This is a genomic window from Vibrio anguillarum, assembly GCF_001989995.2.
In the GTDB taxonomy this organism is placed as follows: Bacteria; Pseudomonadota; Gammaproteobacteria; order Enterobacterales; family Vibrionaceae; genus Vibrio; species Vibrio anguillarum.
Genome location: NZ_JAHGUP010000025.1, coordinates 1 through 57,471, shown reverse-complemented (window position 1 = coordinate 57,471; position 57,471 = coordinate 1). Strand labels below are relative to the sequence as shown.

General features: G+C 45.2%; 58 protein-coding genes (1 of these 58 only partly in view). 33 read left to right on the top strand and 25 right to left on the bottom strand.

Features of this window, described 5'->3' with window-relative positions; genetic code table 11:
* Both dnaK and dnaJ read left to right on the top strand, forming a co-directional pair.
* Window positions 1–927, top strand: partial view of a molecular chaperone DnaK gene (gene dnaK, locus PL85_RS06340; protein ID WP_013857431.1) — the final stretch only. It extends 981 nt beyond the left edge of the window; only the last 927 of its 1,908 coding nucleotides appear in the window; the start codon falls outside the window, past its left edge; the stop codon is at window positions 925–927.
* A gap of 286 nt (window positions 928–1,213) precedes the next feature.
* Complete coding sequence (gene dnaJ / locus PL85_RS06335; protein ID WP_026027474.1) at window positions 1,214–2,356, top strand: molecular chaperone DnaJ; 1,143 nt, start codon at window positions 1,214–1,216, stop codon at window positions 2,354–2,356.
* A 109-nt stretch (window positions 2,357–2,465) separates the two neighbouring features.
* Here the strand turns inward: dnaJ and PL85_RS06330 are convergent, their stop codons facing one another.
* Complete coding sequence (locus PL85_RS06330; protein WP_174223848.1) at window positions 2,466–2,897, bottom strand: type IV pilin protein; 432 nt, start codon at window positions 2,895–2,897, stop codon at window positions 2,466–2,468.
* A gap of 102 nt (window positions 2,898–2,999) precedes the next feature.
* Here PL85_RS06330 and PL85_RS06325 point away from each other — a divergent pair, with 102 nt between their 5' ends.
* From PL85_RS06325 to PL85_RS06305, 5 genes are all read left to right on the top strand, one after another.
* Entirely contained in the window at window positions 3,000–3,500 is a 501-nt protein-coding gene (locus tag PL85_RS06325) for a GspH/FimT family pseudopilin (RefSeq protein ID WP_017043370.1), read from the top strand.
* Window positions 3,478–4,146 (top strand): PilW family protein, encoded by a 669-nt coding sequence (locus PL85_RS06320; RefSeq protein WP_094164459.1) that lies wholly within the window; start codon window positions 3,478–3,480, stop codon window positions 4,144–4,146. Before PL85_RS06325 ends, PL85_RS06320 begins: the two co-directional genes overlap by 23 nt.
* Window positions 4,137–5,444, top strand: a complete 1,308-nt coding sequence (locus tag PL85_RS06315; RefSeq protein WP_115339598.1) for a hypothetical protein — start codon at window positions 4,137–4,139, stop codon at window positions 5,442–5,444. Before PL85_RS06320 ends, PL85_RS06315 begins: the two co-directional genes overlap by 10 nt.
* On the top strand, window positions 5,434–5,847 hold the full coding sequence (locus tag PL85_RS06310) for a type IV pilus modification PilV family protein (RefSeq protein ID WP_115339599.1): 414 nt from the start codon (window positions 5,434–5,436) through the stop codon (window positions 5,845–5,847). The genes PL85_RS06315 and PL85_RS06310 overlap by 11 nt, the downstream gene beginning before the upstream one ends.
* A gap of 256 nt (window positions 5,848–6,103) precedes the next feature.
* Window positions 6,104–7,663, top strand: coding sequence for an AbgT family transporter (locus tag PL85_RS06305; protein ID WP_017045592.1), 1,560 nt, complete (start codon window positions 6,104–6,106; stop codon window positions 7,661–7,663).
* A gap of 63 nt (window positions 7,664–7,726) precedes the next feature.
* Here the strand turns inward: PL85_RS06305 and fghA are convergent, their stop codons facing one another.
* Together fghA and PL85_RS06295 are read right to left on the bottom strand one after the other, a co-directional pair.
* Complete coding sequence (gene fghA, locus PL85_RS06300; protein WP_194573130.1) at window positions 7,727–8,569, bottom strand: S-formylglutathione hydrolase; 843 nt, start codon at window positions 8,567–8,569, stop codon at window positions 7,727–7,729.
* Between the two features lie 51 nt (window positions 8,570–8,620).
* Window positions 8,621–9,754: an S-(hydroxymethyl)glutathione dehydrogenase/class III alcohol dehydrogenase gene (locus PL85_RS06295; RefSeq protein WP_115339600.1), complete on the bottom strand. Its 1,134-nt coding sequence runs from the start codon at window positions 9,752–9,754 to the stop codon at window positions 8,621–8,623.
* Window positions 9,755–9,880: 126 nt separating this feature from the next.
* Between PL85_RS06295 and PL85_RS06290 the strand changes: the two genes are divergently transcribed.
* Both PL85_RS06290 and tadA read left to right on the top strand, forming a co-directional pair.
* Complete coding sequence (locus PL85_RS06290) at window positions 9,881–10,768, top strand: LysR family transcriptional regulator (protein WP_017049448.1); 888 nt, start codon at window positions 9,881–9,883, stop codon at window positions 10,766–10,768.
* 20 nt (window positions 10,769–10,788) lie between these two features.
* On the top strand, window positions 10,789–11,304 hold the full coding sequence (gene tadA, locus PL85_RS06285) for a tRNA adenosine(34) deaminase TadA (RefSeq protein ID WP_170888572.1): 516 nt from the start codon (window positions 10,789–10,791) through the stop codon (window positions 11,302–11,304).
* Window positions 11,305–11,341: 37 nt separating this feature from the next.
* Here the strand turns inward: tadA and PL85_RS18980 are convergent, their stop codons facing one another.
* Together PL85_RS18980 and mltF are read right to left on the bottom strand one after the other, a co-directional pair.
* Entirely contained in the window at window positions 11,342–11,476 is a 135-nt protein-coding gene (locus PL85_RS18980; RefSeq protein WP_254917022.1) for a hypothetical protein, read from the bottom strand.
* Between the two features lie 209 nt (window positions 11,477–11,685).
* Entirely contained in the window at window positions 11,686–13,224 is a 1,539-nt protein-coding gene (gene mltF / locus PL85_RS06280; protein WP_115339601.1) for a membrane-bound lytic murein transglycosylase MltF, read from the bottom strand.
* Between the two features lie 312 nt (window positions 13,225–13,536).
* Here mltF and purL point away from each other — a divergent pair, with 312 nt between their 5' ends.
* Window positions 13,537–17,433 carry a phosphoribosylformylglycinamidine synthase gene (gene purL / locus PL85_RS06275; protein ID WP_115339602.1) on the top strand — a complete coding sequence of 1,299 codons (3,897 nt, stop codon included), beginning with the start codon at window positions 13,537–13,539 and terminating at the stop codon, window positions 17,431–17,433.
* A 240-nt stretch (window positions 17,434–17,673) separates the two neighbouring features.
* Entirely contained in the window at window positions 17,674–17,907 is a 234-nt protein-coding gene (locus tag PL85_RS06270; protein WP_010319076.1) for a DUF3622 domain-containing protein, read from the top strand.
* A 78-nt stretch (window positions 17,908–17,985) separates the two neighbouring features.
* Here the strand turns inward: PL85_RS06270 and PL85_RS06265 are convergent, their stop codons facing one another.
* The 5 genes from PL85_RS06265 to tsaA form a co-directional block, all read right to left on the bottom strand.
* Window positions 17,986–18,177: a DUF4250 domain-containing protein gene (locus PL85_RS06265; protein ID WP_010319077.1), complete on the bottom strand. Its 192-nt coding sequence runs from the start codon at window positions 18,175–18,177 to the stop codon at window positions 17,986–17,988.
* A complete protein-coding gene (locus PL85_RS06260; protein ID WP_010319078.1) occupies window positions 18,177–18,383 on the bottom strand; it encodes a YaeP family protein in 207 nt (68 codons plus the stop codon). The genes PL85_RS06265 and PL85_RS06260 overlap by 1 nt, the downstream gene beginning before the upstream one ends.
* Window positions 18,384–18,491: 108 nt before the next feature.
* Window positions 18,492–19,133, bottom strand: coding sequence for a tellurite resistance TerB family protein (locus tag PL85_RS06255; RefSeq protein ID WP_115339603.1), 642 nt, complete (start codon window positions 19,131–19,133; stop codon window positions 18,492–18,494).
* A 140-nt stretch (window positions 19,134–19,273) separates the two neighbouring features.
* Window positions 19,274–20,989, bottom strand: coding sequence for a proline--tRNA ligase (locus PL85_RS06250; RefSeq protein ID WP_013857412.1), 1,716 nt, complete (start codon window positions 20,987–20,989; stop codon window positions 19,274–19,276).
* 88 nt (window positions 20,990–21,077) lie between these two features.
* Window positions 21,078–21,773, bottom strand: coding sequence for a tRNA (N6-threonylcarbamoyladenosine(37)-N6)-methyltransferase TrmO (tsaA, locus tag PL85_RS06245; protein WP_115339604.1), 696 nt, complete (start codon window positions 21,771–21,773; stop codon window positions 21,078–21,080).
* Window positions 21,774–21,895: 122 nt separating this feature from the next.
* Between tsaA and PL85_RS06240 the strand changes: the two genes are divergently transcribed.
* Together PL85_RS06240 and ykgO are read left to right on the top strand one after the other, a co-directional pair.
* The gene (locus PL85_RS06240; protein WP_010319081.1) at window positions 21,896–22,150 is read left to right on the top strand and encodes a type B 50S ribosomal protein L31; all 255 of its coding nucleotides are present in this window, start codon (window positions 21,896–21,898) and stop codon (window positions 22,148–22,150) included.
* 3 nt (window positions 22,151–22,153) lie between these two features.
* Window positions 22,154–22,279, top strand: coding sequence for a type B 50S ribosomal protein L36 (gene ykgO / locus PL85_RS06235; RefSeq protein ID WP_010319082.1), 126 nt, complete (start codon window positions 22,154–22,156; stop codon window positions 22,277–22,279).
* A gap of 51 nt (window positions 22,280–22,330) precedes the next feature.
* Here the strand turns inward: ykgO and PL85_RS06230 are convergent, their stop codons facing one another.
* Together PL85_RS06230 and PL85_RS06225 are read right to left on the bottom strand one after the other, a co-directional pair.
* Window positions 22,331–22,780, bottom strand: a complete 450-nt coding sequence (locus PL85_RS06230; RefSeq protein WP_026027673.1) for a YaiI/YqxD family protein — start codon at window positions 22,778–22,780, stop codon at window positions 22,331–22,333.
* Window positions 22,781–22,787: 7 nt separating this feature from the next.
* The gene (locus tag PL85_RS06225) at window positions 22,788–23,075 is read right to left on the bottom strand and encodes a hypothetical protein (protein ID WP_013857408.1); all 288 of its coding nucleotides are present in this window, start codon (window positions 23,073–23,075) and stop codon (window positions 22,788–22,790) included.
* Window positions 23,076–23,943: 868 nt separating this feature from the next.
* Here PL85_RS06225 and PL85_RS06220 point away from each other — a divergent pair.
* A complete protein-coding gene (locus tag PL85_RS06220; protein ID WP_013857407.1) occupies window positions 23,944–24,456 on the top strand; it encodes a GNAT family N-acetyltransferase in 513 nt (170 codons plus the stop codon).
* Here the strand turns inward: PL85_RS06220 and PL85_RS06215 are convergent.
* Both PL85_RS06215 and PL85_RS06210 read right to left on the bottom strand, forming a co-directional pair.
* A complete protein-coding gene (locus PL85_RS06215; RefSeq protein ID WP_017045584.1) occupies window positions 24,416–24,715 on the bottom strand; it encodes a DUF3301 domain-containing protein in 300 nt (99 codons plus the stop codon). The genes PL85_RS06220 and PL85_RS06215 overlap by 41 nt on opposite strands.
* 11 nt (window positions 24,716–24,726) lie before the next feature.
* Window positions 24,727–25,770, bottom strand: coding sequence for a DUF3549 family protein (locus PL85_RS06210; RefSeq protein ID WP_115339909.1), 1,044 nt, complete (start codon window positions 25,768–25,770; stop codon window positions 24,727–24,729).
* A 122-nt stretch (window positions 25,771–25,892) separates the two neighbouring features.
* On the opposite strand from PL85_RS06210, the gene PL85_RS06205 reads away from it, so the two are divergent.
* Both PL85_RS06205 and truC read left to right on the top strand, forming a co-directional pair.
* Complete coding sequence (locus PL85_RS06205; protein WP_088728693.1) at window positions 25,893–26,213, top strand: YqcC family protein; 321 nt, start codon at window positions 25,893–25,895, stop codon at window positions 26,211–26,213.
* Window positions 26,207–26,929, top strand: a complete 723-nt coding sequence (gene truC, locus PL85_RS06200; RefSeq protein ID WP_064624677.1) for a tRNA pseudouridine(65) synthase TruC — start codon at window positions 26,207–26,209, stop codon at window positions 26,927–26,929. Before PL85_RS06205 ends, truC begins: the two co-directional genes overlap by 7 nt.
* Before the next feature lie 125 nt (window positions 26,930–27,054).
* Here truC and dxs read toward each other — a convergent pair whose 3' ends face one another.
* From dxs to xseB, 3 genes are all read right to left on the bottom strand, one after another.
* A complete protein-coding gene (gene dxs, locus PL85_RS06195; protein WP_017049457.1) occupies window positions 27,055–28,938 on the bottom strand; it encodes a 1-deoxy-D-xylulose-5-phosphate synthase in 1,884 nt (627 codons plus the stop codon).
* Window positions 28,939–28,957: 19 nt separating this feature from the next.
* Window positions 28,958–29,842 (bottom strand): (2E,6E)-farnesyl diphosphate synthase, encoded by an 885-nt coding sequence (gene ispA, locus PL85_RS06190; protein WP_088721013.1) that lies wholly within the window; start codon window positions 29,840–29,842, stop codon window positions 28,958–28,960.
* Window positions 29,843–29,990: 148 nt separating this feature from the next.
* Window positions 29,991–30,233, bottom strand: coding sequence for an exodeoxyribonuclease VII small subunit (gene xseB, locus PL85_RS06185; protein WP_010319093.1), 243 nt, complete (start codon window positions 30,231–30,233; stop codon window positions 29,991–29,993).
* A 353-nt stretch (window positions 30,234–30,586) separates the two neighbouring features.
* Here xseB and pomA point away from each other — a divergent pair, with 353 nt between their 5' ends.
* From pomA to rlmM, 6 genes are all read left to right on the top strand, one after another.
* Complete coding sequence (pomA, locus tag PL85_RS06180; protein WP_017045579.1) at window positions 30,587–31,351, top strand: flagellar motor protein PomA; 765 nt, start codon at window positions 30,587–30,589, stop codon at window positions 31,349–31,351.
* An 11-nt stretch (window positions 31,352–31,362) separates the two neighbouring features.
* The gene (locus PL85_RS06175; protein ID WP_017044193.1) at window positions 31,363–32,307 is read left to right on the top strand and encodes a flagellar motor protein MotB; all 945 of its coding nucleotides are present in this window, start codon (window positions 31,363–31,365) and stop codon (window positions 32,305–32,307) included.
* Between the two features lie 162 nt (window positions 32,308–32,469).
* The gene (gene thiI / locus PL85_RS06170; protein ID WP_088728694.1) at window positions 32,470–33,918 is read left to right on the top strand and encodes a tRNA uracil 4-sulfurtransferase ThiI; all 1,449 of its coding nucleotides are present in this window, start codon (window positions 32,470–32,472) and stop codon (window positions 33,916–33,918) included.
* A 376-nt stretch (window positions 33,919–34,294) separates the two neighbouring features.
* The gene (locus PL85_RS06165) at window positions 34,295–35,206 is read left to right on the top strand and encodes a transcriptional regulator GcvA (RefSeq protein ID WP_026027676.1); all 912 of its coding nucleotides are present in this window, start codon (window positions 34,295–34,297) and stop codon (window positions 35,204–35,206) included.
* On the top strand, window positions 35,196–35,594 hold the full coding sequence (locus PL85_RS06160; protein ID WP_013857395.1) for a DUF423 domain-containing protein: 399 nt from the start codon (window positions 35,196–35,198) through the stop codon (window positions 35,592–35,594). The genes PL85_RS06165 and PL85_RS06160 overlap by 11 nt, the downstream gene beginning before the upstream one ends.
* Entirely contained in the window at window positions 35,591–36,682 is a 1,092-nt protein-coding gene (gene rlmM / locus PL85_RS06155) for a 23S rRNA (cytidine(2498)-2'-O)-methyltransferase RlmM (protein ID WP_017045575.1), read from the top strand. The genes PL85_RS06160 and rlmM overlap by 4 nt, the downstream gene beginning before the upstream one ends.
* Window positions 36,683–36,726: 44 nt before the next feature.
* Here rlmM and xni read toward each other — a convergent pair whose 3' ends face one another.
* The 5 genes from xni to queF all read right to left on the bottom strand — a co-directional run bounded on the left by xni (window position 36,727) and on the right by queF (window position 44,103).
* Window positions 36,727–37,512, bottom strand: coding sequence for a flap endonuclease Xni (gene xni / locus PL85_RS06150; protein ID WP_026028115.1), 786 nt, complete (start codon window positions 37,510–37,512; stop codon window positions 36,727–36,729).
* 125 nt (window positions 37,513–37,637) lie between these two features.
* Complete coding sequence (gene ppnN, locus PL85_RS06145; RefSeq protein WP_017044198.1) at window positions 37,638–39,005, bottom strand: nucleotide 5'-monophosphate nucleosidase PpnN; 1,368 nt, start codon at window positions 39,003–39,005, stop codon at window positions 37,638–37,640.
* Window positions 39,006–39,309: 304 nt separating this feature from the next.
* Window positions 39,310–40,866: a GGDEF domain-containing protein gene (locus tag PL85_RS06140; protein WP_064624685.1), complete on the bottom strand. Its 1,557-nt coding sequence runs from the start codon at window positions 40,864–40,866 to the stop codon at window positions 39,310–39,312.
* Window positions 40,867–40,975: 109 nt separating this feature from the next.
* A complete protein-coding gene (locus PL85_RS06135; RefSeq protein ID WP_115339605.1) occupies window positions 40,976–43,243 on the bottom strand; it encodes a tetratricopeptide repeat protein in 2,268 nt (755 codons plus the stop codon).
* Between the two features lie 14 nt (window positions 43,244–43,257).
* Window positions 43,258–44,103, bottom strand: coding sequence for an NADPH-dependent 7-cyano-7-deazaguanine reductase QueF (gene queF, locus PL85_RS06130; RefSeq protein ID WP_096036172.1), 846 nt, complete (start codon window positions 44,101–44,103; stop codon window positions 43,258–43,260).
* Between the two features lie 98 nt (window positions 44,104–44,201).
* Between queF and syd the strand changes: the two genes are divergently transcribed.
* Window positions 44,202–44,747, top strand: a complete 546-nt coding sequence (gene syd, locus PL85_RS06125; protein WP_029189917.1) for a SecY-interacting protein — start codon at window positions 44,202–44,204, stop codon at window positions 44,745–44,747.
* A 2-nt stretch (window positions 44,748–44,749) separates the two neighbouring features.
* Window positions 44,750–45,526, top strand: a complete 777-nt coding sequence (locus PL85_RS06120; RefSeq protein WP_096036174.1) for a Zn-ribbon-containing protein — start codon at window positions 44,750–44,752, stop codon at window positions 45,524–45,526.
* A gap of 93 nt (window positions 45,527–45,619) precedes the next feature.
* Here the strand turns inward: PL85_RS06120 and PL85_RS06115 are convergent, their stop codons facing one another.
* The 3 genes from PL85_RS06115 to metN are packed head-to-tail and all read right to left on the bottom strand — an operon-like array spanning window position 45,620 to window position 48,180.
* The gene (locus PL85_RS06115) at window positions 45,620–46,429 is read right to left on the bottom strand and encodes a MetQ/NlpA family lipoprotein (protein ID WP_013857385.1); all 810 of its coding nucleotides are present in this window, start codon (window positions 46,427–46,429) and stop codon (window positions 45,620–45,622) included.
* A gap of 49 nt (window positions 46,430–46,478) precedes the next feature.
* Entirely contained in the window at window positions 46,479–47,156 is a 678-nt protein-coding gene (locus PL85_RS06110) for a methionine ABC transporter permease (RefSeq protein WP_094132052.1), read from the bottom strand.
* Window positions 47,146–48,180: a methionine ABC transporter ATP-binding protein MetN gene (gene metN, locus PL85_RS06105; RefSeq protein ID WP_013857383.1), complete on the bottom strand. Its 1,035-nt coding sequence runs from the start codon at window positions 48,178–48,180 to the stop codon at window positions 47,146–47,148. Before metN ends, PL85_RS06110 begins: the two co-directional genes overlap by 11 nt.
* A gap of 197 nt (window positions 48,181–48,377) precedes the next feature.
* Here metN and gmhB point away from each other — a divergent pair, with 197 nt between their 5' ends.
* The 9 genes from gmhB (at window position 48,378) to PL85_RS06060 (ending at window position 57,356) form a co-directional block, all read left to right on the top strand.
* The gene (gene gmhB, locus PL85_RS06100; protein ID WP_115339606.1) at window positions 48,378–48,929 is read left to right on the top strand and encodes a D-glycero-beta-D-manno-heptose 1,7-bisphosphate 7-phosphatase; all 552 of its coding nucleotides are present in this window, start codon (window positions 48,378–48,380) and stop codon (window positions 48,927–48,929) included.
* Window positions 48,930–48,955: 26 nt separating this feature from the next.
* Window positions 48,956–49,300, top strand: coding sequence for an MliC family protein (locus PL85_RS06095; protein ID WP_017044208.1), 345 nt, complete (start codon window positions 48,956–48,958; stop codon window positions 49,298–49,300).
* A gap of 55 nt (window positions 49,301–49,355) precedes the next feature.
* The gene (gene treR, locus PL85_RS06090) at window positions 49,356–50,303 is read left to right on the top strand and encodes a trehalose operon repressor TreR (protein ID WP_017044209.1); all 948 of its coding nucleotides are present in this window, start codon (window positions 49,356–49,358) and stop codon (window positions 50,301–50,303) included.
* 167 nt (window positions 50,304–50,470) lie between these two features.
* Window positions 50,471–51,895 carry a PTS trehalose transporter subunit IIBC gene (gene treB, locus PL85_RS06085; RefSeq protein WP_064624695.1) on the top strand — a complete coding sequence of 475 codons (1,425 nt, stop codon included), beginning with the start codon at window positions 50,471–50,473 and terminating at the stop codon, window positions 51,893–51,895.
* A gap of 61 nt (window positions 51,896–51,956) precedes the next feature.
* Complete coding sequence (gene treC / locus PL85_RS06080) at window positions 51,957–53,648, top strand: alpha,alpha-phosphotrehalase (RefSeq protein WP_115339607.1); 1,692 nt, start codon at window positions 51,957–51,959, stop codon at window positions 53,646–53,648.
* Between the two features lie 257 nt (window positions 53,649–53,905).
* A complete protein-coding gene (locus PL85_RS06075) occupies window positions 53,906–54,628 on the top strand; it encodes a winged helix-turn-helix domain-containing protein (RefSeq protein WP_017044211.1) in 723 nt (240 codons plus the stop codon).
* Window positions 54,619–56,253, top strand: coding sequence for an ATP-binding protein (locus PL85_RS06070; RefSeq protein WP_115339608.1), 1,635 nt, complete (start codon window positions 54,619–54,621; stop codon window positions 56,251–56,253). Before PL85_RS06075 ends, PL85_RS06070 begins: the two co-directional genes overlap by 10 nt.
* Window positions 56,254–56,329: 76 nt before the next feature.
* Window positions 56,330–56,566, top strand: coding sequence for a hypothetical protein (locus tag PL85_RS06065; protein ID WP_017044213.1), 237 nt, complete (start codon window positions 56,330–56,332; stop codon window positions 56,564–56,566).
* Between the two features lie 22 nt (window positions 56,567–56,588).
* Entirely contained in the window at window positions 56,589–57,356 is a 768-nt protein-coding gene (locus tag PL85_RS06060; protein ID WP_115339609.1) for a PKD domain-containing protein, read from the top strand.
* The last annotated feature ends 115 nt before the right edge of the window (window positions 57,357–57,471 follow it).

Genomic DNA, 57,471 nt, shown 5'->3' with positions numbered 1-57,471 from the left:
TTGTCTGTCGGCGACATCACTGACGTTATCCTTGTGGGTGGTCAGACTCGTATGCCTATGGTTCAGAAGAAAGTGGCTGAATTCTTTGGCAAAGAAGCGCGTAAAGATGTTAACCCAGATGAAGCGGTTGCTGTTGGTGCGGCCATTCAAGGTGGTGTGCTTGCGGGTGAAGTAAAAGACGTACTGCTACTTGACGTAACGCCTCTGTCTCTCGGTATCGAGACAATGGGTGGCGTGATGACTAAGTTGGTTGAGAAAAATACAACGATTCCAACTAAAGCGAATCAAGTATTCTCTACCGCTGAAGACAACCAAAACGCAGTAACGATCCATGTTCTACAAGGTGAGCGTAAGCAAGCCATGTACAACAAATCGCTAGGTCAATTTAACCTAGAAGGTATTCAAGCTGCACCACGTGGCATGCCACAAATTGAAGTTGTGTTTGACTTGGATGCGGATGGTATCTTGCACGTGTCTGCGAAAGATAAACAAACAGGCAAAGAGCAGAAGATCACTATCCAAGCGTCTGGCGGTTTGAGCGATGCTGAAATCGAGAAAATGGTCCAAGAAGCTGAAGCAAACAAAGAAGCGGACAAAAAGTTCGAAGAGTTAGCGACAGCACGTAACCAAGCGGACCAAATGATTCACGGTACTCGTAAGCAAATTGAAGAAGCGGGTGATGCTCTTCCTGCTGACGATAAAGTGAAGATTGAAGCGGCCATTACTGAGCTTGAAGAAGCGAAGAAAGGTGAAGACAAAGAAGCGATCGACGCTAAAGTTCAAGCGCTTATGGCTGCTGCTCAAAAACTGATGGAGATCGCTCAGCAAAAAGCTCAAGCACAACAAGCGGGTGAAGGCCAACAACAGTCTGCAGAAGACGATGTTGTTGACGCTGAGTTTGAAGAAGTCAAAGAAGACAAAAAGTAATTGATTGAGTTCCCTCCTTTTAAGCGGGGAGGGCTAGGGTTGGGTGGCTCGCGAGTTTAACCCACCCTAACTTCTCTAAGAGAAGAATGAAATCAACGGTATGATGCGGGCGTTTGGGGTAACTCTTACGCCCGTATGTCTGTAATTAATGAAAACTCATTGGTGTCCATCTAACTAACAGTGTCTTTTTAGTTTGAATTCACTAGAATCTAGAGCCATTAGTTAGGTCGATATAAACACCAAGCGGCAGCGTGTCGTTTGCGGTAACAAATTGGTGACGAAGAAGATGTCAAAACGTGATTTTTACGAAGTATTAGGCGTAGGCCGAGATGCCTCTGAGCGCGATATTAAAAAGGCGTACAAGCGCCTAGCAATGAAGTTTCACCCTGATAGAAACCAAGGGGATGACAGCGCTTCGGACAAGTTTAAAGAAGTAAAAGAAGCGTATGAAATTTTAACCGATTCGCAAAAGAAAGCGGCTTATGATCAGTACGGTCATGCTGCTTTTGAACAAGGCGGAATGGGCGGTGGCGGCTTTGGTGGCGGCAGTGCTGATTTTGGCGATATCTTCGGTGATGTCTTTGGTGACATTTTCGGTGGTGGTCGTCGGGGCGGTGGTCAAGCGCGTGCACAACGTGGTGCTGACTTGCGTTACAACATGGAACTGTCTTTAGAAGAGGCCGTTCGTGGTTGTTCGAAAGAGATTGAAGTGCCAACACTGGTCCATTGTGATTCTTGTGAAGGTACTGGCGCGAAGAAAGGCTCGTCTGCGCAAACGTGTGGAACCTGTCATGGTCACGGCCAAGTACAGATGCGCCAAGGATTTTTTGCTGTACAGCAAACCTGTCCGACTTGCCATGGTAAAGGTAAGATCATTAAAGACCCATGTAACGTGTGTCACGGACAGGGGCGTAAGCAAAAAACCAAAACGCTTAATGTTAAAATTCCAGCCGGTGTGGATACGGGCGATCGCATTCGTTTATCTGGCGAAGGTGAAGCGGGAGAAATGGGCGCTCCAGCGGGGGATTTGTATGTACAAGTTCACGTCAAAGAGCACCACATTTTTGAACGCGATGGTAACAACTTATACTGTGAAGTCCCTGTAAGTTTTGCTATGGCTGCACTTGGCGGTGAAGTTGAAGTTCCAACACTCGATGGTCGTGTAAACTTGAAAGTGCCAGAAGAGACGCAAACAGGGCGCATGTTCCGTATGCGTGGTAAAGGTGTGAAAGGCGTACGCGGTGGGGCGATCGGTGATTTGGTTGTCAAACTCGTAGTTGAAACACCAGTGAAACTGAGCGCGCGTCAAAAAGAACTATTACGTGAATTTGAAGAAACTTGCGGTGGTGAAGCGGCAAATAAGCATAAGCCTAAATCGGAAGGTTTCTTTAATGGCGTGAAAAAGTTCTTCGATGATTTAACCAGCTAATTCACTGTTGAATTATTATCTATCCAATAAGGCCTGCAATGCAGGCCTTATTCGTTCCAGATACAGGATGACTTTCTCCTCCCCTCACAAACTGAACCTTTGTGGTGCTCTATTTCCAGCATGCGCTTGGTGCGGATTCGTTGGTTGATTTCAATGTCATGACCTTATCGCTGGTTAGACATTCATCCTGGTCTTGGCCTCTGGTGCTCTGCGCCGTCGCGGTGATGGTGTAGCTACTGGTTGCGGAGCTGGCGACTGAAAACTGATAGCGTTCAGCATCGCTTTCACAGATGACGCAATTTCCCCCTGAAATGATCCCGCCCCAGTCATAACCCTTATCGTAGTGATGCTCCAGTTCCAGTTGAATTCTCCCCATATCGGCGAGTGCGGTGGTTCGGTGCCCTTTTAAAACGTGCTTGGTATAACTTGGATAAGCGATTGCAGATAGTACGCCAATAATCACAACCGCAATCAATAATTCGATCAATGTCATCCCGAACGACCGCCGGTTGTGGTTGTTGCATTTAGAATTTCGAATCATCACGTGGAGTTCCTTGTTGATTTACCCGCTATTTTTATTAGGTGATAGCATTCGCGCAAGGTGAATTTTGTTTCATATTTTAATTACATAGGAATTTGGGAAATGGCTCGCGGGTTTACTTTACTTGAGCTGCTTATCACGGTTTCCGTTTTGTCTATTTTACTCACGATAGCGGCTCCCAATTTCAAACAAGTCAGTGATACGCAAAAGATGCAGCGTTTAGCGGGTGAGATTAATGGCTTGATGATGAGTGCCCGTTCGGAAGCAGTAATGAGAAAGCAGCCGCTATGGGCGCATATTGTCATGTCGGGTTCGGTTAATAGCCAAGGTGAATGGCAAATCGTGCTGACTAATTCAGGAACCTATCCCGGGGGGCAAGTGATTTCATCGCTATCGGGGCAACCTTATCGCAATATTGAATTGGGGGTGAATTACCCGTCAAATCAGATCCATTTTGAAGCCATTAATGGCCGAGCTGTAAATGGGAGCCTTGATTTTTCAACACACCAAGGTGCACTCAAATTCACGACCTATAGACCTTCAGGACGAATGCGCCTATGTGGTAATGGAGGAGACTATTTTGGTTTTAAGCAGTGCAGCTAACATACCGAGAGCAAAAAAGCATACCTATAAAGCTCATATCGCTGAAACCAAGCAGATGGGGGCAACGTTAATTGAGTTCATGGTGGCATCCATGCTTGGCTTGATTGCGATAGCCATTATCGGCTCTGTATTCATCACTGGGCAGAAGGTAGCGACCGAAAGAGGCAAGGAGCTACTGCTACTGCAACAAGTGACGGGCGCGCTGCAATACCTCAAACAAGATATTCAACGTGCAGGTTATGATGGCGGTCATGGTAACTCACTCACGTTATTGGATAGCGATGATATCGTTTTTGTTTCGGCCGACCAATCAACGCTCGCGTATGCCTACCTTGATGATACGGGGGCAACGAAACAGATCAGAAATGTTGGGTTTGTCATGACTTCTGGCGCGTTGGGTGTCTGTGACAGGCCGACGTCTGTGATTTCAGGGGCCAAAACCGTTTCCCAAGCGACGGCTGGTTGCTCTGCTATTTTTGATACTAACCAGATTAATGTGACTCATTTTCAAGTCCAGCGAGCATCATTAGCGGCGAATGGTGTGAGCTCAGCCTACATGACGATCTCTATGGCAGCAGAGTTGGTGGGGGATAGCCGTGTATCAACATCATTTGGAGTGGCAATAAAACAAAGGAATTGGCAGTAATGAAGCAAGCTCAGCAAGGCGCTGTAACGTTATTGATCACCACGCTTTTGTTGGTGCTCGCTTTAGTGGTGGCATTAGGCTCCTACCGTTCGCTCTTTTTTCAGATCAAACGAGCACAAAATGAGGTGCAAGCGAGGCAACAGCATTGGCGAGCAGAAGGGGGGCTTGAGTGTGGTTATAGCCATATTGTGAACAATAAAAATAGTTCAATTCCAAATAACCTCAATACCTTGTGTGTCGATTTAGAGTTAACGTACCTCTCTGCAGACCCTACTAACGCCAGTACACTTATGTCCCAGTATCAAATGACGACGTTGAAAAAGAACATTCTGTTTCAACGTGGGAGAAGTCCAGGAGCCATTCGTTCTACTTCAGACTTAATAGTGTTTGGCTCTACACTTATTTCTCCACCAGATCCCGGACCTAAAAATAGTGATGGGAAATATGAATGCGCGGCTATCGCCGTTGCTAAATATGTTATTGCTACGGCGGGAGTGACAAATAATGGTGTTGGGAGTGCTATTCAAAAACCAAGCGCTGTTTTTGACAATAGTGCCGATTGCGCGCCGACGCATAAAACGAACAGTAGTTCACAAAGCGGTATTTGGAAAAATAGTAGCGGTCTTTATGAAGCAGTCGATGTCAAAAATGATATTTACCGAGATGAAACGCTAAACCCATTTAAAGATCTCTTTGGTTACGAACGGGGAGAATGGGAAAAAGCACGCGACGATACTGAATTTAAGTTCTTGAGTTACACAATGACTAGTGGTGATGTTGATTGTGTTTCGAAATTTAAAGGTGCTTTGGTTCTTGGTCAGCCGAATCAAGTATGGATTGATGGCAGTTGTCAACTGAACCAAGCATCGATTGATACAATGTCAACCATACAAAATGCTCATCCTGGGACTTACCTTTTTTTGCTGGTGCATAATGGCGTGTTAGGGATTCGAGGGAGTGGCAGTATTCAAGGGGTGCTCTTTCATTTTAACAGTGGATTTGCCGCTGATACGGCAAATTGGAATGGATTTGATACTGAACTCATCGCGGATCTCAATGCTAATTTTGATGCACCGATAAAAACATTGTACGGCGGCGCTACCACCTTGACGCCAAAGCACGCTACCTACTTACAGTCGGGATCTTTTCAATTTACCGGAGGAATGGCCTTTGATACTCAAGGTCAGATAGCACTATTTTATAACTCGCTACGTTTGCAATATAACAGTGATATTGAAAACAGCTTTTCCTTTTCGGTTCCACCTAGATGGCAAAAAGGTTCATGGAATGATCTCTAAGCAGCAAGGATTTAGCCTAATAGAAGTAATGATATCGTTTGTTCTAATTGGTGTTGGGGCACTGGGTTTGGTCAAATTACAAGTGTTGGTTGAGCAAAAGGCGGATTTTGCCGTTCATAGTATCGAAGCACTACATTTGGCCGAACAAAAGTTGGAATGGTTTCGTAGCCGTGGCGCTTCTGCCGCGATTTCTACTCTCACGCCAGCGCATTTTGATAGTGATATTGTTAACGGACAAGATCACTCACATCCCTTTTATACACTCAGTTGGTCAGTACCAACGGTCTCTTCATCGGGCTCACTGAAAACCATTTATATCGAGTCCTATTGGCATGATCGTCAGGGAAATAAGCAGTCGGTTGAGCTGAAAACCATGATTTCGCAGTTCAGTGAGTTTGATTAGCGTCTCGATGCTTATACAAAAATGAAATATTTGATTTTACAAATTGGTTACTGATTTGTAGGAAAAAAGAGCATAAGAATGTGTTTGGATTGTTGTGGCGGAATGCTATTTTTGCAAAATATGTCCCCGTTTTTGTAAAAAACTGTAGAAGCTTGTGCTTTGGTTGAGGCTTTTTTATAGAATAACCGACGATTAATAGGTCGGCTAAATAAATTGATATAGGCCTACAGCAGCAACATCACATATGGAGTTACGAATGAGTAACCAAGTCGTAAAACAAGCACCATTTCCGAAGCCGAGCGGTATGGATCGCTTTTTAAATTTTATTGAACGTGCAGGAAATAAAATTCCTGACCCTGCGATTTTGTTCTTCTGGGCACTGATTATTGTTTGGGTTTCATCGGCACTGTTATCGAATGTGACATTTGATTTGACCAACCCTCGAACGGGTGAAGCATTGCAAGTGAATAACCTACTGACAGGTAAAGCGCTCGCGAGTTTTCTAGCCAATATGGTGACCACATTCACCAGCTTTGCGCCGCTAGGTATCGTGCTGGTTGCCATGCTCGGTGTGGGAGTGGCTGATTCTTCTGGGTTTATCACTACAGGCCTTAAGAAAATGCTAAATTTCACGCCAGCGAAACTACTGACACCGATGCTGATTTTGGTGGCGATAGTGTCGCATACGGCTGCTGATGCCGGTTATGTATTGGTCATTCCTCTGGGTGGGATTATTTTCCATGCGGCAGGGCGTCATCCACTGGCCGGTATTGCAGCCGCATTTGCTGGTGTTTCTGGTGGCTTTTCAGCGAACTTTATCCCTTCTGGTATTGATCCTTTGCTCGCTGGTTTTACACAAACCGCCGCACAAATTTTGGATCCTCAATACATAGTGAATCCGCTGGCGAACATTTTCTTCACGGGTTTATCTTCGGTGATCATCGTTGCGATTGGTTGGTATGTGACTGAGAAAATTATTGAACCTCGTCTAGCGAATATGCCTGTCGATGAAGATGCGGAAATAGCGCCTGATCTAGGAACATTCAGCGCAACTGAATCGAGAGCATTTCGTTTTGCTGGCTGGGCAATGGTGGTAGGTATTGCATTACTAGTAGCGGCTTTGATCCCAGAAAACTCAGCACTGCGTTCGCCTGATGGTGAGCTAACGGCCTTTTCTGCTCCAGTGATGAAGTCGATCGTTCCTTTGATTTTTATCTTGTTTATTATTCCGGGAATTGTGTATGGCCGAGTGGCTGGCACCTTTAAAAACAGTAATGACGTGATAAAAGCGATGTCTGGCACCATGGCTACGATGGGCGCATACATAGTGATGTCGTTCTTCTGTGCTCAGTTCTTATCAGCGTTTGGTCAGTCTAATATTGGTACTATGTTGGCATTGTATGGCGCCGAAGGCCTAAAAGCGATGGACTTACCCGGCCAAGCAACGATTGTGGGGATGATTTTACTTACGGCTAGCGTTAATTTGCTGGTGGGTTCGGCCTCGGCAAAATGGGCATTGATTGGTCCAATTCTGGTACCTATGCTGATGGCGGTAGGGATTTCTCCCGAGCTATCGCAAGCGGCTTACCGCGTGGGCGATTCGGTTTCTAACATTATCTCTCCACTGATGGTCTTCTTCCCATTAGTCGTGGTGTATTGCCAACGTTATGTAAAATCGACGGGCATTGGCACCTTGGCTTCAATGATGATGCCTTTCTCCATTGCGATGCTGATTGGTTGGACGCTGTTCCTGCTCGCTTACTGGGCTTTTGGTATTCCGCTAGGGGTGCAAGCGCCTTACACATACAGCTTGTAGCGTTAACATTATTTATCGAGTCTGAATTTAAAGCCCGCGAGTGTATCGCGGGCTTTTTCAATCTTATTTGTGCAGATGCTGTGCGTGAAATGCTAAGTGATCATCAATAAAACTTTGAATGAAAAAATAACTGTGATCATAACCTTTATGCATTCTTAACGAGAGTGGGCTATTGCTCGCTTGTGCAGCGGCGAGTAAGCGTTCAGGTTTAAGCTGTTCGTGTAAAAACGGGTCTTCCTCTCCTTGGTCAATCAAAATGGGTAAGGATGATGAGTGAGTGGTGAGCAATTCAACCGCATCGTATTGTTTCCAATCTTGCAGGTTACTACCAAGGTAGTGGCGAAATGCTTTTTGCCCCCAAGGGCAGTGTATTGGGTTGCTTATCGGGCTAAAGGCTGAAATCGAGCGATAGCGTTGAGGGTTTTTCAATCCGATGGTTAACGCACCATGGCCACCCATACTGTGTCCTGCAATCGCTCGCTGTTGGTTTACGGGAAAATGTTGCTCTATTAAGGCTGGAAGTTCTTGCACAATGTAGCTGTACATTTGGTAGTGCTTATCCCAAGGCGCTTGGGTTGCGTTGAGGTAAAATCCTGCGCCAAGGCCAAAATCATACGCTCCTTGCGGGTCGTCAGGAACATCTTCACCTCTTGGGCTGGTATCGGCGGCAACAATCGCGATACCGAGCTTAGCCGCGCTTTGAAATGCGCCAGCTTTTTGCATGAAGTTTTCATCGCTGCATGTTAAGCCGGATAACCAATACAACACCGGAACCGATTGATAGGCCGCTTGAGGTGGAAGATAAATAGCAAAACGCATACTGCACCCTAGTACTTGTGATGAGTGCGTGTACTGTTTATGACAGCCTTCAAATACTTTGGCTTGGCTAATGTTTTCAATGTGCATAGCAAGTTTCCCCACCCAGCCCTTTAAGAAAAAAGGGCTGGCTATTAAGGCTTATTGGTCAAAATGAATCACAGAACGAATACTTTCGCCTTTATGCATTAAATCAAAGGCTTGGTTGATATCCTCTAAACCCATGGTATGGGTAATAAACTCTTGCAAACCAAATTCGCCTGCCAGATAGCGCTCGACAATGTGTGGCAGTTCCGAGCGGCCTTTTACGCCGCCAAATGCACTACCACGCCATACTCGGCCCGTCACTAATTGGAAAGGGCGAGTTGATATTTCTTGGCCCGCGCCAGCCACACCAATAATGACCGATTCTCCCCAGCCTTTATGGCAGCATTCTAACGCTTGGCGCATTACATTGATGTTACCGATGCACTCAAAAGAAAAATCAACACCGCCATCAGTCATCTCAATAATCACTTCTTGGATTGGCTTAGTCAGAGTTTTCGGGTTCAGGCAGTCCGTTGCACCAAGCTGAGTAGCAAGCTCAAACTTATTCTCATTGATATCAATGCCAATAATACGGCTGGCACCGGCCATTCTTGCACCAATAATGGCGGAAAGCCCGATGCCGCCTAGGCCAAAGATGGCCACAGTATCACCTTGTTTAACTTTGGCTGTATTGAGCACCGCGCCCATGCCCGTTGTGACACCACAACCGAGCAAGCAGACCTCTTCTAATGGCGCCGCTTTATTGACCTTAGCCAAGGAAATTTCTGGCAACACGGTATACTCAGAAAAGGTGGAACAACCCATATAATGGAAAATGGGTTGGCCGTCTTTATAGAAACGTGTTGTTCCATCAGGCATTAACCCCTTTCCTTGCGTTTCACGTACCGCTTGGCACAGGTTGGTTTTACCTGATTTACAGAATTTGCATTCACCACACTCTGCGGTGTACAAGGGAATGACATGATCTCCTACCTCGACGCTGGTTACGCCTTCACCAATCCTCTCAACGATACCGCCACCTTCGTGGCCGAGGATAACCGGAAAAATCCCTTCAGGGTCTTCACCAGATAGCGTAAAGGCATCGGTATGACAAACGCCGCTCGCAATAATACGCACCAACACTTCGCCTTTTTGGGGCAACATAACGTCAATCTCCTCGACTTTTAGTGGTTGATTTGGCCCCCACGCAATCGCCGCGCGAGATTTAATGAATTGATGTGATGACATAAGATTTTCCTTTGCACATTACTTGAAGTTTCAAGTGAGTTGGGGAGAGTGACAGTATATTCCCTTCTTGAAATTTGATAATCGGTCTAAAATAAGAATTACTTTTACTTATCAGTAATAATTAAGATGGCGAGTTGGGAAGGCATTCATGAATTTGTTGCGGTGGCTGAAACTGGAAGTTTTACCGCAGCAGCACATAAACTATCGACATCAGTAGCGAATGTCAGCCGACGTATTGCGCTATTAGAAGAGCGCTTGGCGGTAAAGTTGTTGCAACGTACCACGCGGCGAGTCTCCCTGACCGAAGCGGGTCAACTCTATTATCATCAGTGTCGGCAATTGGTTGAAGGCTTAGCGCAGGCTGATCTTGCTGTCACGCAGATGCAGCAAACGCCGTCAGGTTTACTGAAAGTGACCGCTCCGGTGACTTATGGTGAGCAGAAAGTCGCGCCTTTGCTGCATGAGTTTTTACAGTTACATCCTCAATTGGAGTTGGAACTGATACTCACTAACCAAAAATTGGATCTGATTGCGGAAGGAATTGATGTCGCCGTACGATTAGGGCAGTTAGATGATTCGAGTTTTATTGGCAAAAAGTTATCCAACCGACAACTGTTTGTCTGCGCTAGCCCTGACTATTTGGTGAAATATGGCACTCCCTATTCATTGTCAGAGTTGGTTCATCACCAATGTTTACAAGGCACTATGAACTATTGGCGATTTAAGGATCAGCAACGCTCTCGTGAAATCGGTGTTAAAGGAAAAATTAAATGCAACAGCGGTGTGGCGTTATTGAATGCCGCGTTGCAAGGGATTGGAATCGTACAATTGCCCGACTATTATGTAGAGCCGTATTTGCTCTCGGGTGAGTTGCAAGAAGTGCTACATCAGTACCAAGATGATCGTGAAGGTGTATGGGCTTTATACCCACAAAATCGCCATTTGTCCTCAAAAGTTAGGCTGCTGGTGGATTTTCTGGCAGAACGGCTATCGTCCGCTAACGGCAAAGGCTAGTGAAAGAGAAAATAGGATATATGAATACACAGTTTACCGTTCAAGATCAAAAGTTTATGCGCCGAGCTATCGCGCTTGCCAATCTTGCAGAACAAGCAGGTGAAGTGCCTGTGGGCGCTGTGCTTGTTAAAGATGGCGAAATCATTGCTGAAGGTTGGAATGCCTCTATTGGTCAACATGATGCGACAGCGCACGCTGAAATTCAGGCTTTGCGTCAAGCAGGTCAACGGTTACAAAATTATCGTTTGCTTGATACTACCTTATACGTCACTTTAGAGCCCTGTCCAATGTGCGCAGGCGCACTGCTGCATAGCCGAGTCAAAAGGATTGTCTTTGGCGCTCCAGATCTCAAAGCTGGGGCGGCCGGTACGGTGCTGAATTTATTTGAAAGCCAAGCCTCCTATCATTACGCGACGGTCGATAAAGGATTGTTAGAAGAGGAGTGTCGGGAGCAACTGCAATCTTTTTTTAGACGAAGACGCGCAGAGATACAGGCGGAAAAACAGCGGAATAAACAACAGAGTGATGGGCTTTAGCAAACATCCACTTTGAGTAGATGTTTGCCGCTGAAGGTTAAGCAGAGATTAATTGCATAAATGCACGGTTACGCCAGATAATTTTCTTTTTATTATTGGATAACATACGCTTACGACGGTTCGCTGCCACCGTTTTATTAAGGTGTTTTGATAGCTTTTTACGTTTAAGCATAAACAACCTCCTACTGCTGAGTTTTGACAATGATCCCTAATGGTTTAGGGTGCCTTATGACAATCTTAATCTGCCTTTATAGTGCAGGATTGTTACCATAATATGAAACTTAGGAAACGATCTTTTTCACGTTTTGATGTATGGGCTGCACACTTGGAAATCAAGTGTGCAATTTTTGTTCAACGTGGAAGATTTAGCTATTGTTATGCTTATTGAGCTACGGGGTCGAGATACTGATTATCCTGCGCCTCATCGGCCGATTCCATAGATTCTAACGCGGCCTCCTCCTCCTCAATACTGATCACAACCAAATCATCAGTACCTGAACTATTGTCTATCTGCTTTTGTTGATCAACATGGCCAATAATACTTTGATAATAGCGACGAATATTTTCAACGTAGGCCTTGGCTTCGTCACCTCGCGCGTAGCCATATCGAGTCTGGCTGAAGTATTTCTTTTGTCTCAGTTGAGGGAGGCGTTCTTTGACTTCAGTCCATGAATCAGGGTTCGCACCTTGCTGTTTAGTTAAGCGTCTTGCATCCATCATATGCCCATAGCCGACGTTATATGAAGCGAGAGCAAACCAAATTTTCTCATGTTCTGGGATGGAGTCTGGTATACGCTGTACCATCCGACGCAGGTATTCGACACCACCACGAATCGATTGTTCCGGATCGAGTCGATTGGCGACACCAACACTTCTTGCCGTAGGGAGAGTCAACATCATCATACCGCGGACCCCGGTGGGGGATTTAGCTAACGGATTCCAGTGAGACTCCTGATAAGCTAAGGCGGCAATCAATCGCCAATCAAACTCGTCAGAATATTGTTGGAAAAGAGGGGCCCATTTTGGTAAGCGGACATCGAGTGCTCTAATAAAGGCGCGCGTATCGACATAATCAAACGTGCCCACGTGACCAATATATTTCTCTTCCAAGGCCGCTAATTGACCAGATTGTTTAAGGTTGCCAAAAAACTCAATCATCAAGGCGTATAAGCTTTCATCTTCAGAACGACGCATATACCAAGCGATAGGCTGATCTTCAGTTAATTCAAAGGCGACGGCTAAGTCAGGGTAGATTCGCTGCGACAGCGAGACTTCGACCGAATCAGCCATGGTAAATAGCAGTTCGCCATTCGAAACCTGTTTTAAAAGGTCGTTAACGTCGGCGTTATTATTCACATTGTACTGAAACTCTGGGTAGATCTGTTTAATGTCGCTGAGCGTATTTTCAAAGTGGGATTCATTCACGATAGAAAAAACGCTGTCACCTTCATGCCCAGCAATCAGTTCCGGTTGTTTTTCCAGTAATTGTTTTAAATTTCTTGGACGCCAGTTGCCTTTCTTATAGACGACTTGTTGGCTGACATAGTAATAAGCGGGCCCTGTTCTGTACTCATTCAAGCGTTGATTCGATTGACTTAACCCTGCTGCAACAACGTCGATTTCCCCATTTTTCAGTGCAGGAAAGAGACTAGACAACCGATAAGCGGGTTTCATCTCTAGTTTAACCCCAAGCTGATTGGCAAATTCGCGTGCTAGTTCGTAGTCCAGCCCTGCAGGGCCATCTGGGCCAATGTAGTAGGAGAGTTGATTGTTCAACGTACCCACTCGCAATACGCCACGTTCACGAATATGGTCAAGCTCGCTTTTAGGATCTGAATCGATTTGGCAACCGACGACAAAAAGAGTGAGTAGGAAAATGGACAATGAGCGATGAAGCTGAATCAGATAATACTTTGGCATTTATGAGCGATCTCTTACATCAATTACTGCCTTTATATCAAAGGCGGCCATATTGGCAAAGTTTCAGATCAAAAACGGATGAAAAAGTGTCGGCGACCACGCTAATGTGGCTGTATTTCAAATTTGACAAAAAAAATGACGCAAACGGTTGCTTTTGCTGTTACGTCACAAAAAGAATTCCTTTATAATGCGTTCGAAATCACGAGGTGAAATTGGTATGTATTCAGTTTTCTTTTATTAACTTATTGTATTTTAATGATTTTGAATTCATTCCAATTACACTTCAACCCACTGTATAAGAGACCTAAGCACATGAGAATTTTGCGTGGCTCCCCAGCGCTTTCTGAGTTTCGTGTTAACAAACTCGTTGAACTTTGTCGTGAACAGCAACTGCCTGTATCGGGTATTTACGCGGAGTTCATGCATTTTGCTGATCTCTCTGCGGATTTAGACGCTCAATCCCTTGAAAAATTAGAGAAACTACTCACTTATGGCCCAACGATTCAAGAACATGAGCCACAAGGTCTTCTTTTACTGGTCACTCCTCGCCCTGGAACCATCTCGCCTTGGTCTTCCAAAGCGACGGATATTGCACATAACTGTGGTTTGAATGAGGTGAAGCGCTTAGAGCGAGGCACTGCTTACTACATCGAATTAGATCGCGAACTTTCTCAACCGCAACTTGTTACGCTTTATTCACTGCTGTACGACCGAATGATGGAAGTCGTGTTTACCGATTTCGAATCAGCAACCTCACTGTTTAAAGTCGCTGAACCTGCTCCCGTAGCGTACGTCGACTTGCTGAATGGCGGCCGCTCAGCGCTTGAAAAAGCAAACGTTACCCTTGGGCTTGCATTGGCTGACGATGAAATTGATTATTTGTTCGAAAGCTTCGTCACTAAGCTTGAGCGTAATCCAACCGATATCGAATTAATGATGTTTGCTCAAGCAAACTCTGAGCATTGTCGCCATAAAATCTTCAATGCCGATTGGACTATTGATGGCGTTAAGCAAGATAAATCGCTGTTTAAGATGATCAAAAACACTTATGAAGTGACTCCTGATCACGTGCTGTCCGCCTATAAAGATAATGCTGCCGTCATGGTGGGTTCAGAAGTTGGGCGTTTTTTCCCTGATCCAGAGACACGCCAATATGGTTATCACCATGAAAAAGCGCATATTTTAATGAAGGTGGAAACACACAACCACCCTACGGCAATTGCTCCTTGGCCGGGCGCTTCAACGGGTTCCGGTGGTGAAATTCGTGACGAAGGTGCAACGGGTATTGGTGGAAAACCTAAAGCCGGGTTAGTCGGTTTTACTACTTCAAACTTGCGTATTCCTAATTTTGTGCAGCCTTGGGAAACGGATTTTGGTAAACCGGGGCGCATTGTCACGGCACTCGATATTATGCTGGAAGGCCCGCTCGGTGGCGCGGCTTTTAACAACGAATTTGGTCGTCCCAACTTGTTAGGTTACTTCCGTACTTACGAAGAGAAAGTTAACTCTCACGCAGGTGAAGAAGTGCGTGGTTATCACAAACCAATCATGATTGCTGGTGGGATGGGGAATATCCGCGACGAGCATGTGCAGAAAAAAGAGATCCCAGTTGGCGCGAGCTTAATTGTGCTTGGTGGTCCGGCAATGAACATTGGCCTTGGTGGGGGCGCTGCTTCTTCGATGGCATCTGGTCAATCTGCGGAAGATCTTGATTTTGCGTCGGTACAGCGTGAAAACCCAGAGATGGAACGCCGCTGCCAAGAGGTGATTGATCGCTGCTGGCAACTCGGTGAGGCGAATCCGATCGCCTTTATCCATGATGTGGGCGCTGGTGGTATCTCAAACGCATTGCCTGAGCTTGTTGATGATGGTGAACGTGGCGGTATTTTCCAACTGCGTGATGTACCTAACGATGAGCCGGGAATGAGCCCGCTTGAAATTTGGTGTAATGAATCACAAGAGCGTTACGTACTGGCTGTAGCGCCAGAAAACATGGCGCGCTTTGACGCCATTTGCCAACGTGAGCGCGCGCCTTATGCTGTTGTGGGTATTGCCACTGAAGAGCGTGAACTGAAATTGGAAGATTCACATTTCGACAATACGCCAATTGATATGCCGATGGACGTATTGCTTGGCAAAACACCTAAAATGTATCGTGATGTGAAGACGCTGAAAGTTAATAATCCAGCACTTGATCGCCGTGATATCGAATTGAACGAAGCGATTGATCGTATACTGCGTCTCCCTGCGGTTGCAGAAAAAACCTTCCTCATCACCATTGGTGACCGAACCGTCACTGGTTTGGTTGCTCGTGACCAAATGGTTGGTCCATGGCAAGTGCCAGTAGCAAACTGCGCGGTTACCGCGGCAAGTTATGATACTTACCATGGCGAAGCGATGTCGATGGGGGAGCGCACGCCAGTTGCTTTACTTGATTTTGGTGCATCGGCACGTTTAGCCGTGGGCGAAGCAATCACTAACATTGCCGCTACCCACATCGGTGATATCAAACACATTAAGTTGTCGGCGAATTGGATGTCACCAGCGGGTCACCCGGGTGAAGATGCCGGTTTGTACGAGGCAGTAAAAGCGGTCGGTGAAGAGCTTTGTCCTGCGCTTGGCCTGACTATCCCTGTAGGTAAAGATTCGATGTCGATGAAGACCAAATGGGATGAGAATGGCGAACAAAAAGAAGTGACTTCTCCATTATCATTGGTGATCACAGCATTTGCTCGTGTTGAAGATGTGCGTAATACCATTACGCCTCAGTTAAGAACCGATAAGGGCGAAACCTCACTGGTTTTGATTGATTTAGGTAATGGTAAGAATCGCTTGGGCGCAACGGCGTTAGCACAAGTCTACAAACAGTTGGGTGATAAACCCGCAGACGTAGATAATGCGGCGCAGCTTAAAGCCTTCTATGAAGCGATCCAAACCTTGGTCGCGAATCAGCAGATTATTGCCTATCACGATAAAGGTGACGGTGGTTTATTCGTTACTCTAGCTGAAATGGCCTTTGCTGGTCATTGTGGCGTGAAAGCCGATATCGCCGCGCTAGGTGATGATGCATTGGCCGCGTTATTTAATGAAGAGCTGGGCGCAGTCATTCAAGTTCGTCACAAAGATTTAGAGACGGTGATCTCGACGCTAACGGCGCATGGTTTACAAGCGTGTTCACACGTTATCGGTCGTGTTGAGGCTTCTGATGAGCTAACCATTACCGCTGGTGAGCAACCTATTGTTGTGCGTAACCGCACCGAACTTCGCACCATTTGGGCTGAAACCACGCATAAAATGCAAGCGCTACGCGATAACCCGCAGTGCGCGGACCAAGAGTTTGCAGCAAAACAAGATAACAGTGATAAAGGTCTTAACGTCAGTTTGAGCTTTGACGTGCAACAAGATGTTGCGGCACCGTATATTGCTAAAGGCGTGAAGCCAAAAATGGCTATTTTGCGCGAGCAAGGGGTTAACTCACACGTTGAAATGGCGGCAGCGTTTGATCGCGCAGGCTTTGAAACAACCGATATACACATGAGCGACATCTTAACGGGTCAAGCGGTGCTTAAAGAGTACCAAGGCCTCGTCGCATGCGGTGGGTTCTCTTATGGTGACGTATTGGGCGCGGGCGAAGGTTGGGCGAAATCAGTGCTGTTTAATGTACAAGCTCGTGAACAGTTCCAACGTTTCTTCCAACGTGAAGATACTTTCTCGCTAGGAGTGTGTAACGGCTGTCAAATGCTGTCGAATTTGAAAGAGTTAATCCCTGGTGCTGATTTATGGCCGCGTTTTGTGCGCAATGAATCAGAGCGTTTTGAAGCGCGCTTTAGCTTAGTAGAAGTGCAGCAATCTGATTCACTGTTTTTCAATGAGATGGCTGGCTCGCGCATGCCGATTGCGGTTTCGCATGGCGAAGGGCGCGTTGAAGTTCGTGATACGGCACATTTAGTGGCGATTGAACAATCAGGCACTGTTGCGCTGCGTTTTGTGGATAACAACGGCCATGCCACACAGCAATATCCGAACAACCCAAATGGTTCACCAAATGCCATTACAGGCTTAACGACTCAAGATGGCCGTGTGACGATCATGATGCCGCACCCAGAGCGCGTGTTCCGCACGGTAGCGAACTCTTGGCATCCTGATTCTTGGGGTGAAAACAGCCCATGGATGCGTATGTTCCAAAATGCACGTAAGAACTTAGGGTAACTCACCTTGTCGCCAGTGAGAGAAACGACTTAGTCTTGTTATTCCAGCCGCTGCAACTCAGCGGCTTTTTTGTTTACTTTGAGGATGAATTTTTTGTAAAAAATGCAGAAAAAAATTGTGATTTGTGCTCTAATGCCGCGCTTACCAAGGGATGGTGTTCAACATCCGCCGCCATATAATATAATGGCGCGCGACAAACGTTGATGAGTAATCCCTTATTATTCCCTTAGGAAAACGAAAATGTCAGAAAGTAAAAAATTCACCATCAAAGTGACTGAAAAGCGCAATGGTTGGGCGGCGGAAATCGTACGTCAAGTGACCTCTCGCAGAAGTGTTGTTTCAAAGCGCGAAATGGGTTTTGAAAGCGAAGCACAAGCACAAGCTTGGGCGGAAAAAGAGCTCAGTGGCTTTATTGAGAACCAAGCGAAACGCAATGAGCGTAAGGCTCTGGCAAGAAAAGAGAAAAAAGCTTAGTACAAAAATCTGAGTGCTGCGCTTTAAGAACGGTTATTTGAACGAAAACCCGCTTTAAATTAGCGGGTTTTTTATGCCTTAACGAAATTGACCGATTTGCGGTAAAAACTCAAAACCAGCACTGGCTAAGCGAGCCTCTAATGCCGCCCGATCGATATCAAAGTCATCCGCCAGCTTATCAAGATCGCCATTAAAATCATCACGTAGCTTCATATTGATGATGCTCATCAGCATGATTGGATCCATCGAGGCAAAATTGGCTAAATTCATCACTTATCCTCGAAATCAGAAATCAGCAAGTTAGCTGCCGCAAAGGCTGCTTGCTCTCGAACCGCTTTTGGCAGCGATTCGTCTGCTGCGACATCATTCAAGGTTTTGATGGCGCAGGAGATTGCTTGAGGAATATAAGCTTGATCACCACTGCCTATCTGCGCATAAAGCTCGCGCACTAATTCACAACAACCGTAAACTTGCATAGATTAAATCCTAACTAATGATAATGGCTCTCAATATACACATTACGCTTGGCAAAGACAAAATCAGAACTTGCGTTTGCGCAAGCTCTGATTGCATGTGATGAAACTTTAAGCGTTCACTTGCTGCTCTAGCGCCATGACCAGATCGTCGGCTAGCTGTAGTTGCTTAGCTAGCTCGTTCAGATACGCTTTTTCCATGAAATTTTGTTCATCGGCGATAAGTAAAGAGGCCAGATAAAGCTCACTCGCTTGTGCGGGCGTTGTGGCTAACTGTGCAATAGCCGCGGGATCGAGCGGTTTATGCAGCTCATTTTTTACCAGCTGCTGCAATTGGTTATCTGCGCCCATTTCAGAGATGGCTTGCTCAATTTTCGCCATTTCTTGTTCATCCACATGGCCATCAGCTTTTGCGGCGGCAATCATCGCTTTTAGGATCAGCGTGCCGTGGCTAGCATCATTAGGGTCAAAGCTAGACTGCGGTTGAGTGGTCGTTTGTTTTGCTTGCCAGTCATTATACGCTTTATAGGCTAGTGCGCCGAGCGCCGCTGCTCCACCAATCCCTATCACTTTAGTGCCTATTTTTTTTGCTTTCTTCGAGCCCATCAATAAACCGATTAGGCCACCACCGAGTGCACCTGCTCCTAAGGTTTTGAGTTTACTTGAATCTTGTGTGATAGCGCCGAGTTGGCTTGAACCTTGTTTTACGATGTCTGAATTCAATGCTTGGTTAAGTAAACTTTTTAGATCCATAGGTCACCTCCATTAATAATGGATTAAAGAATAGATCACCGTAGATGAATCGAAGATTAATATGCTTGAAAAAGCTTTTGTGGCTGGTGACAAAATAAAAAAGGTTGCCATTTAGGCAACCTTTTCAAGAGTATACTTTATTAGGCGATTTGAGCATTAATAAAGGAGACTATTTCATTCATAGCGACGGCCGACTTCTCACCACTGCGGCGATGTTTATATTCGAAGTTGCCCTCATCCATACTGCGATCGCCAATAATGATGGTATGTGGCACACCGATCAGTTCCATATCTGAGAACATTACGCCCGGGCGCTCTTTACGATCATCAAATAGCACTTCAATACCAGCTGCGGTCAGTTCCGCATACAGCTTTTCAGCAGCTTGTTGGACGCGCTCTGATTTGTGCATGTTCATGGGGACAATCGCCACTTGGAAAGGCGCGATCGCGTCAGGCCAGATGATGCCGTATTTATCGTTGTTTTGCTCAATGGCTGATGCCACAACGCGTGATACACCAATGCCGTAACAACCCATCTCTAAAATGGTGTTTTTACCATTAGAATCAAGAACGCCACAGTTCATTTTCTCAGAGTAGTTGGTACCCAATTGGAAAATATGACCCACTTCGATACCGCGTTTGAGCATTAGTGTCCCTTTGCCACATGGGCTTGGGTCGCCTTCAACGACGTTACGGAGGTCTTCCACTTTCGCTAGCTCAACGTCACGGCCCCAGTTGATGCCAAAGTAGTGTTTGCCATCGATGTTGGCTCCTGCGCCAAAATCGCTCATGACGGCTACGCTGTGATCAACGATAAACGGCAATTCAAGACCAACAGGGCCAAGAGAGCCTGGGCCTGCGCCAATCAGTGCGCGAATCTCTTCTTCGCTAGCCATTTCTAGCGGAGCGGCAACTTCAGCGAGTTTCTCGGCTTTGATTTCATTGAGTTCATGATCACCACGGATAATCAGTGCCACGATAGAGGCATCGATCTCATCAGATGCTTTTACAAACAGTGTTTTAACGGTTTTCTCAATCGGTAGGCCATGCTGCTCAACCAATTCAGCGATGGTTTTGGCGTTTGGCGTATCAACCTGCGTCATCTCTTGAGTTGGCGCGGCGCGCTCAACGACTGGCGCAATGGCTTCCGCTTTTTCGATGTTGGCGGCGTAATCCGATTCAGTTGAGAAGGCGATGATGTCTTCACCACTTTCAGCCAATACATGGAACTCATGAGAGCCGTTACCACCGATAGCGCCGGTGTCGGCTAATACTGGGCGGTAATCAAGCCCCATGCGATCGAAGGCTTTACAGTAAGCTTCGTGCATCGCTTGGTAAGATTTCTCTAAGCCTGCTTTATCAATATCAAAGCTATAGGCATCCATCATGCAGAATTCACGAGCACGCATCACACCAAAACGAGGACGTCTCTCATCACGGAATTTGGTTTGAATCTGGTACAGGTTCAGCGGCAATTGCTTGTAAGAGCTGACTTCGTTGCGTACCAAGCTGGTGATCACTTCTTCTGCTGTTGGACTAAGCACAAACGGACGAGTATGGCGGTCAGTAAAGCGAAGTAGCTCAGGGCCCATTTTCTCAGAGCGGCCTGTCTCTTCCCACAGTTCAAACGGTTGCACAACGGGCATCAAGGTTTCGATTGCACCGGCATTGTCGATCTCTTGACGAACGATGTTTTCGACTTTACGCAGCACACGTAGACCAGTAGGCAGCCAGGTATAAAGACCTGAAGCCAGCTTACGGATCATACCTGCACGTAACATGAGCTGATGGCTCACGACTTCTGCGTCGTTTGGAGTCTCCTTCAAAGTAGAAAGAAGATATTTACTGGTACGCATTCTATGGTATCCGTTTCATGATAGTTAAAAGCGCTCTCCAATGAGAGGCTAGAATTAAGCCGCTAATAATATCAGCCAATCGGCTTTGTCAAAAGCGTTCTATTGCGGTTACTGAGACTAAGTTGTTTGCGATAGTGAATTTTACGTTCAGATCGAACAGATTTACCGCATATTCTTTATGATCGATTTTGTGTTTTTTATAGGCTGGGCGAGGGTCTTGAGCCAGCACTTGCTCAATGACGGCTTTAACCATGTCTTGATCTGCCCGCGCATTCAGTGCCGTTAACGCTGCTTGGCTAAAGGTCACTGCGATCTTGTCGGGCTCGCTCTCGGCATAGCCACCGCTGGCTGTGGCTATCGAATCGGAATAGGGAATATAGGGTTTGATGTCAATGATCGGTGTGTTATCGACTAAATCTACGCTGCCTAGTTCCAAATAAACCTGATCACCTTGCTGAGTGACGCCTTTCAATTCAACGGCAGACATACCGATGCCGTTAGGTCGAAACGTAGCCCGTGAAGCAAATACGCCGATCCGCTCATTTCCGCCTAAGCGCGGTGGGCGCACGGTCGGTTTCCAACCAGCATCGAGGTTTTGGTCAAACAGAAAAAGCAACCAGACATGGCTAAATTGTTCGATACCTCGCACCGACTCTAAGCAATTAGCGTGACCGATGAGCTTGACTCTCGCGCTTGCGCTCGCCACTAAGCGAGGTTGGCGAGGAACGGCAAATTTTTCTTTATAAGGCGTTTCAATAGTGCCAATCGGAGCAATGGTGTGCATATCCGTATCCGTCTTTTTTCACGTTGGTTGAGAAAAATATCATATTTAAGCTTGCTTTTCTTCTTGGTAATGATTATTAATTGGCATGTTATAACATAACAGTTTAAGTAAGGGGGAAATTGATGAAAGACGGAATTCATCCGCCATACCAAAAAGTGGTTTTCCACGACACCAGTGTGGATAAGTATTTTATTGTGGGTTCAACGCTAAAAACTGATCGGACGATCGAGTGGGAAGATGGCAACACCTATCCTTATTTCACCTTAGATGTGTCGTCTGAATCGCATCCGTATTACACCGGTAAGCAGCGAGTTGTTCAAAAAGAAGGACGAGTGGCGAATTTCAATCGTCGCTTTGCTCAGTTTGGTAAGGAGTAAACTATGAAAGTATTAAGTTCATTAAAAAGCGCAAAATCACGTCATCCAGATTGTCAAATCGTCAAAAGACGCGGTCGTTTATATGTAATTTGTAAAACCAATCCAAGATTTAAGGCGGTTCAGCGCTAATGAAGAGAAACGGTTGGACAGGCTAGTGATTGTCCAACCGTCAAAACGTGGTTATTTGTTCGCTTTAGCCAAAATGCGATCCAAATGGTTGGCAAATTCGCGCCGTTCTGTTTGAGAAAGCGCACTTGGTCCGCCAGTTTGGATACCGCTTGATCGCATTGTGTCCATAAAATCTCGAATATTGAGGCGTGCCTTGATGGTCTCTTTGGTATACAGCTCACCACGAGAATTGAGCGCCAAGCCACCTTTGGTTATCACTTCATCGGCCAGCGGAATATCGGAAGTAATTACCAAATCGCCCACTTCTACCCGTTTGACGATTTCGTTATCGGCAACATCAAAACCACTGGGGACTTGCAGTGAACGAATGTTGGATCGTTGCGGAATCGGAACGACATGATTGGCCACAAAAGTACATTCAACGCCCGTCCTTTCGGCTGCGCGGACAATGGTTTCACGAATTACTTTCGGACATGCATCGGCGTCCACCCAAATTTTCATCATTCAATTACTTCTCGGTTAGTTGTGCCTCTAGGGCTGCTACTCGGGCTGACAAAGCGGCTAGTTGCGTTTCAAGTTCGGCTACCTTGTTCGCGCTATTTTCCGTACTAACGCTCACTTCTACTTTGGGAACTCGGTGTGCATTTTTCCAACTTTTGATGGTTGCAATCAAGGCTGGCATTGGCACTGAGGTGCTAAGACGTGACTTTACTAAGGCCACACTCGGTTCCTTTCCCTGTTGTTGTAAGAGAGTCAAGATGCTTTCTAGTTCTTGAGTGACATCTTTTGTGAGCATAGGTTGTCCTTTTTGTGAGTTGCTGTGATCTTACCTTTTATTTACCAAGAGCAAAAGTGGCGAAGTGTTGTAAGAGATCTCGCACATTGTTTGTAAGAAATCACAGTGTTTAACGCAGTGTTTGGTGGTGATTTTTTTATAACTATTTGTTTTTAATTAATATATCTATTTCTTTAGGTTGTTTTTTTAAAAATGATATTTTTAGGTGATTGTTTCTTAAAGCCAAACGAGTAAATTGAACCCTGTCGGAAGGATTCTGACAAGGAATTACAAAGCACCAAGGTTTGGTCTCTTCAGGAAGAAGACAAGGTTGTTCACGAAGAATAACCACGCAGGATGCTAGGACAGCGTAAGGATACAACAGTTGGCAGGATGCGAGCTGCATGGATTGGCGATGGACACCTTGTGGATAAGGCAGGACAACATCAGGATGATGTTATGGACACCGCTCAAGGAACAAGTGATGAGTATTGACCGGAGTGTTAGTACCATGGAAAGTTTGGACACCGCTAGGATGGCGATGCAGGATGAGCCGAAGAATTGGCCACTATTATGGATGATGCATGGAGCACACAATTTAGTAGCTGGACTGCTGCGAGTAAGACTTTAAGCCTCGACACATGCGTGTTGAGGCTTTTCTTATTACTTGCATTCTGGCTTTAGCGTGTTGTTGCTTCAAAAAAAGTTCATATGATAAGTGCAGCAAAATAATAACAACAAAAAAACAATCTAGATCAATTACCTCATCGTTCGGTTGGTTTAATTTTCGGCTTCTTTGCAAAAATAGAGTACCAGATTTTATCTGGGCTAAGGCGTATTGCCCTGAGCCTAGTTGAGTCTTTCGGTATTATTTTGCGGCTAACAAGGATTGTACGTGACAACCGTAACAAGAAGAACGCTTCTTCTCCCTTACACCGATTCGTTAGAGTCTGATTTTTTGATGCTCAATTGTTGCGCCAAAAATCGGGCACAGATGAATGGCCCTAAAACGGTCGCTTCAGCAAAACAGCTTTTTCAACGAGTGCTTCATGATCCTCATTTGTACGCAATGGCGGTGTTAGATAATTATAACCGCGAATACATGGGGCATTTGTTCATTGAACTTGACGAAGAGCGAGCAGAACTCGGTTTTCTGTTTGATAAATTGTATTGGGGCAAAGGCATTGCAACTGAGGCATTGAAGGCTTTTTTACCTAAAGCAGCCTACCAATTGCAACGACAAAAAATTACAGCCACTGCTAATATTGGCCACCATGCCTCTATTGCGGTACTCAAAAAACTCGGCTTTGAGCTGTTGGGTGAGAAAGAAGATGTTTTTGGCCCTTATTGGGAATTTGAGTTTACATACGATGAGGCGGCAAATGAAAAGCAGATGGCCTAAAGCCTATCATTTGTAATTCACCTTGGTAGCAGTCGTCACCTAGTGCAGAAAACTCAAACCAATAAACAGTATGCCAACGCCAGAGTCCTTCTGGCGTTTTGAATTTGTGGCGTCCAAAAGCAACGCTGATCAGCTGTAAGTCGAGTTGTTCGCATTTTCGACTGATCGCCGCTTTTGCCAATTCGGCTTGGCGACGCTGTTGCCAGAAAAGAAAGCAGCCCAAGCTGAGTAATAAAATAGCCAATAGATCGCCTAGCATAAACATTCCAGTTATTGAGTTTTGGTCGCTTGCTGTAAGCGAATTAAGGCATCGGCTAATTCGAACGAAGGGCTAGAATGCAGCAGTGGCAGCAGTACCATTCGCAGTTCTGGCAGCATCACTAAATCAGCAAAGAGCTGGTTAAAGAGGGTTTGATTGCCTGTTTGCGCCAAGCGTAATAAAAACGTTTCGGCAAGCAATGGGTTAGACAATACATGCCACGAGCGCCCTGCAATGGCAATTAATATCTCTTGATGGCTCAAGCGTGGGCTTTGCAGAATACGTTCAACCAAGGTCGCGGTGAGTGCATTATTCGCACCTGATAAGGCTCGTATTAAGGCAGAGAGTAAGAACAGATCAGGTTCGTGGCTTTCGATGTGCAGCATTGCCATCTCTTGCAAACGCAGCGCCAACTTATCATTCAACGGTGCACTATGTTCGAGCGCCCCCAGCAGGGCATACAAAGGCTGAGCGGGGAGGTGGTTTAATGCTTTCCTTAATAACACGCCATTTTGTTCTTTGCTTAAACGAGCACAAATATCAGTAATGCCTTGTAAGCCGACCGTCTGCCAGTTTTCCCAGCCTAAATCCCCACTAAAATAGTGTTGCGCATGCTCATAATATTGGCTTGATGGTAGGTTCAACTGGGCGCGTATTTGGCTGTGGAATACCGCCATTTTGTCGTCGCTCGGTTTAAAGGTATAAGGGTTATTGGCAAGCTTTTGCTGCTGCTCATCGCTGAGGTCTTGATGCAAACGTGACCCCATCGCTTCAAGTACAAACTTGATGAAGTTACCTATCTCAGCTTGTTTGAGTAGGCCGCGTTCATCCAAAGAGAATTTAAGAAACCAGATCCAAGGTTGTTGGGCTTGGTTCCAATACGCGATGGCAAGATGAGCATGACGCTGCAATGGATAGGGATACGGTTGTTGACCTTTTTCTACTTGAGAAAAGTGTGTATTTTCAATCGGGCAGATGCGTCTTCCTAAATCAAAGATCCGATATTGGCTACCACTATTGGTGAGCAATTGGCTAAGCGTATGAATGGTATCCATGGATAAAGTGGCCTTAACTTGTGTTCTTGAATAACTATTTTTGATCAATAACTCTCTTTGAACAATAAATGGTACTCTATAGCCCATTTTCAAGGTCACTTAGCAAATTAACTTGGTGAATAATGACAGTAAGCACAGAACTTACCCACCTGTTGAAGCAACTAGAAACTCAGTTACGCAATTCTCAGTGCTGGCAATCTCAGCCGCCAAGCGAAAGCGCATTGATGAGCACAGAGCCTTTCTCCATCGATACCCTCACTCCGGAGCAGTGGCTACAGTGGATTTTCATCCCCAAAATGTTATTGGCAATTGAGCAGCAAGCAGAGCTTCCTCAAGGGTTTTCGCTCACTCCCTATTTTGAAGAGGCATGGCAACATCAAGCGGAATTGGCTGAGGTGATTGCGCTACTGCGCCTGATTGATGAGGTAAGCCAACCATGTTAGAGATTCTGTATCAGGACGATGATTTGGTCGCCGTGAATAAACCCGCAGGAATGCTGGTGCATCGATCATGGCTAGATAAACACGAAACGCAATTTGTGATGCAAACGCTGCGCGATCAAATTGGCCAGCATGTGTTTCCCCTACATCGATTAGATAGGCCAACTTCTGGCGTGCTTGTGTTTGCGCTCTCCAGTGAAGTGGCGGCACAAATGATGCCGATGTTTGCCAACCATCAAATGGAAAAAACGTACCATGCGATTGTGCGTGGTTGGATTGAACAAGGGGATGTGCTTGATTACCCACTCAAAATCGAGCTAGATAAAATTGCCGATAAGTTTGCCAAACAAGATAAAGAAGCCCAAGAAGCGATCACAGCTTATCAACCATTAGCGACAGTAGAAGTGCCGTATTCAACCGGGCGTTTCCCAACCAGCCGCTACTGTTTGGTGGAAATGAAACCGCAAACGGGCCGTAAACATCAGTTGCGTCGTCATATGCACCATTTGAGTCACCCGATTATTGGTGATACCACTCATGGTGATGGAAAGCACAACCGCCTATTTCGCGATCATTATGACGCGCAGCGTCTGATGCTCCATGCCTCTGAATTACGTTTTACTCATCCGTTTACTGGCCAAACATTAGTGCTTAAAGCTGGTTTTGATGAGGTATGGCAACGGCTGTTTACTCAGTTTGAGTGGAGCCAGCCGATATAAAAACAAAACCCTCGCGATGCGAGGGTTTTGAGTATTGGGATGTAACTGAAAGTGGTGTAGCTTATTGAGCTATTCGGTTCATAAAAACCTTCAGTTCATAAAACCGACAGCTTATAAAACGCTCGCTACTTTGCTAAATACTCTTGAATGGAACGCTCGATGCCTTTGGCATCTAAACCTAATTCTGCATGCAGCTCTTCTTGTGTGCCTTGAGCGATGAATTGATCAGGCAAACCTAAATTGAGTACCGGTTTTAGGATTTTTTCTTTCATCATCAATTCAATGACACCCGCACCCGCACCACCTGCAATCGCATTCTCTTCCAAGGTCACTAGCACATCATGTTGCGCAGCCAGTTGGCGAATGAGTGTTTCATCAAGGGGCTTAACAAATCGCATGTCAGCCACTGTTGCATTTAGCTTATCGGCTGCTTCAAGCGCGTTTGGTAGGAAAGTGCCAAAGTTGAGGATCGCGATTTTTTCATTCGCGATAGCCGTGTCACATTGGCGCATAATGCGTCCTTTGCCAATCTCTAACGCACTAAATTGGGTTTGAATTTCGACTCCCATGCCATTGCCACGAGGATAACGCACTGCGCTTGGCCCTGTGTGTTTATGGCCAGTATAGAGCATTTGTCGGCACTCATTTTCATCGGCGGGTGCCATGATCACCATGTTGGGAATGCAGCGCATGAAGCTTAAATCAAACGCACCTTGGTGAGTTTGGCCATCAGCTCCGACTAACCCTGCGCGGTCAATGGCAAACATAACCGGTAAATTCATGATGGCAACATCGTGGATCAGTTGATCATAACCCCGCTGTAAAAAGGTTGAGTAGATCGCCACTATCGGATGATCTCCCGCAATCGCCATACCTGTCGCAAGGGTGACGGCATGTTGCTCAGCAATCGCCACATCAAAATATTGTTGTGGGAACTCTTTTGAAAAGCGAACCATGCCAGAGCCTTCGCGCATCGCGGGTGTAATCGCCATTAATTTTGGATCTTGCGCGGCCATATCGCATAAAAAATCGCCAAAGATTTTAGAAAAAGTAGGTTTAGCATTGCTGCTTTTTGGCAGGCTAGTGTGGCTCGGGTCAAATTTAGGAACGCCATGGTAACCAATCGGATCTTTTTCGGCGGGCTCATAACCTTTGCCTTTTTTGGTCATGATGTGCAAAAACTGCGGGCCTTTGAGCTCGCGCATGTTGCGTAATGTCTTGATAAGTTCAATCACATCATGGCCATCTACTGGGCCGATATAGTTAAATCCAAGCTCTTCAAACAAGGTGCCGGGTACGACCATGCCTTTCAAGTGCTCTTCTGTGCGGCGTACCAGCTCTTTGATAGGCGGTATGCCAGAGAGCACTTTTTTGCCCCCTTCACGGATCGAGGTATAAAGGCTACCGGAAAGCAGTTGCGCTAAATGGTTATTCAGTGCGCCCACGTTTTCAGAGATCGACATTTCGTTGTCGTTGAGCACGACTAACATATCCGGATGAACGTCGCCAGCATGGTTCATTGCTTCAAAGGCCATGCCTGCGGTGATAGCACCATCACCAATCACGCCCACCACTTTGCGATTTTTCCCTTCTTTACCTGCACTGATCGCCATCCCTAAGGCGGCACTGATTGAGGTGGACGAGTGACCAACAGAGAGCGTGTCATATTCACTTTCTTCACGCCAAGGAAAAGGGTGAAGACCGTCTTTTTGACGAATGGTCGACATTTTCTCGCGGCGACCAGTTAATATTTTGTGCGGGTAAGCTTGGTGGCCTACATCCCAAATCAGCTGATCGAAAGGGGTGTTATAGACGTAGTGTAGGGCAACCGTTAATTCAACCGTGCCTAAGCCTGACGCAAGGTGGCCACTCGACTGACTGACGGAATTAAGAAGGTAGTTTCTTAATTCATCACACAACGTTGGCAGAACCTCTTTCGGCAGACTGCGCAGTTCATCGGGTGTATTTGCTAAAGCCAGTGTTGGGTATTTTGAAATATCAAGAGTCATAATTTTGCGCGCTTATAGTTTAGTTCTTGCGCTCGACGACGTATCGGGCGAACTCTTCGAGTGATTCTGTATTGTAGGGTATTGCTTCCAAGGCTTGAAGAGCTTCCTGTAACAGACTTTGTGCTTTATCAATAGCACCTTGTAACCCTAGCAGCGCTGGGTAGGTACTTTTATTGAGTTGTTGATCCGAGCCTTGAGGTTTACCTAATGTCTCGGTATCGCTAACGATATCCAAAATATCATCTTGAACTTGGAATGCGAGACCAACGGCATCGGCATAGCGATCCAATTGTGGTAGTACCGCAAGCCCTTTTTCACCAGCCGCAAGCGCACCTAAACGGATTGCACAACGCATCAAGGCTCCCGTTTTATTGCGATGGATCTCTTCTAATTCCTGCACTGAGACCAGACGATTTTCTGCTTGCAGATCCAACGCTTGCCCTATACACATACCTTGAGCACCGGAAGCTTGAGCCAACATTTGGACCATCTTAATGCGGTTGACTTGCGCATGTTCGGCGAGTTGACCTTCTGCCAAAATAGTAAAGGCCAGTGTTTGCAGGGCATCGCCCGCTAAAATCGCGATGGCTTCGTCAAATTCGATGTGACAAGTGGCTTTACCACGACGCAATTCATCGTCGTCCATCGCGGGAAGGTCATCGTGGATCAATGAATAAGCATGAATACATTCTATTGCGCAGGCTGGGGTATCGAGTTCATCTGGCGTACAACTAAGCATTTGCCCTGTGATATACACCAAATAAGGTCGAGCTCTTTTGCCGCCAAGTAACAAACCGTAGCGCATCGCGTCAATCAACGGTTGTTTTTGGTGCGGTAAACGGCCTAACCAAAGGTTTAATTGGTCAATATTTCTTTGCTGATAGGAGCTCAGAGCCTCAATCATAGGGCACTCTTTCTACTAAGTTGTGGTATCTACTAGGTTACGATCGACCGTTTCCCTGTGACTTAATTGACAGGTTCATGTCACATAGCGAGCGATGAGATCGATAAATATGAGTCAGTAATAAGTATGTATCAGTAATACGTGCCTATTACTCAGGTAGTTCAGTAAAGTCAGAGAGTGGCGCGTCATCGCTCGCACTGAGCAAAATACTGACTCGCTGTTCCGCTTCACTTAACTTACTTTGTCCAGCACGAGCAAGGGATATTCCGCGCTCGAATTTTTTTAGCGCATCATCTAAGGCTAAATCGCCATTTTCTAGCTGTTCCACTAAGCTATCAAGTTCTTCGATTGTCGCTTCGAAGGACATATTTTCAGGTTTCTTGCTCGCCATAATCTTTTTATCTTGGTAAATATGCACGAAAGTTACCTTAGGGCGTAGTGATGGTCAAATTTAACCAACGATTTTTGTCTGAAAAGTCCCTCTTTTGGAACTGTCACTATCACAAATAATAAAAATAATAATACGATACTTAGCAACCAGACCGATATTTACTGAAATAGTGACGGTGACTCAGAATCTTGGCCATATCAGTGTGCTGGCAACAGTGCATCTTTGCTCAGTTTAGGTATAAACTGAATAGAGAGAATTTCGGTATGATCCAATAATTTACTTAAAGATTTGAATCTATTGCCGATAACGAGTTTAAACTCATTATCGCGTGTAAGCAGCATGAGGAGTGCTTTGTGGATTTAGCAACGCTGATAGGCCTGATCGGAGGCCTCGCTTTCGTTATCATGGCGATGATTTTAGGCGGAAGCCTAATGATGTTCTTCGACGTCACATCTATCTTGATCGTAGTGGGGGGCTCAACCTTTGTTGTTTTGATGAAATTCACGATGGGACAATTTTTTGGTGCAGCCAAAGTCGCAGGTAAGGCTTTTATGTTTAAAGCTGATGAGCCTGAAGATTTGATCGCAAAAATCGTGGAAATGGCGGATGCGGCACGTAAAGGCGGCTTTCTTGCGTTAGAAGAGATGGAAATTACTAATAGCTTCATGCAAAAAGGGATCGATTTGCTGGTGGATGGCCATGATGCTGACGTGGTGCGTTCTGCGTTGCAAAAAGACATTGTATTGACCGATGAGCGTCATTCTCAAGGGTCTGGTGTATTTCGTGCCTTTGGTGACGTAGCGCCAGCGATGGGCATGATCGGTACTTTGGTGGGCTTGGTTGCCATGCTGTCTAACATGGATGACCCTAAATCAATTGGTCCTGCCATGGCCGTTGCCTTATTAACTACCTTGTACGGCGCTGTTCTCTCGAACATGATTTTTTTCCCGATTGCAGACAAACTCGCTTTGCGCCGAGATCAAGAAAAGCTTAACCGCCGTTTAATCATGGATGGCGTTCTGGCCATTCAGGATGGACAAAACCCACGGGTCATTGATAGTTATCTGAAAAACTACCTCAATGAAGGCAAGCGTGTTTTAGATGTTGATAGCGAATAACGGAGCCTGTAATGGATGATGAAGAAGGCTGTAAATGCCCACCTCCCGGCTTGCCGTTGTGGATGGGAACCTTTGCCGATTTAATGTCGCTGTTGATGTGTTTCTTCGTACTACTGCTCTCTTTTTCCGAGATGGACGTACTGAAGTTTAAACAGATAGCGGGCTCGATGAAGTTTGCTTTTGGTGTGCAAAATCGTTTGGAAGTGAAAGACATTCCTAAAGGGACAAGCATCATTGCACAAGAGTTTCGCCCAGGCCGCCCCGAACCGACACCGATTGATGTCATCATGCAACAAACCATTGATATCACGCAGCAGACACTTGAGTTTCAAGAAGGGGATTCAGATCGAGCGGGTGGTGTTCAGCGTGAAGAAGGTCAATTGACGGGGGGGCAATCCCCTGAAACTTCAACGCAGAATAATCAAAATACTCAATCGGAAATGCAACAACAGCAAGCAGAATCTATGTCGCAAGAGATGGAAATTGTTGAACAGGACATCAAAAAAGCGTTAGCAAGAGAAATCGAACAAGGCGCAATTGAAGTTGAAAACTTAGGTCAGCAATTGGTGATCCGTATTCGTGAAAAAGGTGCGTTTCCCGAAGGTTCTGCATTTCTACAACCTAAGTTTCGTCCATTGGTTCGTCAAATTGCCGATCTGGTTAAAGATGTGCCGGGCATTGTGCGTATTTCTGGCCATACCGACAATCAAAGTGTCGATTCTGAATTGTATCGCTCAAACTGGGATCTTTCGGCTCAACGAGCGGTTTCTGTGGCGCAAGAGATGGAAAAGGTTCGTGGGTTTTCTCATCAACGACTCAGGGTGCGTGGTATGGCCGATACCGACCCAGTCGGCTCTAACGATACGGAAAGTGAACGTTCACGCAACCGCCGAGTAGAAATCAGTATCATGCAAGGTGAACCGCTGTACAGTGATGAAGTTCCATCCGTTCAGTAAGTTACGTTGGATTATGTAAAAACACATAGACGAGCGCTAAGGCTCGTCTTTTTTATGGTTATCACCTCGTGTATAATCCTGCGCCCTTAGCGGTGTATCAGTAGCAAGCAGAATGCGGCCCATTGATTCACCACGTTGCCCAATCAGATTGCGAATAGAACTATGAAATTTATTGTTAAGCCCCATCCGGAAATTTTTGTTAAAAGTGACTCAGTACGCAAGCGCTTCACAAAAATTTTAGAGTCCAATATTCGTAATATCATCAAACGAAGAACAGAGTCAGTCGCGGTATTTAACCGTCGCGATCACATTGAAGTGGCTGCGCAAAGTGACCAATACTATCAAGAAGTCCTTGAAATTCTGACTCATACTCCTGGCATCCAGCAAGTGCTCGAAGTGCAGCAATCTGAGTTTAAGGATATGCATGACATTTACGAGCAAGTGTTAGCACTCAGCCGTAATAACATCGAAGGAAAAACTTTTGTCGTGCGTGCTAAGCGTCGAGGAAAGCATGATTTTACCTCAATCGATGTTGAGCGTTATGTTGGTGGTGGTTTAAACCAAGCAGTTGAGAGTGCAAAAGTTCAACTTAAAAACCCGGACGTTACCATCAATATTGAAATAGCCGATGAATTACTCAATCAAGTGATTGCCCGTTATAAAGGTTTAGGTGGTTTCCCTCTTGGCACTCAAGAAGATTTATTGAGTTTGATTTCTGGTGGTTTTGACTCGGGTGTATCAAGCTATTTACACATCAAACGTGGCTCAAAAGTGCATTATTGCTTCTTCAATTTAGGCGGTCCAGCGCATGAAATTGGTGTAAAGCAAGTGGCCCATTATTTGTGGAATAAATACGGTTCTTCAGCCAAAGTGCGTTTTATCTCGGTCGATTTTGAGCCTGTGGTGGCTGAAATCTTAGAAAAAGTAGACGATGGCCAAATGGGTGTGGTGCTAAAACGTATGTTTATGCGCGCCGCAGGCATGATAGCTCATAAGTTAAATATTGAAGCTTTAGTGACCGGAGAAGCGTTGGGTCAAGTTTCGAGCCAAACTCTAACTAATCTTCGTCATATTGATGGTGTGACAGATACTTTAATTTTACGTCCTCTCATCAACTGGGACAAAGAAGAGATTATTAAAGTGGCGCGCGAGATTGGAACAGAAGATTTCGCCAAAACGATGCCAGAATACTGTGGGGTTATTTCAAAAAGCCCAACAGTTAAAGCGGTGAAAGCGAAATTAGAAGCCGAAGAAGCGAAGTTTGATTTCTCAATTCTAGAGCACGTAGTTTACAACGCTCGTCAAATGGATATTCGTGATATTGAGAAAGAGAGCCAAGAGCAAGCGCCTGAAGTTGAACAAGTTGCCGCAATCGAAAAAGATGCGGTGGTGCTCGATATTCGTAGCCCAGATGAAGAAGATGATAAGCCACTGCTGATTGAAGGAGTGGAAGTAAAACATTTACCTTTCTACAAGTTATCGACTCAGTTTGGTGATTTGGATCAATCGAAAACATATCTCTTATATTGTGCGCGCGGTGTGATGAGCCGGCTTCAAGCTCTGTATTTGAAAGAGCAAGGCTTTAACAACATCAAGGTATATCGACCTTAATCGTTATCTCGATACAGAATCGACCGCTCACGTTTTCGTGAGCGGTTTTTTTATGGCTCCGACTTAATCACAGACATAAAAAAACACCGCCCAAGGGCGGTGCTAAAGAATTTGACAGACAGGTCAAACAATAAATACAGGAAGTATATGTTTTGGTGCAGGGGATAACTGCACAAAACAGGATGGTAGAATTCTACCTCACTCGAAATACGAGTTTGCAAACACAACATCGCAACAAAAGCCAATTGATTCATAACTGAATCAAGCCGTTCAGGCCTTGTTGCGGGGTGAAATATAGAATTTCTCTAGCCGCTCGGCAATGGACAATTTATAATGTTTCAGATTAAAAAAACTAATCTAATTTTTGAGTGTACCTATGTCCAGAAGATTGCCACCATTAAACTCGCTGAAAGTGTTTGAAGCGGCAGCTCGCCAGCTGAGTTTTACTCGTGCTGCGGAAGAGCTATTTGTGACACAAGCCGCAGTCAGTCATCAAATCAAAGCGTTAGAGGAATTTTTAGGGTTAAAGCTATTTCGCCGTCGTAATCGTTCTCTGCTATTGACAGAAGAAGGGCAAAGTTACTTTCTCGACATTAAAGATATCTTCACCGCACTCTCTGAAGCCACCGATAAGGTACTAGAGCGCAGTGAGAAAGGGGCATTAACCATTAGTTTACCGCCGAGTTTTGCGATTCAGTGGCTCGTGCCGCGTCTGGCCGATTTTAACCAGCAAGAGCCGGATATTGATGTGCGTATCAAAGCGGTTGATATGGATGAAGGGTCGTTAACCGATGATGTGGATGTGGCGATTTATTATGGACGAGGTAACTGGCCTGGTTTACGCGCGGATAAGTTGTATCAAGAGTTTTTGATCCCGCTTTGTTCTCCTTCACTGCTGTTAGGCCCTAAGCCTTTAGAAACACTGGACGATCTAACACGCCATACTCTGCTACACGATACTTCACGTAAAGATTGGAAACAGTTTGCCAAAGAGAACGATCTTGAAGGGGTGAATGTCAACCACGGCCCCATCTTTAGCCATTCGACCATGGTGCTGCAAGCGGCGGCGCATGGGCAAGGTATCGCACTGGGGAATAACGTGTTAGCTCAGCCAGAGCTGGAAGCGGGTCGCTTGATTGCGCCTTTTGACGAAGTGCTGATGACTAAAAATGCTTTCTATGTGGTCTGTCACGAGAAGCAGGCCGATATGGGGCGCATCGCCACTTTCCGTGATTGGATGCTCAAAAAAGCCAGAAGGGAACAAGAGGTATTGCTAGATGAAGAGTAAGTTATTGCTCACTATCGCGGCTTTTATGGCGGGCGTTGGTGTCGCTCTAGGAGCTTTTGCGGCGCACGGCCTAAAAGCGTATTTAACCCCTTACTTGCTTTCGGTGTTTGAAACGGGAGTGCAGTACCAATCGATTCACGCTTTAGCCATATTAGCGTGTGGTATTTTGCTGCGTTGTCGTTTGGGATCGAAAGCACAAAAATATTTTTTCATTGCGGCAATTTGCTTTATCATCGGCGTCCTTTGTTTTAGCGGCAGTCTTTACGCTTTAGCACTCACGGGCATCAAGTGGTTTGGCCCGATCACGCCATTTGGTGGCGTGTTCTTTATGCTAGGGTGGGGAGTGTTTGGCTATGCAGCACTTAATATTCAAGAGGTGGACCAGTGAAACACGTAATGCTCTATTGTCGTGCAGGCTTTGAAAAAGAGTGTGCCGGAGAGATCCAAGATAAAGCGACTAAGCTAGAGGTTTTTGGTTTTCCTCGTTTGAAAAACAATACGGGTTACGTTTTGTTTGAGTGCTATCAGGCCGGTGATGCTGATAAGCTGATTAAAGAGATCGATTTCCAATCGCTTATTTTTGCTCGTCAGATGTTTGCGGTAGCGGCGGAATTTAGCGATTTACCTAAAGATGATCGTATTTCGCCTATCTTATCTGAACTCGCCGAACTTGAGGGTTTTCCGCGTTGTGGTGACATTCGCATTGAAACGCCAGATACCAATGAAGCGAAAGAGTTGCTCAAATTTTGTCGTAAGTTTACCGTGCCATTGCGTCAAGCTTTACGTGGCAAGGGGATTTTGTCTAACAAAGAGTCGGCGAAGAGACCTGTGCTACATGTCTGCTTTATTCAACCCGGACACTGCTTCGTTGGGTATTCGTACACCAACAATAACTCGCCTTTTTTCATGGGTATTCCTCGTTTGAAATTCCCAGCCGATGCGCCAAGTCGTTCCACACTGAAGTTGGAAGAGGCTTTCCATGTGTTTATTCCTCGTGAAGAGTGGGATGAACGTTTGGCTCCGGGAATGTGGGCGGTAGACTTGGGCGCATGCCCGGGGGGCTGGACTTACCAACTGGTGAAGCGTTCGATGTTTGTTCATGCTATCGACAACGGTCTAATGGCTGAAAGTTTGATGGACACAGGACAAGTGAAACACCATGCCGAGGATGGTTTTAAATTTGAGCCGCCACGCAAGAACGTGACTTGGATTGTGTGTGACATGATTGAAAAGCCAGCTCGTGTTGCGCATTTAATGGGGCAGTGGATCCTCAAGGGTTGGGCGAAAGAAGCCATCTTCAACTTAAAGCTGCCAATGAAAGGGCGCTATGATGAAGTTTTACAAGATATTGAAAATCTGAAAGTTTTTCTGATTAAAAATGATGTAAAGTTCCGCATGCAGGCAAAGCATTTGTATCATGATCGTGAAGAGATCACAGTGCATGTCCAATGCTTGTCGAACATCTCTCCGCACTAATGCTCCAATAGGTTAATTTAACGCTCCTTTCTAGGAGCGTTTTGCTATTCTGGATGGGATACTTGCGCTGAAAAGCGAATGTCTTGCAAATTAAAACCGAGCTCTATATCGGTCTTTAGTGTGGCAATGTGTTTGCAGACTCGCGCCATATCGATCTGCTCATCAAATTTTTTACGGTATTTCTTGGCTAAATCAGCACTGGCGTAGGCCGCTTCTATGTCGGGAAATTGCGTTAATATCTCTTTTGCTGCTTTGGGACCAATGCCGGCAATGCCGGGAACTTGGCTTGAACTGATGCCCGTTAATCCCCAAAAATCGGTTAATTGGCTCGGCTTTACGCCAAATTCCTGTTCAATAAAGGGTTGATCTAACCAACGATGTTGAAAGTAGTCACGAATTTGTAAAGTGGGGGAGAGTAGTTGGCAGTAGCCTTTATCGGTTGAAATGATCGTTACTTTTTCACCGTGGCTTGCCACTTTCGTGGCTAAGGTGGCCACCAAATCATCGGCTTCATCACCTTCCGAGAGCAGTGAATCAATCCCTAATTCCCACCATGCTTGCTGAATGGCGTCTAAGCCAAGTTGCAGTGCTTCTGGCATCGGCTTCCGGTTCTGCTTATAAGTCGGTAGAAGTTGTGCTCTCCAGCCCCGGTCTTGTAAGTGATGATCAAACACGGCGATGATGTGGGTCGGTTGAGCTTCATTGATGATACGGTGCAAGGTGCGCGAGGTTGTCTCTATGGTTCTTGCCATATCGTTAGGATCGGGTTGTGCGGAGTGCACCCGACGGATCAAATTCAAAGCATCAATGATGACAAGGTGTAAAGACATAACGACCAAAAAATAAGGGCTTAATAAGCCCTTATTGTAATGATCTCACTTAATATTGCCACTCATCCCCGGCATAAGTTATTTTTGCCTTTAATGGTTAATGGTTAATGGTTAATGGTTAATGGTTAATGGTTATTGGTTGCAATTTTATAGCAAGGTTCATAAGCACTGCCGCCGGGCAGCTTCATTCGGTGTTGTGCAACGAAGTCTTTTAGCAATAGATCCATTTTTTTCATCAATTGGGCATCGCCATCAATGATGAATGGGCCGTGACGTTCAATTTCTCGAATGCCTTCCGCTTTCACATTACCAGCGACAATGCCAGAGAAGGCGCGACGCAAGTTAGCAGCGAGTACTTCTGGTTTTTGGTTTAGGTGTAAATCCAAGTTGGCCATACTGTCGTGAGTCGGTTCAAAAGGCAGTTGGAACTCAGGCTCGATTTTGAGGGACCAGTTGAAACTATAAGCATCACCACTATCTTTACGATGCTGACGAACCAGCGGCATCGCTTGGCTCATGATACGCGCCGCTTTTTCTGGATCATCAATGACGATTTGATAATGCTGGCGTGCTTTTTCACCTAATGTTTCGGCAATGAATGTGTCGATTGAACGGAAGTAGGCTTCGCTCTCTTTTGGACCAGTCAGTACAATTGGCATTGGTTGGCTTGCGTTATCTGGGTGCATCATGATACCCAAAATGTACAGCAGTTCTTCCGCTGTTCCTGCTCCACCGGGGAAAATAATGATGCCGTGCGCCATTCGCACAAAAGCTTCTAGGCGTTTTTCAATATCCGGCATAATCACCAATTCGTTCACAATCGGATTTGGTGGCTCGGCGGCAATGATCGATGGTTCGGTTAAGCCAAGATAGCGTTGTGCGGTATAGCGCTGTTTAGCGTGTCCAATGGCGGCCCCTTTCATTGGCCCCTCCATAGCGCCTGGTCCGCAGCCTGTACAAATGTTCAGTTCACGCAAACCCAGTTCATGGCCCACTTCCCGCGTATATTGGTACTCAGTAGGGTTGATAGAGTGTCCACCCCAACAAACCACTAAGTTAGGTTCAAGACCGGGAACCAAGGCACTGGCATTACGCAAAATACCAAACACTAAGTTGGTGATGTGAATGGCATTGGTAAGATTTAGGCGCTGATTATCCGCCAGATGCATGTTGACATAAACGATATCGCGTAGGACCGAAAACAGATGTTCTTGAATTCCTTTAATGATCTGTCCATCAACAAAGGCATGTTCTGGTGGATTCGTCAACTCTAGCTTGATACCGCGTTCACGGCGCATGACAGTGACATCAAAAGATTTATATTTTTCAAGAAGTTCTTTTGAGTTATCCGTATGGCTACCAGAGTTAAGTACCGCCAAAGTACAGTTGCGATACAGTTGATATAGATCGCTCGACGCGGTCTTTTTTAGACGCTCAACTTCAAGTTGAGAAAGCAGATCCATGCTGCCTGTAGGGCTGATATGAGTAATCATACTGGCCTCCTTAGTTGAGAAGTAAGGAAAATGTCCACGCTACGACTAAAGTTGGTTTTTATATATACCCGCTTAGTATGGAGTATAGGTCATGGTTCGTTTAGTGACGGATGTGCGATAGGACGATATAACTGATTGAAATTACAGTATCAATCTAGTTCTTTTCTCGATTGTTAGGAAATGTTTATGCAAGCAGAGTGTGATGTTCAGCACGCTTTAGTTTGGTTTTGTTCAAATAGCGACCAGTTAAGGCCGCTATTTGAATGGATTTCTTTTGTCTACATTATCCGATCTGGACTTGTGTTTATTTCCAAACCACTTGGTTAGGACCGAAACTCTTGGCTTCTAGTAACGAGCGGCGTAAACGTTCAAGTACTTCCTCTGGCGTATCGGAGTCTTTAAAACAGGTACTCGCGGCTGAAAGTGTAATCGTAATACTCTTGTCTCTGAACTTGAAAGGCAGTTTAGACACATTACGTTGAATATTTTGCACTAGCTTGAAACAGTGATTATCTTCTTGATCGGGAAGTAAAATGATAAATTCTTCACCAGAGAAACGTGCCACGGTATCCGTATCGGATGCTTCTTTGGATATGGTGCGGGCAATAATTTTAAGGGCTTTATCACCTGCCGTATAGCCAAAGCTATCGTTGATAGTTTTGAACTTATCAATATCAAAGATTACGATTCGGAAAGTGTGTTGAGCTCTTATCCAGCGCCGATATTCCAGCTCAAGGTGGTCATTAAAGGCGGTGCGATTATAGACTTTTGTCAGTGGATCAAGCAGCAAGCGCTGAGACTGATCTTCCAATCGACGGCGATAATCTTGGGTGAGCTCAAACAGAGCTTCCATTTGATTTTTGCCATAATTTAAGCGTTCAATCAGTGCCTGCTCGCGTTGCTCTGCATGACTTAAGCGTTCAGAAAGTGACGCCATTTCGCATAATATAGGTGAAACGGAGAGCTTAAGATCGTCAATCGCCACAGAATCTTTGATTAGGGTTTGGCTTTGGGTAATCAAAGCGGCGAGTTCAGCATTCATCTCTTGGCGATGTTCAAAGTAACTCTGGCTTTGGTCTGCGTTGTGAGTGCTACTTTTAATGTGTTTTGTGAGTGATGAGTTGACCTGTTCTAAAAACTTCTCAGATGTTTTGCGCTCACTGTTGGTGCCATCAATCACCAGTTTTAGAATCTCTAACGTCAACTCTAAGAGCGTTGATGTCGATACGCCAATCAACAGCTTGGCACGAATATCTACCAGTAGTTCCCCTGATTCACCTTCAAAATCCAATTCAGTGATCAGGTGTTGCAGTTCATCGGATAGCTTGGTCAATAGCTCTCTATCCGCGACATGCAGCTCGCTGATGGCCGTATTCGGATTCGCTGTTATTATTTTGATTGCACGTTCATAAATCCCAAGCAGTTGAATCGCTTGTTCGGCTTTAGGCTGAGCTTCTGAAAAACTGAGCAGATCACGCAAATCACGCTTAAGTTTGGCGGGTAGGCCAGCAACGCGAAGTAATGTTTCTCCACAATGTTTGATTTGAGAGTCCAAATGAGAGTTTTCTTTTTCCATAACCAAAGTTTGTTGCTTCAACATGCGCTCCAATACGGCTAAGCGAGGTATGAGCGTGCTTACGTCTTTTTGTTGTTCTAGAGCTTCACGAAGATCCGATAAATTAATATTTAGCTGATGATCATTACCCTGACACGCCAAGCTTAATGATGCGACGATCCGTTTTAGGACAGTATGTTCTCGTTTAAATTTGAACGAAGTGTCCCTGTGTGTCAAACGAACCTGTTCCAACTGAGTTTTCAGCTGCTGTAACTGTGTTTGAATATCCTGTTCGAGAGCGCCCATGTACAACTAAACTAAACTGCGAGGATCGTTAGGATCCTATTAATTGATTTATCGATAATAACAAATTAATTGCCCACGTCACTGCTTTAACACATTGAATGCCGAGTAATTACCCATCTTTTAGGAGTTTTTTGATGCTCTCCTCATTCTTATAAGAAGAATGCACTTTTATCAACCCTTGATTGATGGCGTGCTTGCATGATTTGCGAATATTGTTGGAGGCAAAACTAGCGGCTGGAGCGTTATCGATCGCTTTTAAGTAGACCCAATGGCTTGCTCCTTCTCTCATGCTTAGCTCACGAGCCGTGTTGGTTGCCATCAGCAGAATATCGAGCAGCTCTTTATCATTAATCGCCATATAAGCTCTTGGCAAAAAGGGGTAGTCGGCGATGCCCATCCGTATTGTACGGTTTAAGCGACGTTCAGGTTGAAATTCATCTATCCATTGCTGAATTTGATCGAATGCGATTTCAGGCGGTGTATTGCGCTCGGCATTCGGTTCGATATAGAGCAGATTGGAATCTGAAAAGTGATAAATCCGATTTGGTTCTTTGATTTTCGATTTTAAAAACTGACCAAATTGATGCTCCAATTCTAAGCCAGCTGAATAGCCATGTTCTAAGTACATGTTGCGCAGAAAGGGAATATCAATCATCACAAAGCGGAGGCGATCACTCAGTGGCTCGTGGATGAGTTCACCAATATACCACGGCTCAAAATGACGGCTGCTTTTTTGCATCGCTGAAGGAAGCTTAGCATTGAGCATGCGCAAGTTACGCAAGCGAGAGCGAGAATGGGTAAAGAGCGTGCTGTTGAGTTCATCGATTTCTTCATTTTGCAACTGGATAAGGTAGCCTCTACGCAGTAGCAGTAAAAATAAAATGATGGAGATGATAAACAGAATAAAGGCTATCTTTTTGAATTTATTATACTCTTCTTGAGTTTTGAGCAGCGCTTTTTCTTGCCCAACCAGATGTAGGGTTTGTTCTACAAACTCTTTTTGTTGACGAAAAGCATCTTCACTGATCTGATTGAGTTTTTCTTGGCGTATTTGCGATAGTGCATTGCTGCGTTTTATGTTCTCTAAGGCCTGTGCGTACTGACCGTTTTGCTCATAACCCAAGGCCAGTAACCGATAGGCATGCTCTTCAATCTCTTCATCTTGCATCGTTTTAGCAACGCTTAAGGCGTGTTGAGCGTTGCTGATGACCACATCGGCTTGTTTTTGGTGAAAGGCTAATCCTGAATGCAGTAAGTAAGCCTGTGCCTTTAAACGAGGATAATCTTTCAGCTCAAGCAAGTCTTCAGCGCGAGTGAGATATTGGTCAGTTAATGGGTAGTTATAGAGATTAAGATAGGTCGCCGCCAAACTAATACGCACTTCAATGACTTTTTCCAGATCATTGCGGCTCGTTTCGTGATCGATCACGTTGAAGTAGTGAACGAGCGCTAGATTGTATTTACCTTGCTGGTAATAGACATCGCCCATACGTTGCAATACATCAGCCAAGGCTGGCGACTTGTTATAGCCGTCATAAAAATCGGCGGCTTGAGACAAATGCTCTAAAGCCTTATCGAGCACTTTTCTTTCAAAAAAAAGCTGAGCCAGTAAGGTATTGGTTTTAGCGAGTAGGGCGCTTGAGTTGTTTTCAATCGCGCCCCAATAGGCAACTAGCAACTCAGATAAAGCACGATTGTAAAAGCCATGAGTGAGAAAATGTTGACCAATAACAATCTGATATTCAATCACGGTTTTCGGTGAGGAGATCGAATCAATGTAAGGCTTTAGGTCAGCAAAAAGCTTATTGGCCAGTTCGATATCATTGGCTTTTGAGGCAATTTCTGCTTTGAGCAGGGTAATTTTATAATCGAGACCTTTTGCCACTTGATCCGCATTTTTGATGGCATCATATTGAATGCTGATCGCGCGTAGCGCCTGCCGAGCGGCGCTTGCATCATTATTATTGAGCCAAATTAGGCGAGTTTTGAGTATTTGTACATCCGTGGCTAAATAAGGTAATTGATAGTGTTGCGTGAGCTCTTCAGCAAGTTTTAACGCGGCCAGTGCGGCATCCATATTGTGCAACTGGAACTCTGCTTTGGCTAAAATCTTTAACGCATCAACGCTGCTGCCCGGTGTTCTAATCCGACTGTCGCTTTCATCGCGCGCCATCACTGATGATGATTTTTCTGATTTTTCGGCCAACTTGCGCTGAGTCAGATACTCAGTGGCTAGGGTTTTGGCTTGATTCGGTGAGATATCAATCAACCCATTGGCTTCATTTAACATTGGCGACGAGTAGATAGTGGCTTGTGAAGCCAATGAAAACAGAGCCAGAGTTAAACTGAGCAAAAGTGTCCAGCGCACGTTGATCATCCTAATGCTAATCCTTATTGACGGGCCATACGTTGGTTATGTGTTGGCCGTTCTTGTTCGGTTGAGCGAAATGGGTTGATATCCAAACCGCCGCGGCGAGTGTATCGAGCGTATACTGTTAACTGTGTCGGTTGGCAGTATTGCATAATGTCGGTGAAGATGCGCTCTACACACTGTTCGTGGAACTCATTATGTTCACGAAATGAGACGAGATAACGTAACAGTGCTTCTCGATCAATTTGTGGACCTTGATAATGAATTTCGACGCTGCCCCAGTCGGGTTGATTGGTGATTAAACAGTTCGATTTCAGTAAATGGCTGTGCAGTGTTTCATTGACTTGCTCACCACGCGCGGCACTTTTCAGTAAGCTGGCATCAAATTGGTAACTTTCAATCTCAATATCTTGTCCATCAATGCATTCACCTTGCATAGTCACAATTGCTTGGCCAGTGTAATCGCTCACCGGGTTGAGAGTGACACTGACTGGCGCGCCGGCACAGGCCGATAAATCGTTGGTTAAGCGCTGCGTTACTTCATCCCAACTGGCTACTTTGCTTTGGTTATAGCTATTGAGGTAGAGCTTAAAGGATTTAGATTCAATCAAACTAGCACTTGTCGCAGGGATAGAAACCTCGCCAATTGCCACTTGTGGTAACCCTTTTTCATTGAGCCAAGAGAGCTCGTACAAAGTCCAAATGTCACAGCCTTTAAACGGTAAGCTATCCCCCAAATGCAGATCATCACGGTTTAAGCTACGAGGGACAGGTTGCAGTAAGCTTGGATCGTATTGTTTGGCGTAGTCGGTTTTTTTGCCAAGGGTTAACCCTGCCAGCGCTTTGGCATCGGAATATTTGCTCATACTTTCACGTCAATTCGATTAGAATAAGCAGAATTTTACGCAATCCTAGGGTTGCTGTCATCACACAAGGCAGCGACTCATCAATTTTGGAGCACTTCATGGCACAAACTGCCGAGCAAGCCTTACTTTCATTTACTCAACGTTATCTTGACGCTTACCAAACAAAGCATGGCGAGTCTCCTCGTAATGATGAGTTGGCTGAGTTAGATTCCCCTTGCGCAGTGATGAACGACCAAGACAGTGTGCTGTGGAAGCCCGTCGTCAGATCGGTTGCAGCTGATTTTTCTAACGTAGAAGCAGCGATTGAATTGACTCTACATTCTGATATTAAAGCCTTTTATGGCGTACAGTTTTGTGCGGACATGCCCGCTAAATGGCAAGGCAACGAGCTCGCTCTATTGCAAGTGTGGAGTGAGGATGATTTTGTTCGTTTGCAGGAAAATATCCTCGGTCATTTGGTGACTCAGCGCCGACTAAAACTCAAACCAACCGTGTTTATTGGTGCAACCGATGCGGAGATGGATGTAATTTCGATCTGTAACCTTTCTGGCCATGTGTTATTAGAACGTTTAGGTACCGATAAACGCGACGTGCTGGCCGAAAGTGTGGCCGAGTTTTTCGCTAATTTAGAACCTGTGGTGTAACGATGTACGTGGTTGAATTGCAGTTTGAGTGTTTTGATAACACGACCATCTCGGCGGTAGACAAAGCGATTAATGGCCTAATGGATGCTTTACGCTATAACGGTCAAGTGCTTGGGCGTGAATTCCCCATCGTGATGGGAGAGGGCGAGTTCTTTGTGCGGGTGGTTTGCCCAGAGCAAGAAAGCTTACACCCTAAGTATCACTCTGATTTTGTTAGGGTGTGCCTGAGTCGCTTGACGGAGGCTAGTTTGCTGGCTCCGAAAGCCCGTTTGTTGGGGCGCGATCTTAATTCCGAGCAAGCCGCTGATGATGTTTTGCCTAGCTGGCAGATACTTTACACCACTTATGTACACACTTGTTCTCCGCTGCGCAGTGGTGACACATTGCTGCCGATCCCTTTATATCGTAATTCTGCGACCTTAAATGGCGATCATAAAGCAGTGATCAAATGGCAAACAGAGTGGCAGGCGTGTGATGAACTTCAGATGGCGGGTGGTTGCCGAGCAGAACACGCTGCACTGCACGAGATTTGCGATGTGGACAGTGTGCTGTTTATTAGAGGATGGGATTTACGAGGACGAATTGAGTTTTTGACCCACGTCCCTACTTATTACTATCAGTATCGAGTTGGCGGCCAGAGCCTAGCGGACGAACAAGCCAGAAAATGCCCGAAATGTGGGGGAGAGTGGCTACTCGATGAACAGCTGCACGACATTTTCCATTTTAAATGCGACCCATGCCGTATTGTGTCCAATATGTCTTGGGATCATATTAAGTAAACAGGTGCGTGTTGTTGATACGAAAAAGCCGATACATCGCGTATCGGCTTTTCTGTTTTTATAGGCTTTTTGCACAGGTAATAGGTTTATTAATTACCAGCCTTTTACTGCACCACCGTCAAAAATTTTTGAAGCGGCTTGGTACACTTCTTCTGTTTGGTAGGCTTTAACAAAGTTAGTCACGTTTTCAGCATTCAGATTTTCTGCACGAGAAACAATGATATTGACATAAGGTGACTCTTTATCTTCAACGAACACACCATCTTTTTCAGGCGTTAGATTGATTGAGCTGGCGTAGGTCGTGTTGATGATCGAGAGCGTAACGTCGTCAAGTGAACGAGGCAGTTGCGCGGCATCTAACTCAACAATAGTGATGTTTTTTGGGTTGGCGACCACATCACGTACCGTTGCCAGTAGGCCTGCTCCGTCACGTAGAGTAATAAGGCCTTGCTGTTCTAGCAGCAGTAAAGAGCGACCAAGGTTGGTTGGATCGTTAGGTACCGCAATACGAGAGCCATCTTGAATCTCATCAACCGATTTCACTTGTTTTGAATAGCCAGCAATCGGGTAAACAAAGGTGTTACCTGCAATCGCTAATTTGTAACCGCGGTCAGCGATCTGTTGATCAAGGTATGGCTTGTGTTGGAATGCATTGATATCAATCGAACCATCATCCAGTGCCGCATTAGGGGTAACATAGTCGGTAAACGTTACGAGTTCTACATCTAGGTTGTATTTTTCTTTTGCAATTTTTGCTGCAACTTCAGCAACTTGTGCTTCAGCACCGGCAATGACACCCACTTTGATTTTATTGTTGTCGACCGCTTTTTCACCACAGCCTGCCAGCACGAGTGCTGAAGCGCTAACGGCGAGGGTAAGTAGAGCTTTAAGGCTAAATTTCATGATTAACTCCTTGTTATAAAACGAATCTGTGTTTTAACTTTATTGTGATTTAACGGTGGTCGACACGGCGGACAAACTTATCGCCAATCGATTGAATAATTTGTACTAAGACAATCAACATCACCACGGTGACCGTCATGATGCCTAAGTCGTAGCGATGAAAGCCGTAACGAATAGCGACATCGCCCAAGCCACCGCCGCCAACGGTTCCGGCCATGGCAGAGTAACTTACTAGAGTGACCATAGTGATGGTGACTGAGTTGACAATGGTTGGTAGCGCTTCAGGAAGCAACACTTTACGAATAATTTGGATCGGCGTAGCCCCCATTGACTGCGCAGCTTCGACCAAACCAGTGGGCACTTCCAGCAATGCACTTTCAATTAAACGAGCGACAAATGGAATTGCGCCAATCGTCAGCGGCACAATGGCCGCCGTGGTGCCAATAAACGTACCGACAAGCAGTTTTGTCACCGGAATAATGGCCACCATAAGCACCAAAAATGGCACAGAGCGACCAATGTTGACGATGGCACCAAGAATGCGGTTCAGCTGAGTGTTTTCGAGAAGGCCGCCTTTTTTGGTGGTATGTAAAATAACCCCTAGTGGAATACCAACCACGAAACCGACGATGCCCGCGACAGCGACCATGTAGAGTGTTTGCCAGGTTGCTATCAGTAGAAGATCGCCATTCAGGTTTAACCAAGCGGTGATGGTGTTAAAGGACATAACCAAGTACCTCTACTTTTACGTTGTTTTCGCGAAGAAATTCAAGAGCAGCCGTATCGTCCGACTCATTACCAAACAGTTCAGCGACCATCATGCCGAATTTAACGCCACCAGCGTAATCAAGGTCAGAACTTAATATACTGACATCAATATTAAATTTACGGGCAATTTGTGTCATCAAGGGAGCATCAACCGTTGCGCCTGTAAACTCTAATCGCACCAGTGGGTAGCTACCTTTTACGCGAGTGGCTTGCAGGCGAGCTTGGTAATCTTCCGGAATTGATAAATCGAGTGTTGAGCGAATAAATTGATGGGCCAAGGCGGTTTTAGGGTGAGCAAAAATCTCGCCAACTGTGCCTTTTTCAACCAGTTCACCGTCGCCAATAATGGCCACTTCGTGGCAAATACTTTTTACCACATCCATTTCGTGAGTAATTAGCAAAATGGTGATATTGAGTGTGCGGTTGATCTCTTTCAATAGCTCTAAAATCGATTGAGTCGTCGCAGGATCAAGCGCACTGGTGGCTTCGTCACACAGCAATACTTTGGGATCAGAGGCGAGTGCTCGCGCTATTGCAACACGTTGCTTTTGACCACCACTCAGATTTGCAGGATAAGTTTCGCGCTTATCCGTCAGGCCGACCAGTTGCAGCAGCTCTGACACTTTCTTTTCAATGCTATTTTTTTCGACACCAGCCAGTTCAAGTGGCAGAGCAACGTTGTCAAATACCGTACGTGATGAAAGCAAATTGAAGTGTTGAAAGATCATGCCAATGTTGCGACGAGCTTGGCTGAGTTCTGATTTGCTCAGTTGAGTTAAATCAACGCCATCAACCACAACCGAACCTGTTGTTGGAGCTTCTAGCATGTTGACACAGCGAATCAGCGTACTTTTCCCTGCACCTGACGAGCCAATTACACCAAAAATAGTGCCTTGCTTAATGTGAAGATTAATCTCTTTCAAAGCATGAATTTCCTTATTGCCTTGATAGAAAACTTTATTTACTTGATTAATTTGAATCATCGGAAAACCTGTGCAGGGATAACAGAATAAAATGTTGAACTCTCTCTCACTTGTTGGACGATGCTATGGCTTAACTTGATTTAAGTCAATAGATATTTTTACGTCTAGACGTCTAAACGCTTTGGTGAATTAGGTAGTGATGAAAAAAATAAAGCGTGTAATAATCATCATATCTGGCGTGATATGAGAGAGTTATTTTGGCTAAACCTGCAGTGTTTTTAGATCGCGATGGCGTGATCAACGTTGACCATGGCTATGTTCATGATGAGCATGATTTTGAGTTTATTGATGGTGTATTTGAAGCCACTAAGAAGTTTCAAGACATGGGGTATTTGCTGGTTTTGGTAACCAACCAATCAGGTATCGCTCGTGGGAAATTTAGTGAAGAGCGCTTTTTATCTTTAACGCAATGGATGGACTGGAATTTTGCCGATCACGGTGTCGAGTTTGATGGTATTTATTACTGCCCGCACCATGCTGAGCACGGTGAAGGTAAGTATAAAGAAGAGTGTGATTGCCGCAAACCAAAGCCTGGTATGTTTATCTCCGCACGGGACTTTCTTTATATCGATATGGAAAAATCCGTGATGATAGGCGATAAAGCTGAAGATATGATGGCTGCACAAGCCGCAGGTGTTGGTACTCGTGTGTTAGTGCGTACCGGTAAACCCGTTACTGAGCAAGGTGAATTACTCGCCACCGTGGTACTTGATAGTATTCGCGATGTCCCTGCTTTTCTTGCACAGTAAAAATTCCCCCCTTTGTGGAAGGCAATATGAATAAATCATTTCTTTTTGTTGGATTCAGTGTTGGTTTTTTAGCGGCATGCTCACCACACTACGCGAACGATTCGCGCGTTGAAAGTGAGAACCTGTTCCAGCATTATCAATGCCGTTCTGGTGAGCATTTTGATGTTGCGTATATTGAGCAACAGTCAGCCGTTCTCCGTATTGCCGATCGCGAATATACATTAATACAAATTCCAGCCGCCTCTGGCGCAAAGTATGTGATCGACGATAGCGAGCAAACTCAGCCTCAAACCGTGCTTTTACATACGAAAGGCGATGAAGCTTTGCTCGAAGTGGGATCAACGACTTATCAAGGCTGTACCACTCAATAATTCATTTAAGATAAGCGCATGCTATCTTCCATTTTTATTTACGCTATAGGTTCGCATGAGCAGAAAACTGACTATCTTGGATATTGCAAAACTGTCTGGTGTTGGTAAATCGACGGTTTCTCGTGTATTGACGAACGACCCAAAAGTGAAGCCTGAAACACGAGCAAAAGTGGAACGCGTTATCCAAGATTCTGGGTATGTGCCATTGAAATCGGCTCAGTTAATGCGTGGTGGCAGTGAAAAAGTGATTGGCGTGATTATCTCACGCCTTGAGTCACCGTCTGAAAACCGTGCCGTGGGGCGAATGCTACAGGTGTTGTATCAAAATGGGTACGATGTGGTGATTATGGAAAGCCAGTTTGATCGCACTAAAACGAACGAGCACCTTGAGGTTTTACATAAGCGTAATGTGGATGGTGTAATTGTATTTGGTTTTACCGATCTCGATATCACACAACTCAACCTATGGGCATCGCGAGCGGTTGTGATTGCGATGGATGCCGATAAAGTCTCATCGATTAACTATGACAATTATGGTGTTATTCAAGGCGCGCTTGCTCATTTGACTTCGAAAAATCGAGTTCATATTTCCTACATTGGGGTCGATCCTAGCGATAAAACGACAGGTAAATTACGTTTAGATTCGTACTTAGATTGGTGCAAACAAAGTGGATGCACTCCCAATTATCGCACTGGACGTTTGCATCATGAAAGTGCCTATCAACTGGTTGATGATGTGCTGAATGAGCAGACTCAAGCGATTGTGTGTGCCAGTGATACTCTGGCGCTTGGCGTGATTAAACGTCTCCAAGAATTGGGCCGAGATGATATTGCCGTCACTGGTGTGGGTGGTAATGAGCTGCTCTCTTTTCTTTTCCCTAATATTTACAGTATTGATCCTGGCTATGCTCAAGCGGGAGAAAAAGCAGCTAATTTATTGATTTTACAGCTTAATAATGAAATGAACCCTGCACACATCACTCAACAACCGCTAACAAGCTAACTCCTTATTTCTTAAAGTGAATTACAATTAGTCTGTGATCTTATTCAATTAATGGGATTGTTCCCATTTTTACCTTTTATTATTTATGTCAATATTGCACTTGTAGGTGGGAATGTTCCCATTAAAAAGAAAAATAGACAGTATTCCAATATAGGGTGGGCAAAAGTATGGCCAAGATAGCGAAGCAAGACGTGATACGTCTTATCGAGCTGGTAGGTGGTAAAGAGAACATCGCCAGTGTGAGTCACTGTTTGACTCGTTTACGCTTTGTTTTAAATGATACCGACAAGGCGGATAAAAAAGGACTAGAACAGCTGAGCATGGTTAAAGGGTGTTTTACCAATGCTGGGCAGTTTCAAGTTGTGATTGGTACTGAGGTGGACGAAGTTTACGCCATTTTAATCGGGCTTTCAGGCAAAGAAGCCGTTTCTAAAGATGAAGCGAAGAAAGCCGCTCGCCAAAACATGAACTTTTTAGAACGTGGCATTTCGCATCTTGCGGAAATCTTTGTTCCTTTGCTGCCAGCGATCATCACCGGCGGTTTAATCCTCGGTTTTCGTAATGTCATTGGCGACATTCGCATGTTCGATGGAAAAACTTTGGTTGAAATTAGCCAATTTTGGGCCACGGTTCATTCTTTCTTATGGTTAATTGGCGAGGCTATTTTCTTCTTCCTACCGGTTGGTGTTTGTTGGTCAACGGTGAAAAAGTTGGGTGGAACACCGATACTGGGTATTACTTTGGGTGTGACTCTGGTTTCGCCTCAATTAATGAATGCTTATCTGATCGGTAAGCAGATGCCCGAAGTGTGGGATTTTGGCTTGTTTGTGATAGAGAAAGTCGGCTATCAAGCTCAGGTGATTCCTGCGATGTTGGCGGGTGTTGCTCTGGCGTTTATTGAGACAAACTTAAAGCGCATCATCCCTTCTTATCTTTACCTCGTTGTTGTGCCATTTATCTCTATCATATTGTCCGTTATTTTGGCCCACGCTTTAATTGGTCCATTTGGTCGCGTATTGGGCGATGGCGTCGCGTTTGCGGCTAAAGCTGCAATGACTGGCGATTTTGCGGTTATCGGTTCAATGGTGTTCGGTTTCTTGTATGCGCCACTGGTCATTACCGGGATTCACCACACCACCAACGCGGTGGATCTGCAGTTGATGCAAGAAATGGGTGGTACGCCAATTTGGCCACTGATTGCACTGTCAAATATTGCTCAAGCGTCTGCGGTCGTCGGTATCATCTTTATCAGTAAAAAACACGGTGAGCGAGACATCTCTGTTCCTGCGGCTATTTCGGCTTATTTGGGTGTGACAGAGCCAGCGATGTATGGTGTCAACTTAAAGTACAAGTTCCCAATGCTAAGCGCCATGATTGGTAGTGCTGCTGCAGCCGCAATTTGTGGTAGTGCAGGGGTGATGGCGAATGGCATCGGTGTGGGTGGTTTACCAGGTATTCTTTCGATTCAACCACAATACTGGGGTATTTACGGCATCGCGATGCTGGTGGCGATGGCCGTCCCAATTCTGCTTACTCTGTTTTTATACAAACGAGCTCAAGCTAAAGGCGAACTAGAGCCAGCAAGTGCATAACCTTTCATTCGAGTGGTGAGTTTTCACCACTCATTTTTATTTTGGTAAGTGAGTTGTCAATATGGTTATAACCAAGAGCGATAGTCAGTGGTGGAAAACGGCCACCATCTATCAGATTTATCCCAAAAGTTTTTGTGATAGCGGCGCTAAAGGAACGGGAGATATCAAAGGGATCATCTCCAAACTGGATTACTTGCACCGCTTGGGAATTGATGCCATTTGGCTGACGCCGATTTACTCGTCTCCGATGATCGATAACGGTTATGACATCTCAGATTATTACGGCGTAAACCCTCAATTTGGTAGCATGCAAGATTTTGATGAACTGCTGGCTCAAGCTCATCAAAGAGGTATCCGCATTATTATGGATATTGTGGTTAACCACACCTCAACCGAGCACGCTTGGTTTCAGTCGGCGTTGGGTGATAAATCAAGCCCGTATCGTGACTATTATATTTGGCAAGACCCTGTTAATGGTCAGGCTCCAAATAATTGGCAGTCAAAGTTTGGTGGTAGTGCATGGGCGTTAGATGACGCAACAGGGCAATATTATCTGCACCTATTTGCCAAAGAGCAGGCGGATCTAAATTGGGAAAATTCTCAAGTTCGTGAAGAAGTGAAGCAGGTGATTCGTTTCTGGGCTGAAAAAGGGGTGGATGGCTTTCGTCTCGATGTGATCAATTTAATCTCAAAAGCACAGGATTTCAGTGATGATCACCAAGGTGATGGCCGCCGTTTTTATACCGATGGCCCGCGCGTGCATGAATTCTTACAAGAGATCAGCCAAGCGGTTTTCCAACAATACGGCAGTGTCACTGTGGGGGAAATGTCCTCAACAACGCTTGAGCATTGCCAGCAATATTCAAGCTTGGATGGCAAAGAACTTTCGATGGTGTTTAACTTCCATCATTTAAAAGTGGATTATCCGAACGGTGAAAAATGGACGAAAGCGCCATTTGATTTCTTGCAATTGAAGCAGATTTTCAACCATTGGCAAACGGGTTTAAATGGTAAAGGGTGGGGAGCACTTTTTTGGTGTAACCATGATCAACCTCGCATCGTGAGCCGTTTAGGGGATGATCAACGTTATCGTATTGAGTCGGCAAAAATGTTGGCAGCATCGATTCATATGATGCAAGGCACGCCTTATGTTTATCAAGGTGAAGAAATAGGCATGACCAATCCCGGCTACACCGCTATTGAACAGTACCGAGATGTGGAAAGTACTAACATTTACGACATCATGGTGAACCAGCAAGGAGTAAGTCATGAAGCCATGATGGCCATTCTTGCACAAAAATCCCGTGACAATTCTCGCACGCCAATGCAGTGGAATGCAGAGCGCTTTGCTGGTTTTAGCCAAGGTAAGCCTTGGTTAGATATCGCAGAAAACTATCAAGAATTGAATGCACAATGCGCGTTAGCTGATGAGCAATCGGTTTTCTATTTCTACCAAGAGTTGATAGCGCTGCGCAAAAAAATCGGTGTAATTACCGATGGTGATTACACCGATTTGCTCCCCGATCATAAAGAGATTTTTGCCTACCAGCGACGCAACGCGAAACAGGTGCTGATCTGTATCAATAACTATTATGGCGTTGACACCGAATGCGTGCTGCCAAAAGAGTTACCGATTGAGAAAGCAAAATACCTGTTAGGCAACTATACAGATATAAAACCACTCAAAGTTTTGGAACATCAAGTGCTTCGTCCGTATGAAACACGCGTAATTTTGTTCGATTTAGTATCCTGATTGAGTCCTACCCCTATAGATTCAGTCATTTTTCAGCCCCGAATTTTCGGGGCTTTTTTATCGACTCTGTTTATGAGTCACGGCCCAATGGTACTTTCTTCGTACTCTTATTGATTCAACGCGGTAGGTTCGGCTGTTGATGATTTGTTTAATGTTTTAACAACACCACAACTTTGTTGCTTGGTCACAATTAGTCACACAAAGATGAAACACAATCCGCTATAGTTTGCGTTCTTAGCAAACGGATGTGAAACACAATGAACAGTACTCTCTCCCCCTCTTATCGAGTGGTTCTCGTTGAAGACGATTTAGAACTCTCGGAACTGATCAAAGACTTTCTCAACCACTATGAGTTTTGTGTCTCAACGGTTGCGGATGGGATTCAAGCCGTTGATCGGATTTTGGATGAGCAACCTGATTTAGTCATTCTGGATATTATGCTACCAGGGCAAAGTGGTATGGATGTCTGCCGCGCTGTCCGAGATCAATACCACGGTATGATCTTAATGCAAACGGCGTTGGACGACGATATTGATCAGGTGATGGGGTTGGAACTGGGTGCCGATGACTATGTTGTTAAGCAGGTTAAGCCCCGTTTGCTACTGTCACGTATTCGAGCCTTACTTCGAAGGCAAGCAAGAGGAAGTCAAAGTGACAAATATGAATTGTGCATAGGTAGCTTGTGGATGAATTTGCAACATCGAGCGGTATTACTTGAGCAGCAGCCCATAAAACTCACGACCAGCGAGTTTGAGCTCTTGTATTTACTCGCCCAACATGTCGGCACCATAGTCACGAGAGATGATATCGCTCAGCATGTGCGTGGTTTTGAATATGATGGTTTAGATCGCTCAATTGATCGTCGTATATCACGCTTGCGGCGTGCGCTCGGAGATGATCCTAATGAACCTAAGTTGATAAAAACGGTTCGAGGTAAAGGATATCAGCTCTGCGCTGTATCGGAAGGGAAGTGGTCATGATTCGATCTTTTTGGGTACTCTGGGTAGCTGTGTTTCTGCCGATCTTATTACTCAGTATTCCCACGCAATTTAATCCGATCCCATATCTTAGCCGCAGTATCTCTGAAGAGTTTTATAAGCCTGTCTATCAGAGTAACTTTACGTTTCTATCTGAAAAATTACGTCAAGCGCCTCAAGCTGAGTGGACAACGATTATTGACGGCTATGCTAAGCATTTCAGTTACCCACTTCGATTAGAGGCATTAGACAGTTACCACTCCTCCCCAGAAGTTTATCAAGCGTTGCAAAAAGGCGAGATCATTTTTCAAGATGGTGATCCTATGGCACTTTTGCAAAGAGTGTTGAACAGTGACAAAGTGCTCTATTTCGCGATCAATGAACCGAGAGAACTCGCTGCGCTTAACCAGTCCAGAGGTACATTATACCTCGCGGTAGAAAATCTTCGTAGCCAACCTCGTACTCAATGGCAAACCAGTATTGCTGAGCAAAATAGCCGAATACCTTTAGAGTTAAGTCTATTGCGAGAGCAAGATTTGTCACCCATCGAGCGAAGTAAGTTGTTGGCTGATGAAGAGCAGATGACTAGTTATATCAATCAACAAGGCAGCATGATTTTATTGGCTGCGGTGGATGAGAATACGTGGTTACGCGTCGAGGACAATATTTCCTACCAAACCCAATTAAAGCTCACCACGGCTATCGGTGGTTTCTTTTTTTTAGCCATTTCTGTGGCCTTAGTTATGTGGATTTATCCTTTATGGCGAGATCTGAAACGTCTGGTAAAAACGGCGAATGAATTTGGTCAAGGAGTATTATCTCGTAGAGCGACGACATCTCGGCTTTCCGTGGTCTCTCAGCTCAGTCATTCTTTTAATAATATGGCAAATAACATCGAAAAGCTGATTGCCAGCCAAAGAACCTTAACCAACGCCGTGGCGCATGATTTACGAACACCGCTCTACCGTTTACGCTTTGCATTTGAAATGCTTGAGGATGAAGACATTGCCTTAAGCCAGAAAGAAAAATACCGCCAAGTGATTCACTCCAGTATTGAAGATCTCGATCATTTGATTAACCAGACACTTGTTTTGTCGCGCTATAACCGTATCACAGATATTCGCCATTTTTCTTATTGCCACTTTGCCGACAATTTGGTTGCAGAAGCGGAGCATTTCCAGCTTGAAAACCCGCAACTCACATTGCGTGTCAGCGTGTTGGATTCGTTGCGACAGCAAACGATATTTGTCGATAATCGAGCTTTATTGCGGGCCGTTAAAAACTTGCTGAGTAATGCCGCGCGATTTGCGCAGCAAGAGATCCATCTCTCGTTGAACGAATCTGATGGGCAACTTTTTTTGGTGGTCGAAGACGATGGCCCCGGTATTGCGCCAGATGATATTGAACGTATTTTTGAGCCCTTTACTCAAGTGAATAATCAAGAGCGTAATAGTGAAAAAGGTCATGGTCTTGGGCTGGCGATTGTTAAACAGATCACTCGTTGGCATCAAGGCAAGGTTAGAGTAAAAGTAAATGGTTCAGCATTAGGGGGCGCATGTTTTGAACTGCAATGGCCGAAACAGATTTCTTTACCTAATGTGACCAAACTGGATACAAATGGTCAATAAACTGCTGACGATTTATTTGTATTGAGAATGCTACCTTGAATGGGTCGGTGAATCAGACCGCTCACAAGGAGTAAGCATGAATACCAAATTATTAGCGCTGTTTTTAAGCGGCGTATTTTTCTCATCTACCAGTGCCACTAAACCGATGGAATGGATCTCAGCCTTCAGCGATGGGGTTCGCTTAAATGACCAGCTCAGCCAAACCAATACGCAATCGAATGTGATGATGGATTACGCGCAACAAGATGCTGCAATGTATTTGGACGGTAGTGAAGTCGCCTTTCTTTCCATCAGTACCAGTTACCTCTTCTAATGCTTAATCACAGGAAAATATTATGTTTAAGTTAAACCAGTTGTTCGTGATCCTGAGTGTGCTCGCACTTATCGTGGGATGTAAAGCCGATGATTTGAAAGATGCGGATAAGCTGACTAAGCCTACGGTTAATGCTGGTGCTGATCAGATGTTAATACTGCCAGTAAATAGTATTACGTTGAGCGGAACTGCGAAATCTGAGTTATCAATATATGAAATTAAAACGAAGTCTTGGCGTCAAGTTTCTGGGCCTCAATCGCTTACTTTGATCAATGCAGATTCTCTGAAAGCAACGGCGTTTTATCCTACGATTGCTGGCACGTATGTTTTTGAATTATCAGTTAAAGACAGTGGTGGAAGAAGCAACAGTGACCAAATGCAGGTGATCATTCAGGCGGCCGCGCAAAGCATGCAGCGAGCCTATATGCAGCAGGTTGATATCGTTGCTTGGCAGTATGCTGATAGGAACCAAGGCATGCTGATCTTTAGTGATTTAGATTCGGTTTCTTTAACCGAAGTGGACACTCAATTAGAGCATGCGCTGACCTCACTCAATAGCGCTGCTGAGTTTGAGCTACATTTTGCCGCCAATGCTGGGGGAAATATACAAACGGCTTTGTTGTTATTAAATGCCCTTTCTGCTCAAGGAGTTCCGATTTGTTTAAGTGAAAGTTCATCTTGCCACTCTTTGGAACAAGGGTTTTTATTGCAGACTGAACTGCCAGAGAGTATCAATTGCAGTGATGCACAAAGCTGTGTTACCGCTCTACTTCAGTATATTGAGGGTTAACTAGACTACTTAGTGACGTCAGTTTATAGAGCTATGATGTAAAGAAACGAAAAAGCCAGCTCGAAAGCTGGCTTTTTATCGTTCTCAATAGAGAAAATATGGTGGAGGGGGACGG

Bases quoted from the DNA above. Each gene is read 5' to 3' on its own strand.
- dnaJ (WP_026027474.1), top strand. From the start codon at position 1,214: ATGTCAAAACGTGATTTTTACGAAGTATTAGGCGTAGGCCGAGATGCC.
- PL85_RS06330 (WP_174223848.1), bottom strand. From the start codon at position 2,897: ATGATTCGAAATTCTAAATGCAACAACCACAACCGGCGGTCGTTCGGG.
- PL85_RS06325 (WP_017043370.1), top strand. From the start codon at position 3,000: ATGGCTCGCGGGTTTACTTTACTTGAGCTGCTTATCACGGTTTCCGTT.
- PL85_RS06310 (WP_115339599.1), top strand. From the start codon at position 5,434: ATGATCTCTAAGCAGCAAGGATTTAGCCTAATAGAAGTAATGATATCG.
- PL85_RS06305 (WP_017045592.1), top strand. From the start codon at position 6,104: ATGAGTAACCAAGTCGTAAAACAAGCACCATTTCCGAAGCCGAGCGGT.
- fghA (WP_194573130.1), bottom strand. From the start codon at position 8,569: ATGCACATTGAAAACATTAGCCAAGCCAAAGTATTTGAAGGCTGTCAT.
- PL85_RS06295 (WP_115339600.1), bottom strand. From the start codon at position 9,754: ATGTCATCACATCAATTCATTAAATCTCGCGCGGCGATTGCGTGGGGG.
- PL85_RS06290 (WP_017049448.1), top strand. From the start codon at position 9,881: ATGGCGAGTTGGGAAGGCATTCATGAATTTGTTGCGGTGGCTGAAACT.
- tadA (WP_170888572.1), top strand. From the start codon at position 10,789: ATGAATACACAGTTTACCGTTCAAGATCAAAAGTTTATGCGCCGAGCT.
- PL85_RS18980 (WP_254917022.1), bottom strand. From the start codon at position 11,476: ATGCTTAAACGTAAAAAGCTATCAAAACACCTTAATAAAACGGTGGCA.
- mltF (WP_115339601.1), bottom strand. From the start codon at position 13,224: ATGCCAAAGTATTATCTGATTCAGCTTCATCGCTCATTGTCCATTTTC.
- purL (WP_115339602.1), top strand. From the start codon at position 13,537: ATGAGAATTTTGCGTGGCTCCCCAGCGCTTTCTGAGTTTCGTGTTAAC.
- PL85_RS06270 (WP_010319076.1), top strand. From the start codon at position 17,674: ATGTCAGAAAGTAAAAAATTCACCATCAAAGTGACTGAAAAGCGCAAT.
- PL85_RS06265 (WP_010319077.1), bottom strand. From the start codon at position 18,177: ATGAATTTAGCCAATTTTGCCTCGATGGATCCAATCATGCTGATGAGC.
- PL85_RS06260 (WP_010319078.1), bottom strand. From the start codon at position 18,383: ATGCAAGTTTACGGTTGTTGTGAATTAGTGCGCGAGCTTTATGCGCAG.
- PL85_RS06255 (WP_115339603.1), bottom strand. From the start codon at position 19,133: ATGGATCTAAAAAGTTTACTTAACCAAGCATTGAATTCAGACATCGTA.
- PL85_RS06250 (WP_013857412.1), bottom strand. From the start codon at position 20,989: ATGCGTACCAGTAAATATCTTCTTTCTACTTTGAAGGAGACTCCAAAC.
- tsaA (WP_115339604.1), bottom strand. From the start codon at position 21,773: ATGCACACCATTGCTCCGATTGGCACTATTGAAACGCCTTATAAAGAA.
- PL85_RS06240 (WP_010319081.1), top strand. From the start codon at position 21,896: ATGAAAGACGGAATTCATCCGCCATACCAAAAAGTGGTTTTCCACGAC.
- ykgO (WP_010319082.1), top strand. From the start codon at position 22,154: ATGAAAGTATTAAGTTCATTAAAAAGCGCAAAATCACGTCATCCAGAT.
- PL85_RS06230 (WP_026027673.1), bottom strand. From the start codon at position 22,780: ATGAAAATTTGGGTGGACGCCGATGCATGTCCGAAAGTAATTCGTGAA.
- PL85_RS06225 (WP_013857408.1), bottom strand. From the start codon at position 23,075: ATGCTCACAAAAGATGTCACTCAAGAACTAGAAAGCATCTTGACTCTC.
- PL85_RS06215 (WP_017045584.1), bottom strand. From the start codon at position 24,715: ATGCTAGGCGATCTATTGGCTATTTTATTACTCAGCTTGGGCTGCTTT.
- PL85_RS06210 (WP_115339909.1), bottom strand. From the start codon at position 25,770: ATGGATACCATTCATACGCTTAGCCAATTGCTCACCAATAGTGGTAGC.
- PL85_RS06205 (WP_088728693.1), top strand. From the start codon at position 25,893: ATGACAGTAAGCACAGAACTTACCCACCTGTTGAAGCAACTAGAAACT.
- truC (WP_064624677.1), top strand. From the start codon at position 26,207: ATGTTAGAGATTCTGTATCAGGACGATGATTTGGTCGCCGTGAATAAA.
- dxs (WP_017049457.1), bottom strand. From the start codon at position 28,938: ATGACTCTTGATATTTCAAAATACCCAACACTGGCTTTAGCAAATACA.
- ispA (WP_088721013.1), bottom strand. From the start codon at position 29,842: ATGATTGAGGCTCTGAGCTCCTATCAGCAAAGAAATATTGACCAATTA.
- xseB (WP_010319093.1), bottom strand. From the start codon at position 30,233: ATGGCGAGCAAGAAACCTGAAAATATGTCCTTCGAAGCGACAATCGAA.
- PL85_RS06175 (WP_017044193.1), top strand. From the start codon at position 31,363: ATGGATGATGAAGAAGGCTGTAAATGCCCACCTCCCGGCTTGCCGTTG.
- thiI (WP_088728694.1), top strand. From the start codon at position 32,470: ATGAAATTTATTGTTAAGCCCCATCCGGAAATTTTTGTTAAAAGTGAC.
- PL85_RS06165 (WP_026027676.1), top strand. From the start codon at position 34,295: ATGTCCAGAAGATTGCCACCATTAAACTCGCTGAAAGTGTTTGAAGCG.
- PL85_RS06160 (WP_013857395.1), top strand. From the start codon at position 35,196: ATGAAGAGTAAGTTATTGCTCACTATCGCGGCTTTTATGGCGGGCGTT.
- xni (WP_026028115.1), bottom strand. From the start codon at position 37,512: ATGTCTTTACACCTTGTCATCATTGATGCTTTGAATTTGATCCGTCGG.
- ppnN (WP_017044198.1), bottom strand. From the start codon at position 39,005: ATGATTACTCATATCAGCCCTACAGGCAGCATGGATCTGCTTTCTCAA.
- PL85_RS06140 (WP_064624685.1), bottom strand. From the start codon at position 40,866: ATGGGCGCTCTCGAACAGGATATTCAAACACAGTTACAGCAGCTGAAA.
- PL85_RS06135 (WP_115339605.1), bottom strand. From the start codon at position 43,243: ATGATCAACGTGCGCTGGACACTTTTGCTCAGTTTAACTCTGGCTCTG.
- queF (WP_096036172.1), bottom strand. From the start codon at position 44,103: ATGAGCAAATATTCCGATGCCAAAGCGCTGGCAGGGTTAACCCTTGGC.
- syd (WP_029189917.1), top strand. From the start codon at position 44,202: ATGGCACAAACTGCCGAGCAAGCCTTACTTTCATTTACTCAACGTTAT.
- PL85_RS06120 (WP_096036174.1), top strand. From the start codon at position 44,750: ATGTACGTGGTTGAATTGCAGTTTGAGTGTTTTGATAACACGACCATC.
- PL85_RS06115 (WP_013857385.1), bottom strand. From the start codon at position 46,429: ATGAAATTTAGCCTTAAAGCTCTACTTACCCTCGCCGTTAGCGCTTCA.
- PL85_RS06110 (WP_094132052.1), bottom strand. From the start codon at position 47,156: ATGTCCTTTAACACCATCACCGCTTGGTTAAACCTGAATGGCGATCTT.
- metN (WP_013857383.1), bottom strand. From the start codon at position 48,180: ATGATTCAAATTAATCAAGTAAATAAAGTTTTCTATCAAGGCAATAAG.
- PL85_RS06095 (WP_017044208.1), top strand. From the start codon at position 48,956: ATGAATAAATCATTTCTTTTTGTTGGATTCAGTGTTGGTTTTTTAGCG.
- treR (WP_017044209.1), top strand. From the start codon at position 49,356: ATGAGCAGAAAACTGACTATCTTGGATATTGCAAAACTGTCTGGTGTT.
- treB (WP_064624695.1), top strand. From the start codon at position 50,471: ATGGCCAAGATAGCGAAGCAAGACGTGATACGTCTTATCGAGCTGGTA.
- treC (WP_115339607.1), top strand. From the start codon at position 51,957: ATGGTTATAACCAAGAGCGATAGTCAGTGGTGGAAAACGGCCACCATC.
- PL85_RS06075 (WP_017044211.1), top strand. From the start codon at position 53,906: ATGAACAGTACTCTCTCCCCCTCTTATCGAGTGGTTCTCGTTGAAGAC.
- PL85_RS06065 (WP_017044213.1), top strand. From the start codon at position 56,330: ATGAATACCAAATTATTAGCGCTGTTTTTAAGCGGCGTATTTTTCTCA.
- PL85_RS06060 (WP_115339609.1), top strand. From the start codon at position 56,589: ATGTTTAAGTTAAACCAGTTGTTCGTGATCCTGAGTGTGCTCGCACTT.